The sequence below is a fragment of the Peribacillus sp. NPDC097895 genome (assembly GCF_050277555.1).
Taxonomy (GTDB): Bacteria; Bacillota; Bacilli; order Bacillales; family DSM-1321; genus Peribacillus.
The window spans coordinates 1,451,711-1,509,381 of sequence record NZ_JBNNSH010000001.1; the positions used below are offsets into that span (position 1 = coordinate 1,451,711).

The window sequence follows — 57,671 nt, forward strand, 5'->3', positions numbered from 1 at the left end:
GTAATTGATTAAAATATTCCTGAACTTTTTTGTAATGAATTTCAGTCAAAGATATTTTTTTTGCAAGTTCTAATGCAAGAACTGAACCACTTTGTTCAATTGTGATAGTATCCATTGAAGAAAGTGGGTGGGAAAGAGTAATGATAATGCAACCTAATAATGCTGTACCAACGATGATCGGATAAAAATAATAATCCTGATTATTCATTTCAATGAATGCGGGAGAATTTTTATGAATCGAAATTTGATTCGATATGTTATCAATACTAAATTTTTTTTGATTTTGATTCCTAGGGTAAAACTCGCTGTCTAAAAAATCAACATAGCCAACTGGCATCCCAAGCATTCTATTTGTTTCGTAAATAATCGCTTTAATTCCTTTGTTATTTAAGGAGAGTTGGGTTAATGTATCATGCACGTTGATTCTTTGTTGAAGAAGTTTATTTTTCTCCTCTAATTCATTACTTAATTGTGTAACCTTATTTAATCTTGTATGAGCTTCTTTGTATAGCTTGGCATTATTATAAGCAATTGCTACTTGAGGAGAAAAACCTTGTAATAAATCTAAATCCCTTTCTGTAAATTTCTTTTTCTTAGAGAATTGGAGAATTGTCATCGTTCCTATACGGGTGTCTCCTAATGAAACTGGTACGGTTATCATTGCCCTTGCCATATCACCATTTTTTACAAAAGACCAATTTTCTTTCGAAATATTTATTCGGTCCATTAAAATTTCTTGCTTGGAATGGTGAATTCTGGGAATTCCATCTATGAATACTTGGCCGGAAGTAGATTCCCCTATTCTTGTTTTATATTGGATATATTCTTCCGGCAGTCCAACTGTAGTAAGAGGAACTAGGAGATTAGTTTCAGAATCAAATATCCTGAAAACTCCTGCATCTCCAGAAGGAATTACATTTAAAGCAATTTGAAAAATTTTCTTTAACAATTCATTTAAATCAAGGCTAGAATTAAGAATTCTTATACCTTCAATTACTTTTTCAAGTTCTTTGTTTTTAGATTTACTAATCTCTTTATAATAGAGAACTGAAAACAGGAGATATAAATGATCAAATTCAAAATCATTAAAGATGTTTCTATCAAAAAAACAAACAATAACCTGAAAACTGTCTTCAAAAGTCATTCCCATGTAGGTTATATTGTTTTGTTGTAAAAAAGTATAGTTGGTATCTTTATCATTAAGGGGTAAAGGAGGAGGATATACAGCTGGTTGATGCCCGCTGAACGAGCATAATTCCATCATACTATGTTTTCCTAACCAAACCTGATAAGGGGTATTTTTGAATTTTTTCTCTATGAATTTTTCAATAGATGTAAGATTTAACATTTATCCACACTCTCTCTCTATGTTTAAAACTACATAAAAACTATGAATTATCGTTAATAAACTCCATATATTTTACTTTTTTTATAGCTTATCATAATTTAAGAACATTCAAAATATTTTGAGTGATTAAATTCAAAAGGGAGGATAATTCATGAAAAAGACTTTAGGAAGTAAAAAGAAATTTATAATCCTTTTATTATTATTTTTAGCTCAGATTGTGTGTTTTATCGATAAAACTGCTATGAATTTTGCTATTATACCGATTTCGAAAGAACTAAATTTGACATCGGATAAAGCAGGTTTAATTTTAAGTAGCTTTTTCCTCAGTTATGCCATTATGCAGTTTGTAGGGGGATACTTAGCTGATAAGTGGGGAGTTAAAAAAGTTCTAACCGGTGCTATTACTATATGGTCCATTGCTACCATACTAACTGGTATGGCCCGTTCTTCATCCACATTGATCGCATCACGCTTTTTGCTGGGAGTCGGAGAAGGTGCCTTTCCTGCAAGCGCTTCGGTTGCCATTGTTGATAATTTTCAAAAACAAACAAGAGCGCGAGCTAAGTCGGTTATATCAGCAGGTGCTTCGGTTGGGTTTGCAGTTGGCTCTGTTACTGTTACTTTGCTGTTAACTTCTATTGGTTGGAATTGGATGTTTTTCGTTTTTGGTGTGATAGGTATCCTACTTGCTGTAATCTTTTGGTTTGTCCTTCAGTCATCGGAAGAGAAAAAAGATACTCAAAAGGTAAAAAAACAAAATAAAGTTCCTATTAAGTCTTTATTGAAACTTCCATTGATTTGGAAATTGATGATAGCTGCTTTCTTTACTAATATTGTATTCTGGGGACTACAAAGCTGGCTACCATCTTACTGGGTAAAGGTAAAAGGTATGGACATGGTCTCTATGGGAGCATACTCATCGATTCCTTATATTCTAGGATTTATATCTTTTCTTGTAAGTGGTTGGATCTTGGATAAATTCATGGTCGGACGAGAGAAATATATGTTTATTATCGGTGCATTTCTTTCTGCAATTTTTATCTACCTGATGTTCAATTCACATTCGATTCCACTTGCCTTTACGTATTTGTCTTTGTCTAATGTGTTCCTAAATGCGATGAATATTACTGTGTTTGTTTTGCCTCTCAAACATATTTCGGAAGATTCGGTTGGAACAGCTACGGGTATTATTAATACCGGTGCTCAGATCGGTTCCATTCTTACTCCAACGATTATGGGTTTTCTGATTAATGCCTTTGATCAGAACTATAATGTAGCGTTTATGTTTTTGGTAGCTTCCGCCCTCGCCGTATTAATTGTAGGGATTACGATTAACACCAAAAAGAAAATAGATGACCTGAATGAGACTACCGCAGTGGCTAGTAAATAGTGTGGAATAATGTCGAACAGAATCGAGGAGTAGATATTTCAAAAACTGGTGAATTTGTTTCAATTGACCAATAATAGCTTTTCTGCTGATGTTTATATAAATAAAGCATCCTAAACTGTTCAAGTAGGTCAAATTTACTAAATTATTCGAATGAAATTGGAGTGAAACAATTGAGCTATCATGAAACCATATCTAACATTATCGAGCAAAAGAGAGAGAAACTCGTCCATGTAAGCGATAAAATTTGGGGATTTTACGAAACAAAATATGAAGAATTTCAGTCAGCAGCTCTTTTATGTACAACGCTTGAGGAAGAGGGATTTCAGGTTAAACGACATGCAGGAGACATTGAAACCGCTTTTGTAGGAAGTTATGGAAGTGGGAAACCTGTGATTGCGATTTTGGGAGAATACGACGCCCTACCAGGATTAAGCCAAAAAGCCGGAGTAGCTGCCAAGGAAGCGATCGTCGAGGACGGAAACGGGCATGGATGCGGACACAATCTTCTGGGATCAGGATCGCTTGCCGCAGCCATTGCTATTCGACATTACATGGAGCAGAACGGACTGAAGGGCACCGTGCGTTATTATGGTTGCCCTGCGGAAGAAGGAGGTGGCGGAAAAGCGCATATGGCTAGAGCCGGTCTATTCAATGATGTAGACGTTGCGTTTACATGGCATCCTTGGGATGAGAATCTCGCCTATAATGCTAGGATGCTAGCTACCAGCCAAGTTTATTTTAAATTCAAAGGGTTAAGTACCCATGCATCGTTTAGCCCTCATTTAGGTCGAAGTGCTTTAGATGCAGTGGAATTAATGAATGTGGGAGCAAATTTTTTAAGGGAGCATATCATTCCGGATGCTCGATTACATTATGCGATAACAAACGCCGGTGGCTCTGCGCCCAATGTTGTTCAGGCGGAAGCTGAAGTATTATATAAAATCCGAGCCCCTAAGATGCATCAAGTAAGTGAAATAAGTGAACGTATTTTTAATGTAGCCCGAGGAGCAGCCCTAATGACAGGAACACAAGTGGACATTCAATTTGATGGGGCTTCTGCGGATTTGGTCCCCAACATCACCTTGGGCTCTCTAATGCACAATCATTTCACACAAATTGGGGCTGAATCTTATACCCAAGAAGAGATTGATTTCTCTAAATCCATTCAGGCTACTTTTTCAGAAGAAGAAAAGAAAGCAATCCGGAATAATAATGGAAAAGTGCTATCGGATAAAGTTAACGAGTATTCGTTTGAACCGGGATTTCTCGCATCATCTACTGATGTTGGGGATGTAAGCTGGATTGTGCCTACAGGACAAATATATGTAGCGACATGTGCGTTTGGATCACCATTTCACAGTTGGCAATTGGTGGCTCAGGGAAAATCCTCCATTGCCCACAAAGGTATGTTGTTAGCAGGAAAAGTCATTGCAGCCTCAGCTATAGAAGCAATGCAGAATCCTGAACTCATCGAAAAAGCGAAGGCTGAACATAAAAAGCAATTAGGTGGAGAGGTGTACCAATCGTTGATTCCACTAGGAGTAAAGCCCTCTCCGATTAGACGTGCCTAATATCCAGGATAGTCGAGTAGGTGACATTATAGATAATAGATCCCACCTCCAAAACTGTTTTCAAAACGATAGGGTCAGTCCGCTTTCTTTGTGCTCTAACAAATGAAAGGGACTGTCGGGAAATGGTACACGCAATCACTAGTAAATATATTAAATCCTTAAAAGCCTATTCTAAACTGTTCAAGTAAGTCAGTTTTGATAAATTATTTAAAGAAGTGGAGTGAAACAGTTGAGTTATCATGAAAACATATCTAACATTATCGAGCAAAAGAGAGAGAAATTAATTGAATTAAGCGATAAAATTTGGGGGTTTTGCGAAACAAAATATGAAGAATTTCAGTCAGCAGCTCTTTTATGTACAACGCTTGAGGAAGAGGGATTTCAGGTTAAACGACATGCAGGAGATATTGAAACCGCTTTTGTGGGAAGTTATGGAAGTGGGAAACCTGTGATTGCGATTTTGGGAGAATACGACGCCCTACCAGGATTAAGCCAAAAACCCGGAGTAGCTGCCAAGGAAGCGATCGTCGAGGACGGAAACGGGCATGGATGCGGACACAATCTTCTGGGATCAGGATCGCTTGCTGCAGCCATTGCTATTCGACATTACATGGAGCAGACCGGATTGAAAGGCACCGTGCGCTATTATGGTTGCCCTGCGGAAGAAGGCGGTGGAGGGAAAGCACATATGGCTAGAGCCGGTCTCTTCGATGATGTAGACGTTGCGTTTACATGGCATCCTTGGGATGAGAATCTCGCCTATAATGCTAGGATGCTAGCTACCAGCCAAGTTTATTTTAAATTCAAAGGGTTAAGTACCCATGCTTCGTTTAGCCCTCATTTAGGTCGAAGTGCTTTAGATGCAGTGGAATTAATGAATGTGGGAGCAAATTTTTTAAGGGAGCATATCATTCCAGATGCTCGATTACATTATGCGATAACAAACACCGGTGGCTCTGCACCCAATGTTGTTCAGGCGGAAGCTGAAGTTTTATATAAAATCCGAGCCCCTAAGATGCATCAAGTAAGTGAAATAAGTGAACGTATTTTTAATGTAGCCCGAGGAGCAGCCTTAATGACCGGAACACAAGTGGACATTCAATTTGATGGGGCTTCTGCGGATTTGGTCCCCAACATCACCTTGGGCTCTCTAATGCACAATCATTTCACACAAATTGGGGCTGAATCTTATACCCAAGAAGAGATTGATTTCTCTAAATCCATTCAGGCTACTTTTTCAGAAGAAGAAAAGAAAGCTATCCGTAATAAAAAAGGAAAGGAGCTTTCGGATAAAATTAATGAGTATTTGTTTGAACCGGACTTCATCGCAGCGTCCACGGATGTCGGGGATGTAAGCTGGATTGTGCCAACAGGACAAATATATGTAACAACATGTGCTTTTGGGACTCAGCCGCATAGTTGGCAATTAGTGGCCCAGGGGAAATCTTCCATTGCCCACAAAGGTATGTTGTTAGCAGGAAAAGTCATTGCAGCCTCAGCTATTGAAACTATGCAGAATCCTGAACTCATCGAAAAAGCGAAGGCTGAACATAAAAAGCAATTAGGCGGAGAAGTGTACCAATCGCTGATTCCGTTGGGAGTAAAGCCCTCTTCGATTAAACAAGTAAAATCCAGAGTAGCAACTATATAAAGTTTAAAAGACTTTGCTGCCAATCCAAGCTTCATACCCGGTTTAATACGGTGGGGAAATTAACCAATAATTAAGCCATAATGGCCAAAAGGTAACTCATTTACCTCTACATGAGAGGAAAGAGCTGCTTGATAAGGTAGTGGAAGATACTGATATGATTTGTAAGGTTCGGTGGATGTATGGGAATAGCCCAGCTTATTTTGATATATAAAACAATAAGGACTTGAAGGAATCGTTCAGAAGAATGTAAATTCACAATATCAAATTAGTAAACGATCTCATGATTGGAAAAGGTTATCAATTATCAATATACTGAAGCAGTCATACCCGGATTAAGAAAAGATGAATTTGGATTGCTGCTTGGGATTGAAGAAAATAACCGAATAAAGCCAGATGGCATTATGGAGTTTGTCACTCCTGCAGCAGGAAAGCTGTATCAAGATTTAATTGTTAATGAAAACAAGGAATTCATATACTTGGATCCCAAGATTAAATGTAGGGTGAAGTTCAGACATTATACAAAGAATGGTTTGCTCCGCTTATCAAGATTTAAATTATAAAAAACCTTTAAAATAAAGGAGAGCACATATTAGTCATTTATAATATGTGTTCTCCTTTTATTCAATTAAAGGGCCCGATTGTTGAAGAACATTGCTTATATTTTATTGAAGAAAAGGGACCAGTAGTTCAACCAGAAAGGCTTAAAATTTAAAAAAAGACAAGAATTGCATATTGATTTGTTCAACAATTGGGCCAGATTCTGGAATAACTGTGTAACCTATTTGTCTTAAAACAATCTTCATGATTCGGTCGTGTATTTCTTTATTAAAAAGGCGTCCTCTTTAAATAGGACAAAATAAAAAAATGTATAATTTAAAGTTATTGCATTTTTAGATATAATAAATGCTACATTCACATTTGGAGGAGAAAATATATGAATAAGGTAGATGAAACACGCAGTCTGATTATTCAAACTTCCTTGGCCTTATTTAATAAAAAAGGCTACAGTCAAACTTCTATACAAGATATTATGGAAGCAACAGGATTACCTAAAGGTGCAATATATAGACGATTTAAAAACAAGGACGAAATTGCTATTGCTTCATTCGAATTTGCCGGGAGTATAATCTGGAAGCATTTTTTTGAAGCAACGAAATCTAAAGTTACAGCGGCAGAGAAATTAATAGCAATGTGTCATGTCTATCAAGATGCTGTTAATAATCCACCTATTGATGGAGGATGCCCTCTACTTAATACTGCCATAGAAACTGATTTTGGTTTTCCAGAACTTCATGATAAAGCTACCGAAGCCTATAATCAAACTTTATTTTTCATACAATCTATCATTGATGAGGGAATTCGTTCAAAAGAATTTCGACAGGATGTAGATTCTTATTCTTTAGCATCCTTTTTGTTTTCGACTATAGAAGGCGCCGTTATGGCAAGTCGCTTGTCTTTAAATAATGAACATATGCTTCATAGCATTGAGCAAGTAAGAATACTTTTACAGCACTACTCAGAAAAGAACCAGGGGTAAGCTCTTAATTCCCTTTGGTTCTTTAGCTTATTTGTTCACTAAAATGTAATAATTAATTTATGGGAAAAAGTTATATAAGCATGTAAAATACTTGTAACGGACCGGACCGTCCGGTCTGATTTTGATTATAAGAATTGAGGTTCTATTTATGCATATTCAAATTGTATTGTTTGATGGATTTGATCTATTGGACGCAATTGCTCCTTATGAAGTGTTTATTGCTGCTACGATGTACTCAAACGAGAAGATAACAGTTGAACTTGTGACTGCGGAAGGTGAACGAATGGTGAAAAGTGGAGTAAATCAGTTACAGATTCCAGCGAGTGGAAAACTTGATTTGTCTCGTGAAGGAATCATTCTTATTCCAGGTGCTTCTGGTTCTGTTGACGATGATGGACCAGATTCAGTACCAATGAAATTAAAGCAAGCCACTGAAACAGAACTGAGTGGTCTGCTAAAAGAAGCACTTAAGAAACCTGATATCCTTCTTTCTACGGTTTGTGGCGGTTCCCTTATTTTAGCAATGGATGGTTTATTAGAAGGCCGCCATGCAGTAACACACCAAATGGGAATGGGCCTATTGAGTGCTACAGATGCTATTCCAGTTAATGCTCGTATCGTAGATGATGGTGATCTTGTCACTGGTGGTGGTGTAACTTCTGGACTTGATGTTGCTCTTTATTTAGTTGAACGAGAGTTAGGCCCGCGTATAGCACACGCTGTCGAACAATTATTTGAGTATGAACGAAGAGGTACAGTTTGGCGGGCAGTAGGAAATACACTTAAAGAAGGTCCACAAGATAAATTAAACAAAACAACAAGTGACCATTCCTTTATTCAAGCTGATAAGGAAGATAATTTCCTAGGGAGATGGGATATCACAATTTCCACTCCGATTGGAAAACTCTCCGTTTTATTAGATTTAAGTTCTAAAGATGGTCAAATGGAAGGAATTGCAAAACAAGGAGAAGAAATAGTATCTTTAGACAATCTTATGTTAAAAGGGGATAAATTATATTGGTCAATGAAAGTTACTAAACCAATGAGACTCAATTTAAAATTTATCGTTTCTATAGATAAGAAAAATATGTATGGCGAAGCAAAAGCTGGGTTGCTACCTTCATCCAAATTAGCTGGTCATCGTATTTCATAAAAGGGGGTGCAATTCATGTTTTCCTTTTTTTGTGTTAATTCATTTAATAAGTGTGTTATTCCTTCATTAAAGTTAGATAAGTATAAAATTGACAAAAGGGAAGAGTGATATGATACTCTTTCTTTTTCATTTTTTATTTCATCATTTCTCCATCACCTTTACTTCACAGTTTGTGTCAACTTTACAAGCCTTCTAGAACTAACGGGTGCATTAGTTCTAGAAATCGACTTTTAAGATTGGAATTTGTTTTAGCATATATTCCGGAATGGAAAAATGCCAAAAGTGCTCTAAAGAGGTCTAAGTCTAGCATTGCAATACTCTTATTAGTAACTGTTATATTAGTATCTAGTATAACTTTTATCATACTTTGAGAGATTAATTTAAAATGAAAAATTAATACAACCCTAGTCGACATAACACGTAATTAACGGAAGCTACCAAACGAACAAAACCCTAAATTTGGCCAAAATCGGTCATATTCAGGGTTTTTTTGTTGGAAAATATGGGTTAAAGAGTTCCAGTAATCTAAAATTACGATTAAAAAAAATCATACATACAAATTAAAGTAAAAAAGTACTCTTAATTAACTAACGGGGCAGGGTAGTTCCATAAGGAATACTGTTAAGTGAAATTAAAGTTGTTTAAATACGTCAGTCATGTTATTCCATTAAGGGCCAGATAGTTGAGGAAAACTCACGAAAACAAACAATTGGATATTTATGTGGATCTGAGGTTTAGAAGTTTTGTGCTTAAATTAACGAATATATTATTCAATAAAACTGATACGATTTTTATAAATGAAAAGGATAATTTTTCATCAAAGTTGAAATATATCCTTACATTATTTTTTTCATCCATTTAAATGACAAAAATAATTTCGTATGCCGATTAAAAGTAACACTTTAAAAACTAATGAAAGCAAGGTGTTTATATGTCAAAAGATAAAGGACGAGTTTCGGGAAAGGTTGCTTTAATAACTGGTGCGACCAGTGGTATTGGACAAGCAGCATCTCGAATGTTAATTAAAGAGGGTGCAAGAGTTGTTTTAACAGATGTGAATGAGGAAAACGGTTTCAAATTATCTGAAGAATTAGGTGAAGACGCCTACTTCATACGATTAGATGTTAGATTTGAATCCGAATGGAAAGATGTAATAGCGAAAATCATACATCAATTTAAAAGACTAGATATACTTATTAATAATGCTGGAATTACAGGTTTTCAAGAAAAGAGTGGAGGGCTTCAAGACCCGGAAAATGCCAGCATAGAAAGCTGGCATGCCATCCACGCCGTTAATTTGGACGGAACATTTTTAGGGTGTAAATATGGTATTCGTGCTATGAAGGAAACAGGAGGCTCAATTATAAACATTTCCTCCCATTCTGGAATGGTTGGCGTGGCACATGCGGCTGCCTATGCATCCAGTAAAGCTGCTGTCCGTAACCATACCAAAACGGTTGCTCTTTATTGTGCAGAAAAGAATTACAATATTCGATGTAACTCCATCCATCCAGGGGCGATTTTGACTCCAATATGGGAACCGGTTATTGGAGTAGGGGAAATTCGTGAGAAGAACATAAAGACTTTTACCAAAAATGTTCCATTAAAGCGATTTGGAACGGTTGAAGAAGTGGCTTATAGTATTGTTTACCTTGGTTCTGATGAATCTGCATACACTACGGGAATCGAATTGGTAATTGATGGAGGAATGTTGGCTGGGGCATTTAGTGCAGAATAAAACCAATCCTCGGAAACGTGTCTTGGGCAGAAAATATGCACAAGCGTTTCTTGATACTAAAGAATTTAATGGCTATATAACTTTATTACATGTAATTAAAGTTGCTGAACCATTATCCGTTCAGGAAAAGAATATATGTATTGTTGATGATGGTTACACGTGGCTTCAACAATTTCCTTAGAAAAAAAGCATTCAGTAACAGCGATGTTTGATAATAATGGAAATATAGTGCAATGGTATATTGATGTTTGCCTTGAAAATGGATTAGATAATGATATTCCTTATTTGGATGATTTATATTTAGATATTATCTTGTTACCTTCTGGAGAAGTAATTCAAAAAGATGCTGATGAGCTTGAAGAGGCTTTGATAAATGGAATTATTGATAAATCTCTTTATGATTCAGCTTGGGATGAAGTAAACATCCTTACTAAGTTAATAAATAATAGAAGCTTTGAATTGCTTGATTTATCCCATTCTCATAAGGAATTCTTAGTCAATGAATTAAAATGATTTTATTAAGCTAACAGGTACTATTTATCAGGAGTTGATCAGCAGATCTTTTTGTTATGGAACTAACGGGGCAGGATAGTTCTATAAGGAATACTGTTAAGTGACATTAAAGTCGTTTAAAAACGTCAGTCCTGTTATTCCATTAAAGGGCTGGATAGTGGAGATTGGAAAATTTTGATTCTACAAATAATTGGGGGATTGGAAGAAGGAAAGCTATGTATAATTAGTGATGTAAGTTTATGCTTTTTATGTAATAATTATTTTGTAGAAATGTAAAGTTATAATACATAGTGAAGGTGGGGATTATAATGGCAACGGGAACGCATACTGTAGTAGTTCCAGTAGATGTACAAGCAGTTTGGGATTATGTCAGTGATCTAGAAAAATGGGCAACGACAGTACCAGCCTATAAAGAACATGAAATCATAAATGACAAGCAATCTATTTGGACATTTGAAGGTAGTGTGAAAGGTATTAAAAAAACTATACAAGCGCAGGTAGATATTACCGAATGGAATGAACCTTCAAATATTAAGTTTGAACTAAAAGGTTTATCAGATAATTTTACAGGAAGCGGTCACTTTACTGCAGAAGATGTTAATGGTAAAACAATAATGACTTGTACGGTGGAAATCCATGCAGGCGGATTATCTGGTGCGGTGTTAACACCAATTATTAAATGGGCTGTTCCAAAAGTAGCATCTCGTTTAACAGAATCTATCGCACGTAAAATTGCAGTATTCTCATAGTTTTCAAAGTTTGGAAGCCAATTCATTTTGGAGATACTTTCTCTGAAGTATAGATGGTAACATTCAGAAGTGACCAATATAATGATATCGAGCTCTACTAGAAATTTTATAATTAGCGGAAAGGGGGCTGTCCAAAAAGGATGGCCTCTTTTCTTCAATATTCCAGAATCGCTTTTCTTAATGAACTAATGGGGGAGGTTAGTGAAATAAGATATACTTGTAAACATTAAGAACTCTTAAGGTTTTTGTCGAGTGTTTCTTCAGGTTTGTTTTTTATGATTTGATTATAAATCACAAACCTAGAGGAGTAAGTACATGAAAAAATTTGATTTTTCTTTTATATATCAATACATTGTCAATCCTAAAACTGTCGGAGCAATCCTACCTAGTTCAAGATACCTTAGCAATAAAATGATAAAAGAAATTAACTTTAAGGATGCAAAATACATTGTGGAATATGGCCCCAGGTACTGGAGTGTGTACAGAAAAGATCCTTGCACTAAGAAATCAAAGTACAATTGTTGGGGCAGGTTACTGAATGAAGGACTATCTTTATTTAAAACATAATGCGGGTAGATTAAACCGAAAGAATTGACGGGCTGTTATATGAAAAACTTTGTTTTGAGCATATTTCATATATACTTGTTCTTTCGATATAAAAATAAATATATTAAGTCAGTAAGGAGATATTGAAATATGAATGTTATACATATTAGCTTTGGAGATTCTGCATGTGGAAATTTAAAAAGTGCTTTTCATAAAAGTAAGGAACACCAAAACGAACAAATCATTTGTATTAACAAGGACTTTTCTATAGGTCCTATTTATAACTTAGAGTCAAATGAAGGAATGCAAGAAAGAAAACAATGGCTGAAAAAAGTGTTAACAAAAACAGGCCCAGCCTCAGAAAGAGATTATTTAGATTGGATTGAAACAACCCTTAAAAAAAATTCACAAATTGCAACAGAAGTTCCAACTGATAGTAAAGTGATTTTATGGCATGGTGGTAATGTATCTGATGAAATCGGTTTGAGATTTGTAGCATTTTTACTCCAAAATAAAAATATTCAATTTGAAGAAGTGAATGTTACAGAGTACAGTCGCCATATAGAATACAAGGTGCGTGATTTACAGAACCAAGATATTCCACACAGGATAAGAAGTTTAGGTGAAATGCCTCCAGAACTGATTCAAGATGCTCTTCAAATGAAAAAAAAAATGTCTCATCCAACAATTGAAATTTTGATAAATGATTGGGAAAAATGGTCTCAAACTAAAGATGTATTAAGAATATTATTAAATGGAAAAATAGTAGCTGTATCTGAAGATTATTATGATGCATCTATTTTAGAAAATACATCAAAGGAATATCAAAAAGCATCTCGAATTGTTGGGGAAGTAATGGGAGAAAGTGATCAATGTATAGGGGAAACTTATTTAGCTTTTCGAATATACCAATTGATTCAACAAGGAAAGTTATGTTACCAAGGTGATTTAGGTTTTTTAGGGAAATTTGAGATTCGATTACCTTAAATAACGTATAAATTCATATTTATTTGCTTATCTTCTCACTATTAAGTGAAAATAAATTTATATCTATATGATTAAAAAAACGCTATTCTTTTAAATTAAAAGAAGTAACAAGAAAGAGTGTATTCACTTCATATAAACTGTATTAATAAAGAAGTGACCTTGGAACGTATATGGGATTAAGATAAAGTAATGAGAATCTAAATAAAAAAAATAGTTTATAGAGGTAAAGGTACTTTACTTCAATAATTAGGTTGCTGTGGCAACCTTTTTCCAATGGAACTAAAGGGGCAGGATAGTTGAAGGGTGCTGTTTGACCTTTGTTCAACAATTGGGTCATTTTGTGGAATAACTCTTTATAAGGAAATTGAACATTTATGTAATAAGAATAAAAAGACCACCAATAAAAATATGAAGGTCCTTGAAAACAATGAGGTATACAATTTTCATTGTATATCGAGATTTACCACTTTTAAGAATAAATGAATATGTTAAAGGATGTCCAAAAATCATCTTCCCAATTATGTAGAATCGAACACAATAAAATATAATGAATGAGAAGGTTGTTCGAAATGAAAATATGGAACCATTAAGTATGACGGGAATGAATTATAATTATAGTACCGGGGAGTTTTAAAATGGATATTCAACATCTTAAATATTTTGTAGAAGTAGCCAAACAAAAGAATTTTACGAAGGCATCTGAGATCCTACATGTATCTCAGCCTTCCATTAGTAAGATGATAAAAAGTTTGGAAGTGGAGCTTCAAGTGACGTTGCTAGATCGTTCGGAGAGAAAAGTGGAGCTGACAGATGCGGGCAAGATTGTTTATGATCAAGCCTTGAAAATTTTGCAGATGATGGAAGATATCCATTCTTCTGTAAACGAAGTCGTTCATGTAAAAAAGGGAACCATTAAAATGGGATTAATGCCGACTTTGGGTGTAATGTTATTTCCGAACGTGCTGGCTGATTTTAAAAAGGGTTATCCGCAAATTGAAATGCAAATGGTCGAATTTAGCGGGAAACAATTAGAACGAAAAGTAGTACAAGGGGAAGTGGATGTGGGTATTACCGTATCACCAGTTGACTCTGAAGTGTTTGGAACCATCCCCTTATTCAAAGAAGAACTAGTTGTCATTGTTGACAGGGATCATTGGCTGTCGGAGAGAAAATCAGTACTTTTATCCGAATTAAAGGAGGAAGCCTTTATTCTTTTTACCGAAGAATATGTTCTACATGATGTGGTAATGAAGGCCTGTTTGCAATCGGGATTTGAACCTAATTTAGTCTACAAAAGTTCCTTATGGGATATCGTTGGAGAGATGGTAGCGGCACAATTTGGGATATCTGTTGTTCCTATGTCGGTAGCAAACCGATTTAAGGATCAGGTTTCTATTGTTTCTATTATTTCACCTCAGGTTGATTGGGAATTGGCATTGATTTATAAAAAGAATAAGTATCTTTCCTATGCAGTTCGGGAGTTCATTACTTATCTTCAGGAAGGAAAAACCTAACTATAACTTCACGGAATAGTTTTGATGTCTTTTATATATTTTACGAATCGTGAATCTCCAAGTAGAATGATTTATATTACATATTGTTCTATTTCGGAGGTGTTGCTCTTGAAAAAGGGCTTAACAATTTTATTGCAAATTGGGGTTATTATTGCATTTACTTGGATCGGTGACTATATTGTCTCTCTTCTTCATGTACCTATTCCAGGAAGTATTATCGGGATGATTTTATTATTCTTCGGTCTTCATTTAGGCTTGATTAAATTAAATTGGGTGCAAGCGGGGGCTACGCTTATTATTTCCGAGATGATGTTATTTTTCATACCGGCAGTCGTTGGATTTATGGAATATTCATGGATATTTGGCATCAAAGGCCTAATGATTTTTTCCATTGTTGTTAGTGGTACAGCACTTATGATGATAGTAACAGGTGTCATCTCCGATAGGATTTTAGAAAGAAAAGACGGTGAAGCAAGGAAATGGTTACCAAGATCTTTTATTTAATTATTACTGTCCTTTTTTATTTTTTGACGAAAAAGATTAATCGGAAAAAACCAGGATTGTTATTTTCACCAATCATTCTCACTCCTGTTATGCTCATTGTACTCCTTTTGATAATGGATATACCATACAAAGAATATGCATATGGCACTATTCCACTAAATAAATTGTTAGACGTTGTAACCGTTGCATTAGCCATTCCATTGTATCGAAACTGGTCGTTTCTGGCGAAAAATTGGCGCGTGATTGTATGTAGTCTTGCAGCCGGTTCCTTGATTGCTGTTGTTTCTGGCATTTTATGTACTTACCTGCTTGCAATGGGAAAGGATTATATGCTCAGTATTATTCCTCGCATTGTCACCATTCCAATTGCTGTCAGTTTGTCTGAATCCATTGGAGGGACTCCTGCCATAACTGTTCTTTTTAGTATGTTGACATGCTTTGTAGGTGTCTTCATAGGACCAGCTATAATAAAGCACTTTTCCATTAAGCATCCATTGTCTATCGGCATGATGTATGGTTTGGGTGCACAGGCACTTGGGACTGCAAAAGCGTTTAAAATCGGGGAAAAAGCGGGAACAACTTCCAGTGTATCCTTCATTCTGACTGCCATCTTTACAGTCATCTGGGCATTAATCCTAACACCTTTTATCAATACTTTGAACGTGTAGGAAAATTGGTGCCACCCCTTACATTAAAGGGGGCAATTCTTTAATAAGAATCTCTTTTCTTAAAGAACTAATGGTGCGTTAGCTGAAGATTGGAGCTGTCTTTAAGGCAGCTTTTTCTTTATGCAACTATCGGGGCAGGATAGTTCAATAAGTAACAACTCGTGGTTAATTAACTCATTTATATTGGAAAAAACTGGTAAGTTTTGTTACAATTACTTACTGAGAAGTTAATTAACATATTAAGGTAAACAGCAGGAAGAGGTAATAAAATGACAAATTTCATGTACATATTTTGCTTAATAGTATGGGGTCTTAATTTTATTGCGGTAAAAATTCAAGGAACACCAGTCAGTTTGGAATTATCATTAACATATCGTTTAGTTATGACTGCTTTTTTATTTTTAGTTCTTGTTTGGTTCCTTAAACCAAAGGGGAGACCACAAAGTAAAGATATTCCGTTTATAATAGTGTTTGGTGTATGTAACTTTGCATTAAGTTATCTGTGCCTTTATTACGCCACTATTTTGAGCTCTGCTGCAATTGTAACATTGATCTTTTCGTTAAAAGTGATACTGACTCCGATTGCTCTCCGTGTTTTTTTAAAAGAGAAATTACATTCTCGCGTTTTATTTGGGGGAATACTAGGGGTGTTTGGCGTATGTGTCATCATCTATCCGACCTTAAATAATTTTCAAGGGCTCACTGATTTAAAAGGGATTATGATTGCTTTGTTAGGCACTATTCTTACAGCTATTGGTGATGCCAGTTCTGCAAGAAATGCTAAACTTAAGGTTGACCCTATCTATGCAAATGCTATTGGTTTTACAGTAGGCAGTGTTTTAATGGGGGCAATTGTACTGTTCCAAGGACAAAAAATTATACTTCCAACAACAGTTACATATTTAGCTGCTTTGCTATATTTAACTTTGATTGCTTCTTTTATGGCTTGGCTATTTTATTTAAAACTTGTAGAAAAAATTGGAGGAGCAAAAAGTGGGTATATGGTGGCGCTATTCCCAGCAATTGGAGGGATTGCTTCTGTTTTAATTGGTGAATCAACACCATCAATTTATTTGATAGTAGGTTGCCTATCTAGTTGTATTGGAGCTGCAATTGCTTTAGGGATTGGAATTCGAGGTCAGAATCCTAAGGTACCTGTAAATGTTAATTAAGAATGGACTTCTTTAATAAAACTTTTTAAGGCAACCTTTTTCTAATGGAACTAACGGGTGCGTTAGTTCTTTAAGACAAATAAAAAATCTATTTCTTAATGTACAGGAAATCGATTTTTTATTTTAATGGGATTTCGAAATCTCCAATAGTCAATGTGTTCCCATCTTTTATTTTGTGATTTTTACGATATAATTCCAAAATAATATCGCCAGCTTGATCTGTGCTGTCTTTATATTCGGATTGAGGTTTATAAGTAAAAGGGAAGACTTTTTTATATACTTGAACTGAATTTCCTCTGTATTTTTCTCCAATGATTTTGTAAGTATGATAGCTTACTGCGTAATCATCCTTTAAATTTCGATCTTCTATTATATGATACTCTTGGGTAATGTAAAATAGAAATGACAAGGACAATAAATATGACAAGACTTATAATTAGTGGAATTTTTGCATTTCTGAAATATAAGAATGAAGCTATCCAATAAATAGTTAAAAAGAAGAAATCAGGGATCAGTGTTCCCATAATAAACTCTTTTCCATCAGGAGAGATAAAAGCAAATTCTAAAGAAAGTAGAACCAACATTACAAGCCGTAAAGTTAAATAAACTACAGATAAAGAAATAAAAAACAAGTAAACGTTATTTTTAATTACTTTTTTTTTAGTTTCAAAATAAGTCACCTCTACTCAACAATAACAGAATTTCCAAAAATTAATTATTGATCAATTCACTGAAAAAAGGGAAATTTCTTTTGTTGAAGCTAATAATCGGATTTTATCTGAAGCTCTTCAATTTTTAATTGATTATCTTATGGGCCATTTAATGGAGTACAGGGCAGGAATATTATGTGGGGAAGTCGAAGTTGTTTTATCGAATAGCAACTACGGTATCGAATTTTTGAAACTATTTGAACATGATGGCATTCACAAAATAAGGCTCGTGAATATTCCATAGTAAAGGGTATACGAAGTGTTTTTCGTTAACAAGATGTTATATGACATACCCGTAAACCCAATTTCACATTTTCCTATACTTTGACTTTTCTGTTATCATGAACTGTGACAAGGTGTTTTTTTGGAATTTGCAACTTTTTAATGGAATAATTATGAAGATGATCAAATAATAAATTTTACATATAAGGAGATAAAACTATGGCAAAAAACAAATTACTAAGAATGGACAATGTCGGCATCGTTGTAGAATCCCTTGATGACGCAATCTCTTTCTTCGAGGAGATTGGCTTGAACCTCGAAGGGCGAACCACTGTAGAAGGTGAATGGGCTGGTCGCGTAACCGGATTGGGTTCTCAGTGCGTAGAGATTGCTATGATGGTTACCCCAGATGGCCACAGCCGACTTGAACTTTCGCGATTTCTCACCCCACCTACTATATCAGATCACCGGACTGCTCCTGTAAACGCCCTCGGTTATCTACGCGTCATGTTCACAGTTGAAGACATTGACGAAATGGTATCCAGACTCACTAAGCATGGTGCTCAGCTCGTTGGCGAAGTGGTTCAGTACGAGGACTCGTATCGGCTCTGCTACATTCGTGGAACCGAAGGACTTCTAATCGGTTTGGCGGAACAACTCGGTAACAAATAAGTAAGTGACGTTTTTTAAAAAGCCTTTACTGAAATATACATTACTGAAGTAAAAATTGAATCAGAAAAGCAGTGTGAAAGTAACTCGAAGAAGTCGGTTACGTCATATAACGCAGCATTCACGCTGCGGGACTCTCCGAGCTCCTTGGTCGCCAGGAGAAGAAGCAGGAAAGCAGATTCAGGCTCGCAGGGTTCGTGAATGCGAAAACGTTATATGCCAATCCGTCTCGATTTGAAGAAAATTTTTATTCAATACAAAGGCGCTTTTCTGGAGTAACGAAAAGCCTAATTTCTCAATTTAATGCTGAGAAATTGGGCTTTTTAATATTGCAATTTCCTTAACGTTGTAAATCCGCATTTTCCTGATGCTACCCCAAAAAGAAGAATATTGGATAAGCCAAAATCCAGGTGCATTTTATCTTACGCGAGTCAGAGGTTCCTATACTCAAGAGTTTAAAACTTCTGAGGCTCTTTTTAAGGATGGAACAATTGAAGGAAGACTTCTTTCGGAAAGTTCAATAACAGGGGGTGCTGTGGCAGCCTTTTTCTTATGGCACTAACGGGGCAGTTTAGTTGAATTGAATAAATATATCCTTCATAGTTAATGGCTCATTTCGTGTGTAACTCTACTCTTGTTTTTTATTTTATGACTAACGGGCGTATTATTTACAGAGAAGAAAGCGATTCTTTTTTAATCTGAGCAATAAAGCGATAATTACATGAGAAATATGTCTCCCGCTATTTCGATTTTGACCGAAAAAAGCGATTTGGAAAAATTCCAAATCGACTTTTTTAATAGTATTACTTTTTGGGTTTTTTATTTAAAATAAAGCGTAGTTCATTGATATCATCATCAGATAGGGTGTCTTCCTGAATGAATTGGACAAGCATGGATTTCATGGTCCCTCCATAGATACGGTTGATAAATGATTCAGTCTCGGCACGCTGGCACTCTTCCTGTGTATAGAGCGGGTAAAAGGTGTATACTCTTAGATTTTTATTGACACCTACTACATCTTTTTGAACCAATCGATCGAGAAGAGTACGTATGGTTTTCGGCTTCCAATCGGTACTTTCCTGTAAGGAAAATATGATGTCATTCGCTGTTTTAGGGGCTTTATCCCAAAGCACGTTCATGATTTCCCATTCTGATTCTGATATACTAGGAATGTTTTTCTCCATATTTCTCCGCTCCATTTTCATTATAGATTCCTAAATCTTTTAAAATTGATAAAGTAATTTCTCCCGCCTTGCTTCCAGATGAATCACCTTCATTTTGTATATTAGTAGAAAAGAAATAAGTATTGTTCTTCGTCTCTACATACCCGATAAACCAACCATTGATGTTTTTTCCATTCACTGCTCCTGTACCTGTTTTTCCTGATAGGCGAGATTCTTCATTCTTTTCTAAGAGTAGTGCTTCCTTCACAGCTTGGATATGCATTTCCTTATATCCAAATTGATTGTTATAAAAGGCTTGCAGCAGTTGGACTTGCTCGACTGGTGAAATTTTTAATGAAGATTCGTTCCAGAATTCACCAAATACCTCAGATACATCGGAATTTCCATAGTTTATCTCTTGTAGATTGGATTGTATTGTTTCAAATCCTGTTCTACGATCTAATTCTTGGAAATACCAGTTTACAGATTTTTGTAAAGCAGATGAGACATCCTGATCCATATTCCAAGCGTCATAGGGTTGCTCCGTACCATCCCATGAAAGTTTGGATTCTTCAGGTGATATTACATTTGATTCTAGAGCAAATAAGGCACTATAGATTTTGTATGTGGAATCAGGTGATACCCGCAACGTACTTTTCTCTTCATTATAAATGCGAAATTGCTGTGCGTTATGATCATATAAAACAAAGCTTCCTTCATACCCTTTAAAGAATTGATGTAAATCTTCATAAACTACTCCGTCATTATTAAAATAGTATCGGTCGTTTTCCGTCGCAAATGCGGAAACGAAAGGTAATTGGATTGTCAAAATGATACTGGCCAACACATAAATAAAGACGCTTTTTCTTATTGATTTTTTTGCGGAATGCTTATAGGCAGAAATTTGTTCAATTCGTTTTTTGATTTGAAGCTTCGAACCGTTTAATTGTGTCACTAACTGTAGATTACTTGACCGTTTTGAAAGATCCAAAAAATTAATGATAGTATTTCCATATTCACTAAAAGAATTATCATCTAGTAACTGTAAAACAGATGTATCACATGCGATTTCCCGATCCAATCTCATTTCTCTAAAAGCAAGCCAAACAAGGGGATTAAACCAATAAATGATTTGATAGAACAATATCACGTAATTTGTCAGCAAATCCTTGTTTTTATAGTGATTCAGTTCATGAAGAAAGATATACTCGTAATTTTTCAAACTAAGCCAGTTTTCATGCTGAGAAGGTAAGACGATATATGTTTTAAAAAGTCCGAATATCATTGGAGATTGGACTCTTTTCGAAATAACAATCTCTATTGATTTTTTAATCTGTAGTCTTTTCTTGCATTCTTCGAAAAGCACGAGAACTTCTTGATTGGAAAACGCAGAAGAATAATTCTTTATCCTTCTAAGTGTGAGCCATCCACGAACCATAGTAAAGGTAAATAAAAGCATCCCTGACATCCATAAACCCATCACTCCCATATTAAGTAAGGACAGGTCCGGCCGATTGACCGATACAGAAAAGTCTTGTATGAGGTGTAGGCCCTGTAGCATATCAGTTCCAGTTTTTTCCGCATTAGAGCTGGGGACATTAGTCTGGTATGTTTCCCCACCGCTAAGGAGAGAACTAAAATTATATAAATCAGTAGGTATGAATGGAAGTGCTAAAGCCATAAAAAGAAACATCCACAAATGATAGTACCATTTTGCTGTTAATTGTCTTCCAAACCATTTTCGTATAAGTAGGATAACAGTAACGGAAAATGAAGACACCAATAGACCTATTATAAAGTGAGTTAAAAACATGTCCTTCAATACCAACTCTCTTGACTTTTAAATTTTAAAAAACAGGTATATAGCAAATTTATAGTGGCTTGATGGTAAAAAAATAAAGAATTGACTTCATTTGATTACATATGTAATACTATACTACAGATGTAATCAGACTACAAATGTAATCCGTTAAAACTCCTTGCATGAGGTTGTTTTTTCAATTCGTACATAAGAGTCTAATCAAATAATTAGGAGGTTTACATCATGAACAAAAGATGGTTTTATCAAATACTAGCACCAATAGGCTTGGTGCTTATGGTTGCAGGCTGCACAGATGAGAAAAAACAGGTTGTACAACAATCAGAAACAGAACATACTGGAGGAACTAACCAAACGTCAGAAAATATTACAACAAAAGAAACCACAATGGATAAATTTGAACAACTTGAGAAGGAATATGATGCAAGGCTTGGGGTCTATGCCATTGATACAGGAACAAAAGAAACCGTGGAATTTCATGAGAACGAACGATTTGCGTATACATCTACTCATAAGGCTCTAGCTGTAGGTGCACTTTTACAACAGAAATCAATAGAAGACCTTAATCAAAGAATTACCTATACAAGTGAGGATCTTGTTAATTATAATCCGATTACAGAAAAGCATGTTGATACGGGGATGACTCTTAAGGAGCTTTCTGATGCTTCTCTTCGATACAGTGACAATACTGCTGGAAACCTTATCCTTAAACAACTGGGTGGACCGACTGGATTTAAAAAAGAACTGGAGGGAATTGGAGATAATGTTACCAGCCCTGAGCGATTTGAGCCAGATTTAAATGAAGTTAATCCTGGTGAAACTCATGATACGAGTACACCAAGTGCACTTGCTACTAGTCTTCAGGCTTTTACATTGGGAGATACACTTCCAACTGAGAAACGTGAACTTTTAATAGATTGGATGAAGAGAAATACTACTGGAGATGCGTTAATTCGTGCTGGAGTGCCGAAAGGTTGGGCAGTGGCTGATAAGACTGGAGCAGGATCATATGGTACGCGAAATGATATTGCGATCATATGGCCATCAAAAGGAGATCCTATTGTTCTTGCTGTACTTTCAAGTCGTGATAAAAAAGATGCTGATTATAACGACGAGCTTATTGCTAAGGCAACAGAAGAAGTAATTAAGGCCCTTAAAGTTAAAAATAAATAGAAAATGATTGTACTAAAAAAGGTTACGTTAAGTAGCCTTTTTTAGTAGATTAATTCCTATAATGATTGTTATGGTGACCCTTCTTCAACTCCCATTAATGAACGAAAGTCTTTCATTATCTGTATTGATATGAATTCCAGCAAGGTTGGCAAACAGGGCAGTTCCTGACTTCAACATTCAATTTTTTATGGACAGCTAACGATGAGTGACTTTTTAAGATGAAGGTCGCTTTTTTTATTCCTTAAAAAAAATTGTGAAATAATGTAGTTAAACTATAGGGTGCGTTAGTTCTTTAAAGAGCTGTGACGATCAGCAGCATTCTATATTGAATGCTTTTTATCTTTATCATAATTTGGTGATGTACTAGAGTGTGTTAATATGCGGTCTAATACTTTTTCAGTAAATGGCATAAAGTAATTAAGTATTAGCCCCCCTAAACAAACGGTTAATAAAGTTCCAACGCCAATTGGTCCATTTGAAATCATTGCCATTATCAAGAATACGAGGTAAATGAATGTTCTCGAAAAAAATATATTTGTTCTAGTTAATTCTTGTATGATTAATGTTAATCGGTCAACTGGAATCGGTGCAAAATTTGTGTGTAAATATGTTGCAGTTCCTAATCCTATAACAACTAAGCCGATTCCAAAACAAACAACTTTGCTGTACCATAGTTCAGGTGTTATCAAATTGTGCAATAAAAAAAGCCACATATCAATACCAATACCCGTTATAAAAGCTGTTAACAACCCCGAAACTTCTGGTCTTTGTCTTTTTAAAAATGAATTACAACATATCAATATTAAAGCTATTATTATTTCCCAGCTTCCCACAGTAAGCCCCACATTTATGGACAGTCCTACCAAAAGTGCATCAAAAGGTGAAGTTCCAAGGTCTGATTGTATAGTGAAAGAAATACCAAGAGTTAATATTAAAATTCCTAATACATAAAAAACATATTTCACTGTACTCGACCCCTTCATCATTTTTTTTATTGCAAACGCAACAAAGTTAAGTTGAATTTAATATATGTCTATTTTATTGCATTTGCAACAAAAAGTGTACTAAGGAGTTAATTATGAAGGAAATTCTTCGTGAAATTGGAATGATAGCAAGGGCATTAGATTCTATAAGCAATATAGAATTTAAAGAATATGACCTTACAAAAGGGCAGTATTTGTATCTTGTGCGAATATGTGAAAATCCAGGAATCATTCAGGAAAAGCTATCTGAGATGATTAAAGTTGATCGATCAACAGCAGCTCGTGCTATTAAAAAACTTGAAATGAATGGATTTATTGAAAAGAAAGAGGTTTTATATAACAAAAAAATTAGAAAACTCTCTCCCACACAAAAAGGGCAAAATGTCTATCCTTTTATAAAGAGAGAAAATGATTGGTCCAATACTGTTGCATTAGAGGGATTTTCTGAAAGAGATCAAGACTCCATTTCTATTCTTCTAGAAAGAGTACGGAAAAATATAGAAAAAGAATGGGAATTTGTTAAAAAAGGGAACAAGAGAACTTATTGATATACAAAGGGGCGACATATTTCAATGACTATAAATATAAAAAAATGTACTCTCGAAGATTCACGCAAACTTCAAGAAATTAGTTATGAAACATTTAATGAGACATTTAAGCATCAGAATTCACCCGAAAATATGAATACATATTTGGAAAAGGCATTTAATTTAAAACAATTAGAAGAAGAATTATCCAATATTTCTTCGCAATTCTTTTTTGTTTATGTTGATAATGAGGTCGCTGGATATTTAAAGGTCAATACCAATGATGCTCAGTCTGAAGAAATGGGTGCTGAATCACTTGAAATCGAGAGGATTTATATAAAGAAAAAATTTCAAAAACATGGGCTTGGTAGATATCTTCTAAAAAAAGCTATGGAAATTGCGATGGAACGTAATAATAAGAAAATCTGGCTAGGTGTATGGGAAAAAAATGAAAATGCTATTGCTTTTTATAAGAAACTGGGGTTTGTTCAAACTGGAGCCCACTCTTTTTATATGGGTGATGAAGAACAAGTGGACTTTATAATGGCCAAAACACTCATATAACTTTTTTGGAAAGGAGGATTATTATGTATATTCCAAAATATTAAGGTCACAAAGATGAAATTTGAGATTTTGTTCAAAAAAATTCTTTTGGCACAATTGTCACAACAAAACAAGGGAAACCCATTGCTACTCATTTGCCTTTGGGGCTAAGTAAAAAAGATCATGATTATTATATTACTGGGCATTTGGCTTATGGATATCCTCAGTGGAGAACATTTGAAACCTGTGAAGATGTGCTTGTAATGTTTCAGGGATCGAACTCATACATTTCTTCTTCTTGGTATGGGCATGAAGAAGTTCCAACATGGAATTATCAAGCCGTCCATGTATATGGTAAAGCAAGCATTTTAGAGAAAGATGAATTAATTGAAGAATTAACTATAATGCTGGAAAAATATGAAGGGAATCGTGAAAATCCTATTTTATAGGATAAATTTTCTCCTCAACTCTTAGAGAGTGAATGGAAGGGTTAGTTGGATTTAAAATTAAGGTGGGAGAAATTCAGGCTGCTTATAAATTAAGTCAGAACCGAAATAAAACGGATTATATTAACATCATTGATAAATTACAAAATGAAGGAAATCCAAATTCGGAACAAATGGCAGAATTGATGGAAAAGAGATTAAATAATCACCTATAAGCCCACTTTTATTCAGTCCTTAGATGCAGAATTAAAGAAGCGAACGGAGCTGTCATATTGGCAGCTTCTCTTCAGATTGTGAAGTATTGTACTTAAACTAACAGGTGCGTTAGCTGAAGATCGGAGCTGTCTCTAAGGCAGCTTTTTCTTATGGAACTAACGGGGCAGGATAGTTGCATAAGAAATTAAAGAAAACAGAGTATTATTACTTTTATAAATAACCAAAAAAACGTTTATTATAGGAATGTTGTTTGAAATTTGAAAAATTAAAGGTGGCAAGACAATTTGAAAAAATGGGAAAATGTAGCGTTTGGTAGTTCAATTTTTATTGTACTAACTTTCCTTCCTCCGTATCTTGATAAAATTGGTATTTCTCTTTGGCTTAAATCAGTATGTATATTTACTGTACTTTTTGGTGTTCTTTTTATTGTATCTAAAATCAAATTCCTTCAGAAATCGGTAACAAGAAGAGTAGGCTGGTCGACTTTGATTACAGTATTTATTTTCTTAACTGTTTTGGCTAATTTAATCGACTAACAGGTGCTGTACTTCAATGCCAGGAGCTGATCAGTAGCTCTTTTCTTATGGAACTAAAGGGGCTGATTTGTTGAAGAGTAATATATACTAAGATAATGGTAGGATGAAAAAGTAGGGAGTTCGATGAATTGGAGGAAATGATAGGTGGTTTATTTGTTTTTGTAACGGGAGTAATTTTCCTGTATTTTGGTTTGTTTCAGTACAAGTGGTTGGATAAGAGTATAAAAGAGATTGAAGAAGGAAAAATCGATTTTTTTCCATTCATAAGTAGTTATTGGTTCTGACGGATATTGTTCATCGGAATTGGTGTATTACTCATTTTAACAACTGGAAATTCATTCATTAGGATGTCATTCATTAACTAGGTGCTAATAAGTAGGTGGTGCGGTAAGCCTTTTCTAAATACACTAACGGGTGCGTTAGCTGAAAATCGGAGCTGTCTTTAAGGCAGCTCTTTTCTTATAGAACTAAAGGGACAGGATAGCTGAAGAAGGTTTTGAAGAAAAATCAAGAAGTTTTATGTAAAGAATGTGAAGGGATGGTACGTATTAAATGAATGATGTAATCGATTTGATTGACACAAGAAAACCTGGAGTTACGGATTTAGATATAAAATCAGCAGAAGAACAATTAGGAGTTGTTTTTCCCAAACAATACAAAGAACTTTTTAAACTATCTAACAATGCTCAGATTGATGAATGGACTCTGTTTCCTATTAAAGACTCCAAAAACTTAAAGAGAACCTGGGATGATATTGTAAGACAAAATCAAAATGTGAGAGATGAAGGCATGGCAGATGATCTAATATCTATTGGTGAAGATGGTACAGGGGACAAATTATGTTTTCGGATTGTTGATACGGTAATGGAGGATAAAATTTATATTTGGTATCATGAAACCGAAAAATTAGAAGAATTAGCTTCTAACTTAAAAGAATTTATTATATCGAATTCTGAATTTGAAGATGAGATTGATGAGGATGAATAATTAATAAACTTATCTTGTTGAACTAACGGGTGTGTTAGCTGAAGAACGAATTAAATAAAGGACCACACATATTAGACATATCTAAAAAATGTGTGGTCCTTTTAATTTCAACTGTCTCACTTATCTAACCTAAATATAACGAGTGGATGCCTTTTATTTTTTATTTACCTGATCAATTAAAGAAATAAGAGATATGCTTAGTAAAATTAAACCTATAAAGGTGCCATAGGAATTAGGAGTTTCATCGAAAAACATAGGTAATACTACAAAGTTTACTATAAATATTATTATAGCAAAAATAACTAATAATCTATTTGACATTTAAAACACCGCCTATCATTTATTTCTTAACGGAACGATAACAGTCGGTGGAACAGAAGTTACAAACGATATACCATATTTCCCATTAGCCGATACTGTTTTTACAATTAGTCCTCTGTGTAAATTATGTAAATATAGTATAATTATGTCACTTGAACTATAAAAATACAAATTATATTTAGTGTTCTTTTAATGAATTGAAAGGAAAATATTTATATGAATTAATTTTACAATTGAAGACAACGGTTTTTTTAATAAGTTCTTAATCAACTAACGAGTGCGTTAGCTGAAGGTCGGAGCTGTCTTTAAGGCAGCTTTTTCTTATGGAACTACCGGGGCAGGATAGTTCAACAAGCATAGTGTACTCGTACTGTGTGTTAGAAAATTATGGTATACTTTTGTCAATCTGTAAAGGTGGGAACTATTATGACTATTATGACTATTAATGGCGGCGATGCAATGTATTCAATATTTTTCCTTATTTGTATATTTGGGATATTTTCTGGAGTGTTTTTTCTAATACGGTCACTCGTTACTAAGCAGCCCAGGAAGTCAGACCGTATCGAACAAAAACTTGATAGAATAATTGTGTTACTTGAAAAGGATAAAAAAGAGTAATCTTTTAGTCCTTTTTATTTTTACCTCGCAGTTTGGGTCAACTCTACAATAAGTCATTATAGAACAGATGCGTAAGCTGAAGATCGGAGCTGTCTTTAAGGTAGCTTCTTCTTTATGCAACTAACGGGGCAGGATAGTAAAAATTATTGTTTTTATAAGCTATAGCAAATTCCATTAGAAAGGGAGTGTGAAAAATTGAAATCAAAATCATATTTATTAACATTGATTTCTCTTATGTTGGCTTTGGTTACATCTAACTTAGATATTCATACTGATATTAAATCTGTTATTTATGGATTATCGGCGTTAGGTTTAATTTTAGGAGGATACTTGAGTATAAAAAAACCAAAAGAAAATAAAGAAGTTTAGAGAGTGTATTATTCAACTAACGGGTGCGTTAGTTGAGATCAGAGGGCTGCCATTGGGTGGCCTTTTTTCTTAATGAACTACCGGGGCAGTTTAGTTTAATAAGAGAGAAGCCTATTTTATGTCGCTTTTGATCATCTTAATACCTGATAGTTCTACAGATAGATAAATATGATAAAGTTAAAAAGGATGTAAAAGAGACAGAATTTTGGACAAGGAGATATAAAGTGAAGAAATTAAAAAAACGAGTTTCTCTAGGGTTAGGTGTGCTGATGGCCACGTATATACTTTTTTTAGTCTATGATTACTTAGACAATCAGAAAAAGGTAGAACAGAGCCGAGCATTCATGAAAGAAAGCAATAAGGTAATTAATGAATATGATATTCTATCGCTCGGAGTCAATCCAAATAACAAAACGATTAAAGTCCATGTGCCGATAGAGGAAGAACAACGGAATGAACTGGCCTATTCTTTGGCTCAAATCGCCCAAAAGCATGGCATGAAGGATTATGAAGTCATAGTTAGAGCTATAAGAGATGGGTACCCAATTTCCAATTGAAAGCCTTGTGAAGGATTGTACTTAAACTAACGGGTGCGTTAGTTGATTAAGGCACACAAAAATAATCAATTATACTCAAATCACTCTTTCTTATTTTATTACACATAGAATAATGAACAAAGTTTTGTTACGAGAAAGGCAATAAAAAACGTCCTTTTCAAAACGAACAGTGGTGTGTTCAGAAAAGGACGAGTTTTGGAACAAATAATAACTTATTTATAATATCGTGCTTAATCGATAAAAATCAAATAAACGCCAATCCCTTATAGATATGGGATTGGCGTTTTGGCGTACTTCTTAAAGTTACAAATATGTTAAGCTCATTTTATAAACAACATTTTAAGAAATGTTTTTCAATTCCTCTGTTAATCGTAGGAATTCTTCTTTGTTTTGATCCTGTAATGACTGGTCAATCTCTTTTCGGATTTGCTCTTTTCGGAAATTAAGAAGGGATTTGTTTAACACCATTTCAGCAAATTCAGAATCCATGACGTTTAATTCAGGTTGTGGTGGTGTATTAGCCAAATTCTTTTCCATAGGAAATCAACTCCTTGACCTTTTTTCTATTATATCAACAATTTTCAGATTATTCAAATATTTATCTCGGTAGTTCCAATGAAATAATGATCGTGTAAATACATTTAATTATCACCAAACAGAAAAATACTAGTTTTAGAACAAATAATAACTTATTTATGAAATGTTTGCTTTTTTACTTTTGTTCAGCAATCGGGCCAGATTGTGGAAGATCATTTTAAAAGAAAATTCGATATTTGTTGGTGAGATTAGGATTGTACTTAAGCTAAAGGACAGAATAGTTGAAGAAGGAAATCAAGTTTATGTATATTTTGTCCATCAACTTTTCAGTAGCAAGATAAGCGAATAAAAAAGCAGTGCCACCACTATAAGAGTGTTGGTACTGCTATATGGAGTGACAAGTTTTTTATTAATTAGAACGTACTTGCTACTTTAACAGCTTTTTCAAGCCCTGCAGCAATAATTTCTTCTGCTTTATCTGGGAATTGATTGTGACCTTCAATCACTACCTTCTCTATATTTTTTACACCGAAGAAGCTCATCATACTTGCTACATATTTAACAGCCATTTCTACTTCAGCTTTTGGTCCTTCAGAATATACACCGCCACTTGCGTTTAATAATACAATTTTCTTATCTCCAATCAGACCTACTGGACCTTCTGGCGTATATTTAAATGTTTTGCCTGCGCGGTTTAAATAATCAATATATGTGTGTAGTACAGCCGGAATTGTTAAGTTCCATAATGGGAATCCAAACACAACTTTATCAGCCGCAAGGAATTGTTCTAAATATTTATCAGCAACAGTTACTGCTTTTGCTTCTTCTACTGTTAAATCAAGTCCTCTGCTAGCCTTAAATGTACCGTTAATCATATCTACTCCCAAATATGGCAATTCTTCTTTGTATAAATCAAGTTCTACCACTGTATCATTTGGATGTGATTCTTTATAGCTTGCTAAAAAAGCCTCATATAATTTCACACTCACCGCTTGGTTTGCGGGGCGATTGTTTGCTTTTACAAATAAAACTGTTGTCATTCTCTTTTCCTCCTGTTACTCGCTCTTATGTTGTTATATATTTATTCACTAAAAAGGGAATCCTATTGTCTTTACAATATCTTTTTAAAACTATATTCCATGTCTCCACCTAGAGCTTCAGCCGTATCACCAGTTTCTCTGAAGTCATGTGTATGAATCTTTTCAAACGGCCCAAAGTTTACTTGTTTATAAAATTCATAACAAGGGAATCCGTCATGGGTACCTTGAATATCGATAGTACCATCTTTTTTGACATGTACAGTTAATAGATAATCAACGGGAGGTGCATATACATTTAATGGGTTGCTAGCACTAGCACTCATTTGAAATTTGACGTCATCTGACCTCCATACAACATCAGTGCACAAAATACCTTCCGTACTAGCTTTTCCTGTTTTTTTATTAACGGAACCATCGGGAGTTGTGATTCTTTCTGTTGTAATGCCAGTATTCTCATATGTGAAGATTTCTTTTTTATAAAAATCTACAACTACTTCTTGTTCTATTCTGGAACGCATAGCGTTTACAGCATATGGAGTAAATTCACGTGAGTCACCTTCGAATTGAATCACGTTTCCTGTTTGAGTATCCTTCTTAGGTTCAGTCCAAGACATTGGAATAAATACACTTGCTCTAACTTTAACAATGTTAGTCATAAGAACCACCTCTGTAATTCTAATTTTATTTTGGGTAATTCATAACTTTGAGCCATTCAGCATTTCGTATAAATTATAGCTTTTTTAATATTTGCTGCTTGTAAACTTCTACTTCGTATTTATATCTAGATTGTCGTTTTAAAACTGTATTCCATTTCCCCAGTTAGCGCTGCTGGAGTGTCACCAGTTTTTCTGAAATCATGTGTATATATTAATTCAAATGGACCAAAATCTGTTTGTTTATAAAATTCATAGCAGGGGAACCCATCATGGGAACCTTCAATATACGCCACACCATTTTTGTTAACATGTATAGTTAATAAATAATCAGCCGCAGGTGCTGCTGCATTTAAAGGATTGCTTGCACTTGCCCTCATTTCAAAAGAAACTTCATCAGTACCCCACACAACATTAGTACATACAATATTTTCTGTACTTGTTTTTCCTTTTTTATAATCAACAGAACCATCTGGATTTGTAACTTTTACAGTTACGATACAAGCATTTGTATATGTGAAAATTTCTTTTTTATAAAAATCAATAATCACTTCTTGCTCTAATCTTGACCGCATAGTGTTTACAGCGTTTGGTGTAAATTCACGTGCATCACCAGTGTATTCAAATATCTTTTCTGTTGCAGGATCTTTAATAGGTTCCAACCAAGCATACGGTGCAAATACACTTCCTCTAATTTTAACGATGTTAGCCATGAAGAACCCTCCATATAATGTATTAATTTTGTTTCGGTGAATCCAATTTCTTTTATAATTGAATTGTGGTCAACTTGATTGACTACATTGCGTATAGTACAATGGATTTTAAATAAAGTCAACCTAATTGACTTTATTTAAGGAGGTTTTATGTATGAATCATGAAGTATTTAGTGAATTGGATCTTACATCACTTTTATCATTATCCTTTAGTACATCAATTAATGAATTACATGACAGATTGAGTGAATTGGGATTTGGAGATATTAGACCTGCACATGGTTTTATGTTTAAATGCATCACTCCCAATGGAGCAACAGGGATAGAACTAGCCGAATATTTAGGAATTACAAAGCAAGCTGTGAGTAAAATGGTGGATTATCTTGAGAAAAGTGGCTATGTAATGCGCAAAGCTCATCCCACTGATAAGAGAGGGAAAATTATTGTTTTGACCGAACGAGGTTGGTTAGTAGTGAAAGCAAAAGAGAAGATACTAACTGAGATTGAGCAACGTTGGATTGAAAAAATAGGTGCTGAACGCCTGCAAATGCTCAAAGAAGATTTAACAAAATTAGTTTATGAAGAAAATGAAGATAAACTATCATCGAGTTTAAGACCTGTCTGGTAATTATAGAGTTTATAAAGGGAACTTTTAATCGTGCTTAAATTCGTACTAACAGTACAGCGTTCCTGTAATGATATAAATTAGCAGCAAGGTTTGAGAAGAATTGTACGGGAGCGCTAGTTCAAGAAAAACAAGTTAAATTGCATTTGTGTATCTATTTTCGAATGTTCCATTAAAGGGAGCGATTCTTTATTAAGAATTGCTTTTCTTAATGAACTAACGGGGCAGGTTAATTGAAGAAAGAGTTAAAAAAGAGGGAAATAACCATATCAAAGAGAATGATTAACAATAAATAAAGGCATTTATATGCTGATAAACATTAAGAAGGAGTGTAGCAGGTATGTTTCACCCAAAAGATGTTTTGTCTGATCAGTTGTTAGCTAATGCAAACGATCCAAGTTGGTACGTACCATTTTCAGAATCTGTTAAAAATTTGACAGATGAAGAAGCTTTTTGGAAGGTGAGTGAAGAAAGTAATAGTATTGCCGAAATTGTACAGCATTTGCTTTATTGGAATGAAACGTGGCAAACAAGGTATAAAGAAGCTAGTGTTAATCCAGTTCCGACAGTAGGTAATGACAGTACGTTTACCATTTCAAAAAATAAAACATTCTATGAACTTCAAAAACAACTTTTAGAAGTTCTTTTACATTGGCAAGAAATATTAACGGAAGAACAACTAGAAAGCGATGTTCAAGGGTACTTTGATGCTAATTGGTGGCAAGTATTAGGGAATGTAACGACACATAATGCATATCACATCGGTCAAATTGTTTATATTCGGAAGATACAAAAGAGCTGGAATTAGAGCAAAAAGAAAAAGTGAGATATTTTATAGTTATAGAACTAACGGGTGCGTTAGTTGAGATCGGGGGAGCTTCCATTTGGTTTCCTTTTTTCTTAATGAACTAACCGGGCAGGTTAGTTGAAAAAGGTAATATTTGAATTAAGATAGATATAATTAGAAAAGTTAACAAGGGGTGATTTTTTTAAACAAGTAGTAAAAAGACTTTGAAAAAACAATATTTCCCCTCAGAAACCTAAATTTGAAATCATCGAGAACGTAATGGTTATTAGCATTAAGAACCATTTAAAAGATGGAGTAGACTTAGATGGTTTTACTATTTTAAACCTTATTTACCAAACAATTGGACATTTAGAAGAGAGCTGAACAAACAAGAAATAGAATTATTGAGGCTTATGCAGAGTGTCAAGGCATTTTATTTTAATTATAGCTATGAAATGAATACCATTTGGCGATGAATTATTTTACTAGGTTTTTAATGTTTTTACTGATATATGCAAAGTTAGCAGTACACTAATAAAGTAATAAGGTTTACTTCAGTAAAATAAGGTATATTATATTTGTTGAATAGATTCTCTTTAAAGACAAGAAAAGTAGGTGAACAAAGTGGGAAAATATCAGTTGGATACCAAAGGTAAGGTAGCTGTGACAAAGTTTCATGAAAAACAGAAGCCTGCCAAATTTGATAAAAAGCAGCAACTTGAAAAAATACGTGCGGATTATATGAAAAAGAAGCAAAAACAAACAGATAAATAATATGAATGAAAACATAGGAAGACTAAAATCTCCCTATGTTTTTCTTATTCGAAGTTCTTTTTTCAATTGATGATAGAGTTTATTATTCCCATAAATTTCAGATTCGGTGACAAAAAACTCGTCATCAGATATCCATTCCTCACTAAAAATTTCAGTAGCAGAATCAATAGACCAGCCGTTATTTTGGATACACCAGTAATCTCCAGCAGGAATTTTTAAAACATTTGGATACTCACTTGGCTTAGGTAGCTGAATAAAAAGATAAGTCTCGATCTTTTCAGCAAGATACTTTCTCAACACCCCACACTCAAAGAAAGTCAGGGAATACGTGCTTTACATCAATAAGGGAGGTTGTTTGAAGCAACCTTTTCTTAATGAACTAACGGGTGCGTTAGCTGAAGATCGGAGCTGTCTTTAAGGCAGCTTTTTCTTATGGAACTATCGGGGCAGGTTAGTTCAATAAAAGGGAACTTTTACCTTTTTGTTCCGTATAAAAAGGAGCAGGAAATAAAGTGTCCTTAGAAAAAGGTAGCGTAAAATAACCACACTGCCTGTGAAATAAAAATATCAAAATGGAGGTAGAAATATGGAAACCTTAACACAAATAACCCCTTTAATATTCTGGGCAGTGATAATAGTAGGTGGAATTTACTTAATGCTTAGGTATTTAAAGAAAAAATAAGGAGTTATTGAGCCTATTGTACCTTCATATTTAATACTTCAACTACATCAGTCTTCCACTTACTTATTACACTTCTAATTGGTATCATGTAAAAATCTCTATAACCTAAAAATCAAATCCATACATATTGATCAATCTTTGTTCAAAATGTGTGGGTTTCTTCTATTGTAAATTCAGCTTTTGCAGCACACTTTTGATCAAACTTTATTTTAACCCTACAAAAAATGATAAACCGAAATCAATACTTGATTTTGGTTTTCCTTTTTACATTTACAGCAAATCCTTTTGTATCTTTTTAAATTTATAATTTTTTTAATGCACACTTGACACTCCTGCTACATAGTATTACAATATACCAGTACTTATTAATACCAAATACCTGTATAACTTATTAGCTTAGGAGGTGTATGCTATGGAAAATTTAACAGAAATGCTCAAAGGTGTGTTGGAAGGCTGTGTGCTGGAAATTATCAGCCGGGGAGATACTTACGGCTACGAGATTACCCGTCGCCTCATTGAAATGGGCTTTACAGAGGTTGTTGAGGGTACGGTCTACACCATTTTGGTGCGACTGGAAAAGAAAGAATTAGTGAATATCGAGAAAAAGCGTTCTGAAATGGGTCCTCCTCGCAAATTTTATTCATTAAATAATGCAGGACACGAGGAACTCGAACAATTTTGGGGAAAATGGAATTTTGTATCATCAAAAATTAATACCCTAAAGGGGGAGAAATAATATGAAGAAATTTATAGAGCTAATAATTGGCGATTTAGAAAGCAAGAAGGAATACAAAGCTTTTATGAAAAAAGTAAATTCCCTACCGAAAGATTACGCCTTTGTATTCAAAAAGATTCAAAAGTACATGTGGAATTTCGGATATGGATTTGGTGAAGAAATCATCAATTTGTATGAACTGTTTGAAGCTAGTGCAGCAGAAGGCAAGCATGTGCTAGATGTTACCGGTGAAGACGTGGCGGCATTTGCCGACGAATTAATGGCTCTCTCAAAACTAGATGGAGAATCGGTGAGTATATTAGGAGGGCAAGTAGATTTGAAAAAAGAAATTGAGAGTAGAGTTGAAGAGCAAGTAAAAATATGGACGAATAAAAAATAAGGTAGGAGGTTAAATACCATGGTAAATTTCATCAAAAAGATACTTGACGACAAAAAAGAATACAAAGAAATGATGGCGCGTGTGGAAGCTTTGCCAGGCGACTATCCAGAAGCCTATAAAAAAATCTGCAACTATATGTGGGGTTTCGCCTCTGGAAGCGGCATGGATATGCTGAGAATCCAGTACGATCTCATTGATTTGTTTGAAGATGGTGCGGCAGATGGCAAAGACGTTTTGGAAGTGACAGGTGAAGACGTGACAGCATTCGCCAATGGACTTATCGACCAAACGAAAAGATGGGATGATAAGTTACGCAATAATTTGAACAAAAGCATTCTGAATCGTGTGGGTAAGAAAAAATAAGCGTTGAACAACCTAACTGAATAGCTCAGCTGTTCAGTCATATTTCGAACAAGTAAGTAGTATAACTGACTATCTGTCAGACTATATAGAAAAACCCAGTTGCAGGCGCTACTGCACTGTGAGCACGCGCCTTCAGCTTTATATATTTACGAAAACAGCCTTCTCTTAAAACAAAAAAGCCGCCATTTAGGCGACTTCTAATGGGACTATGTTCTTGTCCCCCGACATTAACTTATATGGATGTCGGACGGGGGTCAAGTCCCCTATCATTTCCGTGGGGGTTTTTGACGCATTTTTGGGGCTTTCTGTGACCGAAATTCATCGTCCGCGCGCCATGGCCGGAAAACGAATGTTTTCCGCCAATGCTAACAGTGGTGGCTATCTACCCGAGAGCGGCTTTTGCAATGCACCTGAGTCTTGCACCGTGTCCCCTGAGCCAGTAGGGAAATGGCACGGTGCATAGGACCAGGCTTATGCCGGGGTTCTCAGACGCGGACCATGGCCATGCCGCGATTCGAACCATTTAGGAGTGCCACAAGACCATCTGGCGCCTGCTCCAAACCTTCGATAACGTGGTAGAACGGCTTGATCCGACCCTCCTGTACCCATTTCCAAAGATTGCGTTCTGCTTCGCTGAAGAGTTGGCTGTAGGCCCCATACGGGAACCCCCGCATGGTAAGATTCTTCAAAATCACGGTGAGTGGCACGCCTTTCGGACCGACCATTGGCTGATCGCTGTCGTACTGCGACGCATTCCCACATAGGATGATGCGGCCACCAAACTTCATCGCGTCCAAGGCGGCTTCCAGTACGGGCCCACCCACGTTGTCGAAGAACAGGTCCACGCCCTCTGGACAAGTCTCCTTTAACTGCCCATCCAAGTTGCCAGCCTTATAGTCGATAGTTGCATCTATGCCGAGCTCGCGTTCAAGCCACGCGCATTTCTCGCGTCCGCCGGCTATGCCGACGACGCGGCAACCTGAAAGCTTTGCAAGCTGAACGACCAAGGATCCGACCCCACCTGCTGCGGCGGACACCAGTACCGTCTCGCCAGCTCGGGGCTGACCCGCGTGAAGAAACCCGAAGTAAGCCGTGTAGCCGGTTTGACCAAGAAGACCCATGTAATGTTCCACCGGATGGCCACCGTCGCGTTTGGTGAGAGCCTGCGCCGGCATAACGGCGAAATCCTGCCAAGGCGCGAACGCCTCCACAACGTCGCCTTGCGCGAACCCCGGATCATTGGAAGCGACGACCTCGCCTACTGCCAAGCTCGTCATCGGCCTTCCAGCTTGCATTACGTCCGGCATCATCATGTATGCGCGATTGCCAGGCATGATATTGAGGTAAAGGTTCCGGAACAGGACCTCGCCGGGCCCAGGCTCAGGAACATCTATCTCCTGCAGTTTGAAAATATCCGTCGTCAGCTTGCCTTCCGGCACAGCCGTGTAGAGCCATTGCCTGTTACCCTGTAGTGTAACCTTTTCAGTTTTAGCCATTTTAAAAACTCCTCACCTTCGATGTGGAAGATAAATTCGATTATCTCCTTATAAATTGATGTAATTGTGCGGTTGACGTTTTTAATTGTAAAACGTAGTATTAAACCATTCAATGTTCAATATTAAACGAAATGATAATTAATAGTCACATTCTCTTGATTTGACCATTATTATTATTGAATGGAGAGTTTATATATGGCTAAAGATAAGGTAGACCTACGTATTCTAAAAACAAGGAAAGCTATTAAAGACGCCTTCTTGACTCTAATTCAAACGAAAGGCTATGAACGGATAACCATACAAGACATTGCCGACGAAGCCGTGATCAATCGGAACACTTTTTATTTACATTATGTGGACAAACCTGATTTGATGGAGAAATTATGTCATGAAAGTTTGGATAAATTAAATGTTTGCTTTAACCTAGGTATGAAAGATAACGGTATCCGTGTAACAGATGAGGAAATGTTTATCATAAGCTTAAGTGAAATATTTAAAGCAATAGAAGCAAACATTGTTTTCTTTAGAACGATGCTGAGTCTAAATGGTTACCCTCACTTTACAACTCATTTAAAAGAAGCAGTAAAAGATATTTTTCTTTCTGGTATTGGTGGTCAAGAATATAATCAAAAATTTAAAATCGGGTTGGAATACATGATTTCAGGATTAGTAGCCGTGATTTGTATGTGGATTTCAGATCCAGAGCATTTGATAGTTGAAGAGGTCATCGAACATTTGAGCGAAATTCATTTTAATAATGTATTGAACTTATTAAAAAACATTTAACGGCAATAGACTAGGAATACACTTTGTTGAATTAACAGGTACATTTAGGCTACGTATTATATTTCACCAACTTATACAAAAAGAACAAAAGGCTGTCGAGTCTTCTCGACAGCCTACGATTCAGAAAATGAATAGCGTAATTTCATCATAATTCCAAGATTGACTTGTTGGTCCATTCATATCTTCCGGCTAACCCCCGATTCTTTCGGATTTTAGTTGCAAATTTGGGGTAGTTGCTGCGTTATCCTGCCCGTTAGCGTAACGCTCGATCCTCAATTAATGTTTTTTCCTCAGTCCGGAAAATAAAAGGATCTAAGATCCCTTTATATTAATAAAATTCTCTCAACCAAGGTCTCGATAATGTTCAAGACTAACACTATATTTTCACTGAATAATTTAATTAACTCGTTAGATATTTAGTATTCTTTTTACCGCGTCCTTGATATTATTTATAATAATTAAAACAAGTTAAAAAAGGAGGTTATATATTGGAAAATTATCTATTATTTTTAATGATGTCTTTTTTACTTATTATAATGCCAGGTCCAAATACAGGAGTTGTTATACAAAACACAATCTCTCTTGGTAAAAAAGGAGGGGTCAAGACCGTTTTTGGGTCATTCTCTGGGCTAATCCTCCATATCTTAGCAGCAGTATTTGGATTGTCAGCAATCATCGTTCAATCTGCTTTTATCTTTTCAATATTCAAGTATGCTGGTGCCGTATATCTAATCTACCTTGGAATTAAATCTTTACTTTCATTACGGAAGCCGAGCGAACTTAAAGTAGAAGGTCAAAAATCACAAATTCAGATTAACTCAAAAAGAAACAGTTGCTTTTTTCAAGGTTTTGTAACCTGCGTCTCCAACCCTAAAGTCGCAGTATTTTTCTTTACATTTTTACCCCAATTTATTAAACCAGGAGAAAGTCATTTTACTCAATTATTAGTGATGGGATGCTCATATGCATTTTTAAACCTTATATGGTATCTAACTTATGTTTATTTAATAAATCATCTGAAAAATTGGATAAGAAAACCGTCTGTACAAAAAGTTTTACAAGGAGCCACTGGCTTTGTTTTATTAGGCTTTGGTTTTAAACTTGCTTTTGAAAGACAACCATAAAATTATGGGCACTTTACTTAATAAAAGTAAAGTGCTTTTTTATCTCACAGATTTCCCGTACAGTTTTTTTCAACTCTACAATAAATTTAATGAACTAACAGGTGCGTTAGCTGAGGATCAGAGCTGTCTTTAAGGCAGCTTTTTCTTATGGCACTAACGGGGCAGGATAGTTGCATAAAAACTGTTACAGAAAGTAAGGTTTATAAAGGGAATTAAAATTTAGGGGTGGGTGCATATATGAATAGCGAATTTTATTTTATTAATGCTTTTTCTAAAGAAGAATTCAAAGGAAATCCTGCAGCAATAGTTTTCTTGAGAGAGAAAAGAACGGAAGAGTGGATGAAATCTTTTGCAAAAGAACTTAATCAACCTATCACAACTTATATTACAATAAAAGATGCAAATAGCTATCAACTTAGATGGTTTACACCCAATGAAGAGATTGATTTATGCGGGCATGGTACATTAGGAGCTGCTCATATTCTGTGGAGTGAGGGCTTTATTTCATCAGAGTCGACAATTAATTTTTATACTCAATCGGGACTCCTTCGAACTGAGTTATTAGAAAAACAAATAATTTTAAGATTTAATTTAAAAGAATCCAATCAAAATGAAGTGACTGAGGAGTTAATAAATGCAATTGACTTTCCTATAAAAGCTGCTGCTTGGGCAGAAGATCGGTACATTTTAGAATTAGAAAATCAGGATATGGTTCATAACGTAACGCCTAATTTTGAAGCAATAAGAGAACTAGAGGGTCCGGGAATAATTATTACTAGTCGTGGATCAGGTAAGTACGACTTTGTATCAAGGTATTTCGCTCCAAAGATAGGAATTAATGAAGATTACGTAACTGGCTCTGCACACTGCGCGTTAGCTTCATATTGGAGTGATCTCTTAAATAAAAAAGAATTTATAGCATATCAAGATTCAGAGCGCGGGGGTGAAATAAAACTAAAGATAAAAGGAGAAAAAGTCGAGTTAATTGGAGATTGTGTAACTTTACTGAAAGGAGAACTATATAATTAGTTTACCCGTATGGGAGCGATTCTTTATTAAGAATCGCTTTTTATAGAACTAGCGGGTGCGTTAGCTGAAGTGCTGACTTTGTTATTCTGGAAGAAAATCCGTTAACAATTGACCCTATAAAAATTAAAGAAATCAAAGTACTTAAGACAATTGTGAACGATAAGGTTATCTACGAAAATTAAATTAAGGATAGGATGCACGGGGACGGTTCTACTGCTTCATTCACTTGCTGGTGAAGCACAAGAACCGTCTCTTTGCTTCCTGCGTGCCCAGCAAGCCGTTAATTGCTAGTTGGTGAAAGTCCAATAAATAATAGAATGGTTTCTTCAAAATAAACACTCCTTTTAATGTTGAATTATTTTCCCGTTTTTCACTACCACATGATATGCCATCGCTCCACAAGTTCTAAGTCCTGAAACAATCGTTTTTTATTGACCATTGGAAAACTTCGTAATGCGTCCGCAATGATGTGATCCAGGCGATCCTCTTCAGTTACCTTCGGCAATAAATAACTCCCCTTGAGGGCATGTCATCCCTGTTACGGGTCCGTCGAGTCCAGCAACATAAACTGAAAATGTTCCAGCTTCTTTTACTTTTAGAATTCTGCCTTCTTCTGGTTCAGTTCCATAAGCAAACCCTGCTGCTGCGAAATAGATATGTCCCTGATTATCAAAAGCAACAGAGGTTGGAAATGTCAAATTTGTGATGAGACGTTCTAACTTATATCCTTTTTCTAATTCATAAGGGGTCTCATCAATTGAAAGCGCCAAGGAGGGACTATAATTTTTTTTATTCTTCAGCGCCCATTTCATATCTTCTAACTGCTGCTGATCCCGGATCGGTTGCACATCTTTTGGTTTTCGTATAATAAAACCTAACTCTTGTAGTATGTTTTATACAAATTAAGTTTAGATAATTGTTAAATTGGTTCGTTTAAGTACAAAAATAGTTTGCGCTTACGAACTCACATTTGCTTTTACGAACGTCCTGAACGGAATAAATTCATTTCTATGAGGACCTGATTTACAAAATCTTAACGTTGGATTAATGTGGGATTTATATTGAATGATTATGATTAATCCGTAATAAACAGTAATAAACATTAAAAATTCCACATTAAATGGAGGCACTTTTTATGAATTACACATTCAAGAAGAATTGTTACAAGTCTATTCAAGCTGTGATGTTAGGAGTGAGTATACTAGGATTAGCTGCTTGTGGAGCTACAAAAGAGGAGGCTGCTCCAGTTGTTAAGGATCCAAGTTCGTTAACCCTGAAAGAAATTGAAACAAAAGCAAAAGAAGAGGGGACAATTAATAGTGTCGGTATGCCTGATTCATGGGCTAACTGGGGAGAAACGTGGAATGAAGTGATGAAAAAATATACATTGGAACACAATGATACAGATTTATCCAGTGCCGAAGAGATTGCCAAAATGGAATCTGAAGGAGAGAATGCAACAGCTGATATCGGCGATGTAGGGGTTTCCTTTGGGCCCATCGCGGAACAAAAAGAATTAACGATGCCATATAAAACTTCCTATTGGAACGAGGTACCTGACTGGGCAAAGGATGACAATGGAGATTGGGTTGTTGGCTACCAAGGAACGATTGCATTCTTAACTAATAAAGAATTAGTAGATAACCCGCCAAAATCATGGGATGACATATTAAAAGGAGATTATAAAGTAACAGTTGGAGATGTTCAGCGTGGTACACAGAACCAAATGGCCGTTCTTGCTGCCGCTAAGGCTTACGGTGGTGATGAAACAAATCTCCAACCAGGAATTGACTTTTTTGCTAAGCTTGCGAAGCAAGGCCGCCTTAGCTTAACTGATGCCAAGCCGGCTAACATCGAAAAAGGGGAAGTGGAAGTTGCCCTTGTTTGGGATTTCAATGCTCTTGGTTACGCTGACCAAATTAACCGCGATCAATTTGAAGTCTCCATTCCAAGTGAAGGTTCAGTCGTAAGCGGCTACGCAACTATTATTAACAAAAATGCAAAGCATCCTCATGCGGCGATGGCAACTAGAGAATATATCTTAAGCGATGAAGGACAAATTAACTTAGCTAAAGGATTTGCCCGTCCAATTCGCGATGTAGAACTACCGAAAGAAGTAGCTGAAAAAATGGTTCCAGAAGAACAGTACAAAAATGCAAAACCAATTGAAGATTACAAAGCTTGGGAAGAAACGGCTAAAAATTTACCGCAGCTTTGGCAAGAAGAGGTGTTAGTCCATGTCAAATAAAGTAATAGCAATTGTTGTTGATGGTATGAGATATGATAAAGCATGTGAGGCTCTTGGATTTATTCAACATCTAGTTGAAACAAATCAGGCAGCACTTTACAAAGTAAAGTCGGAACTCCCAAGTCTTTCCCGTCCATTATATGAAGTGTTACTAACGGGTACACCGGCATCAGTGAACGGAATTACCTCCAATCAAGCCGTACGCTTATCTACTGAGAAAAGTCTCTTTCATCTTACGATAGAAAACGGCTTAAGAAACGGAACGGTATCTTATTACTGGGTAAGCGAACTTTATAATCGCGCGCCATTCCATTTTATTGAAGATCGTGAGCAAGAAGATGAGACTAAGCCGATTCAATATGGAAAATTTTATTGGGATGATGACTATCCAGACAGTCATGTGTTAATGGATGCAGAAGCTTTGCGCAGAAAGCATGACCCACACTTTTTATATATTCATCCGCTCGGTGTAGATGTAAAAGGAGAAATTTTCGGTTCGGAATCGAAAGAATATCGTGAACAAATCTTAAAAATGGGCAGCTTGTTGGCACAACTTTTGCCAATTTGGATCAAAGAAGGTTACCACATTTTAATTACATCTGATCATGGCATGAGTGAATATGGCAACCATGGCGGCATAACTGATGGTGAGCGTGATGTACCGCTCTTTATCATGAGTCCAAAAGTTGAGCCTGGTGTTTACAGCGAAGTAGTTCCGCAATTAGCTTTTGCACCGCTCGTTTGTGAACTTTTAAATATTGAGCCGTCCAATAAAATGATTTCATATCAATTTCCAGGTCTGAAAGGAAAAAATACCCTTTAAAAAGATACACTATTCAACATTAAAATGAAGAATGAAGAATGAAGGTTGACGGGAATTGGTTTAACGAACCTACTGTTAAACCAATTCCCAAATTGTTAAAGAACAAAGAGGAGCGAGAAGTCTTGCGAAAAATAAAAAAACAAAAAATTTACTTATTAGCTCTTTTACTGCCATTTATTTTGTTTGTGATTGGATTTGAAATAGGACCATTAGTGGCAATGATTAAAAATAGTTTTTATGCAGACGATGGAATTCAAGTTACGGTTGATCAATATATCACCATATTTAAAAGCAAATTTTACTTACAAGCCATTCAAAATAGCCTTGTCATTTCTTTATTTTCTGCTGTAACTTCTGTGATTATAGCAGTCATTGCAGCCTATTCGTTTACAAAGTTCTCACAAAAGATACAAAATCGCTTACTGATGATTGCCAATATGACGTCGAACTTTGAGGGGATTCCCCTTTCATTTTCATTTATTATTTTACTAGGAAACAATGGGTTGTTTACGTTGCTTTTTTCTAAGATTGGTGGGGATGTGTTTGCGGATTTTAATTTATATTCATGGACAGGCCTCATTCTTGTTTATATATATTTTCAAATTCCGCTTGCTATTATGCTCATCTATCCGTCTTATCAAGGAATTAAGAAACAATGGAAAGAAGCCTCTTCATTATTAGGAGGATCAACATTATCATTTTGGCTTCACATTGGGATTCCAGTTCTTTTACCTAGTATTGTAGGTACATTCAGTATTTTGTTTGCTAATTCGATGGGAGCTTACGCTACAGCCTATGCATTAGTAGGCAGCAACTATAACTTATTGTCATTGCAAATTGCCTCTCTAGTTGCTAGTGACGTTGCATTAAAGCCGCAGCTAGGTAGTGCGATGGGTGTTATTCTAGCAGCGACAATGATCGGGGCGATGTGGTTCAATGAACGAATGATGCGCCGCATTAGGAGGGACTTACGATGAAATCTTCATTGACTTTTCATAAAGTGATTGTTGGGTTACTAGTTATGTATTTATTAATTCCGCTTGTAGGAACATTTTTATTCTCGATTGCCGGTAAATGGGATCATACCATTTTACCTGAGAGTTATACAATGAAATGGTATATTGAATTATTTCAAGATGAACGGTTTTATGATGCTTTTCGACGAACGCTGTTTTTAATTGTCATGTCTGTAGGTCTTAGTGTTGTTATTATGCTTCCGACTATCTTTATCATCACAGTATATTTCAGTAAATGGGAAGGATTACTTCAAGCCGCAGCTATGCTTCCTTATGGAATTCCTCCCATTGTTGGAGCTGTAGGATTAATCAAGGTATATTCAGATGGACCGATTCAAATTGCCGGAACACCTTGGATTTTAATCGGTGCTTATTTCATAACGATTCTGCCATTTATGTATCAAGGTATTCGTAGCAGTCTTCGTACGATTAATGCCGTGCAGCTAGTTGATGCAGCGGAATTACTCGGTGCTACAAAATTCCAAGCGTTTCGCACAGTGGTGTTTCCAAATATTATATCTGGTATTTTAGTGTCTACCTTATTATCAGTCGCTCTTTTATTTAGTGAGTTTGCTTTTGCCAATTTGCTTGTCGGGGGCCGATTTGAAACCATTCAAATTTATCTTGCCGACAAATTAAACAGCAGTGGTCACTTAACAAGTGCAATTGTTATTACTTATTATTCACTGATTTTACTTTTAACGGGGACTGTATTAAAACTTACGTTTAGAAACGAAAAAAATCCTGTCGGGTCAAATAAGAAGCGAATTCTTTCATTTATTAAAAAACAATACTTTAATAAAAATACTGCTATAGAAGGTGAAAAGTAATGAGCTATGTAACCATCGATCAAGTGACTAAGGGGTATGAAAATCAGGTCGTTCTAAATGACATTTCTTTAACATTAAAAAAAGGAGAATTTGCTACACTTCTTGGGCAAAGCGGATGCGGGAAAAGTACATTATTACGTTCCATTGCGGGGCTTGAAGGTGTTGATGTAGGAAGAATCTTAATTGATGGAAAAGATATTACTAAATTATCACCGCGTCAGCGTGAAGTCGGTATGGTATTTCAGTCTTATGCGCTTTTCCCAAATATGAGCGTTTTTGACAATATCGCTTACGGCCTTAAAATGAAGAAGGTAAAAAATATTAAATCAAAAGTGAAAAATATGATTGATATGGTTGATTTAATAGGAAAAGAAGAGTCGTATCCTCATCAATTATCTGGTGGACAACAGCAGAGGGTTGCTCTTGCCCGTGCGCTTGTCATGGAGCCGAAAGTACTGCTTTTGGATGAACCGTTAAGCGCATTGGATGCTAAAATTAGAAAAAATTTACAAAAAGAATTAAAGAGAATACAGAAAGAATTAGATATTACAACTATTTTTGTTACTCATGATCAGGAAGAAGCAATGACGATGTCTGATCGAATATTTGTCATGAATAAAGGAAAAGTTGTACAATCCGGTTCTCCATCAGAAATTTATACTTCTCCAATCAATACATTTGTTGCAAAGTTTATCGGAAATTATAATGTTTGTAATATGGAAATTTTCCATAAACTTGTTCGCAGCACAGAACTAAAAGGGAATGAGGTCGCCATTCGTCCTGAAGTTTTACAATTAGTTTCTGCGGGTGAGGATAGCTTGGATTTACAAGAGAACTGGGGAATTAAAGGATTTATTAAAGATGTTTCTATGACAGGGAATGTTTTAAGATATGAAGTAGAAACAGATGAGTCCGCTTTCCTTGTAGACTATCTTCACCATCGAGGGGAAATGTTTGATCAAGGAGCACGCGTTCATATTCTTGTACCGAAGAAAGAATGCATTATTTTATAAATTATTAATGATCATGGGGGAAGGAATATGTCTGTTTTGCCAGAAGAAAGAAAGAATGAAATTTTAAAAGAACTTAACAAAATGGGAAAAGTAAAAGTTGTGGAATTAGTTGATCAATTTAATGTTTCAGAGGAAACGATTCGACGCGATTTGATGATATTAGAGGATAAAGGACTTTTAAAGAAGGTTTACGGTGGAGCGATTAAAACAGTCTTTGAATTTGAGGAGCCTCCATTTACACAGCGTACAAAGGTGAATCAAGAAGCGAAAATCAAGGTTGGGAAAAAAGCAGTAGAACTCATTTCTAACGGAGATGTGATTGCCATTGATGTAGGGACAACCATGCTTGAATTTGCGCAGTGTATCGAAAATAAAATAGACATTACGATTTTAACTAATTCTCTTCCTGTGTCGTCTGTGTTAACCGAATTGCTCAATCAAAATAAGTTTACAGGACACATTCTATTACTAGGAGGACAAATTGATCCAAAGCATCAATCTATAAGCGGCAGTCTCACTGAACAAATGTTAAATCAATTTAATATTGATAAAGCGTTCATTTCAGCTGGTGGTGTTTCCATTCAAAGTGGGGTTAGCAATTATCATTTACATGAAACATTAGTTTCACGCAAGATGGTCGAGGTATCAAAGCAAGTTATATTGCTAACGGATTACTCTAAAATTGGTGTCGACACATTTAGTAAAGTTTGTCCTCTAGAAAAAGTCGATGTGATTGTCTGCGAGCAACCATTTCCAGAGGAATGGAGAAATCATTCAAAATTAGAGGAGATCAATTGGATTCAAGCATAGTCAATCCATAAAAGGACATATCGAGATGGATGAGGGAGTTCTCTCTCTTTTTTGATTGGATTTTTATTGATAGCAGGTATACAAGCTAGAAAGAGAATTTAATAGATAGAATGAGAAAAGGGGCTATATAGCATGAGTTTCATTGCGATAGATTTAGACGGAACATTATTAAACGACCAGAATGAAATTAGTGAAGAAAATATAAAGGCGATTCAATATGCCCAAGATAGAGGCTTTGTAGTAGTTATTTCAACAGGACGGGCTTATTTTGACGTTCAAACAATTTGTGAAAAAGCCGGGATTTCCCCATTTGTAATCGGGACAAATGGCGCAACCATTCATTCCAATAGCGGAAAGTGCATTTCATCTATTACGATAACAAAAGATCGTGTCGAATCTATTCTCCAATGGTTAGATGAACGGAATTATTATTATGAAGTGTTTACTGATAAAGCCATTTATACTCTTAAAAAGGGAAGAGAACATTTCAATAATGAGATTAAAAGTTTGAAAAGCGCCGATTTGAATACAGATATGAAAGAATTAGTTGAAGTAGCGGAAAGGCAATTTGACCAGTTTGGATATGTTTTAGTCGAAAATTATCATGATATTTTAAAACAAGAGGAAGAATTCTATAACATATTAGCATGTTCTTTTGATAAAAAGAAATTAGAGGAAGCATGGAACCAATTCAAAAAGTTTGATGAGTTGATGGTTGTTTCATCTGCTGATCATAACATTGAAATTACTAGTAAAGAAGCTTCAAAAGGAATGTCCCTTGAAAAATTGGCTTTCTTGATGAATGGCTCCTTAGATCAGGCTATGGCAATCGGGGACAGCAACAATGATTTATCCATGTTTCAGAAAGTTGGATACAGCGTAGCGATGGGAAATGCTAAAGATGTCATAAAAGCTGTTTGTACAACGACAACCCTTAAAAATGATGAGAATGGGGTAGCTTATGCGATTTATCGATATATGGAGAACTTCGTGGTTCAAAAATAAGTGTCAATGCCGAAGGAGAGTGCGATAAAATGGCATGGATATATATCATAATGGCAGGACTTTTGGAAATTGTCTGGGTGATTGGTCTTAAATATTCACACGGGTTCACCAAAATTATACCTAGTATAGTAACGGTAGTTATTATAATCTTTAGTTTCTTTTTACTTTCAAAAGCTTTACATTCAATTCCCTTAGGAACGGGTTACGCCATATTTACTGGATTGGGAACGGTGGGAACTGTAGTAACTGGGATGCTTTTTTTGGAAGAGACCATTAATCCATTTAAAGTATTTTTTGTGGCTTTAATGCTATTGGGAATAATTGGAATAAAAATTAGTCCAGCACAATCTAAACATTAAAGGAAATGAAATGATTTATACAAGGTTAGGGGATGATTCAATGGATTGGTTTTTTCTTCTTATTGCCGGATTTGCCGAGATTGGTAGTGTTATAAGCTTGAAACGCGCAGACGGGTTTAAAAAATTGCTCCCCTCTGTAGCGTGTCTTTTTTTTGGGAGCTTAAGCTTTTATTTTCTTTCATTTTCATTAACTTCTCTTCCAGTGGGGACTGCCTATGCAATATGGACCGGTATCGGCTCTGTTGGAAGTGTTTTAGCCGGAATAATCTTCTTTAATGAACCTAGAAGTTTAAGATTAAGCCTATTGATTATGTGTATTATTGCAGGGACTGTAGGTATTAAAATGACTTCCTGACTGACATTAAGATCAGGACTTTGAATGGAAATAAGTACTTACAGAAGAAGGGTATGATCCCTATGGAGGAAAAAGAGAGATGAAAACAATTCAAGATTGGATAAAAGAATATCCTTTATTAAACTAGTTAGTTGCTAATATACGTTTAGAAAAAATAGCTCAAAAAAAAGAGACTCCCCATTGTAGGGAAGTCTCTCATTATCACGAGGACCCAAGTATCTTTTTACTTCTTGGTTTTATATCATTGAGAACATAAAGGCTTTATAAAAGGGTTCGAGGTTCATTGAGCATTTAAGCTAATTTGGTCATTACCGAAGGATGGTTTTATAACAATGGAAAAATATAAAGATGGAGATATGCAGCAAATTCATGTAAATTTTTTACTTATTATATAGAATAAAATTATTCTAATTGTAATAACAGGTGCTTTAGTTGAAGATTGGAGCTGTCTTTAAGGCAGCTTTTTCTTTATGCAACTATCAAGAAAAATCCTTCCAAAAGGGTTTGGGAGGGTTATTTGGAATCGTCAAAAATAGAATAACATAAGGGATATGAAAATTTTAGAGAAAGATATTGACATCCTATTAGCTGGTTTAGTTCTATAATGATCACTAAAAAAATAATCAAACTATTTTATAAAAATTGTATACTAAATCACTAGAAAAGAACCCTTTTTGATCAATCTCTATTTCAAAGCTACAGTTGATTCTTTTTTTACAGATGCTTTAGCACAATACATACATGAACTGAGCTGGAAAGTTCCCTACAAAGAAAAAGGCATAAGAATGGCCGAAAATCAAATTGATTTTTCGGCCATTTTAATATTTGAAAATGGGGAATTCAAGAATTATTTTTCTACAGAGGCAATGATGTCTTCAGCTAAGAGTTTAGAACCACTAGCACCTTTTAGATATTTCAATGTTCCTTCACTAGACCAATCAAATATCTTTATACTGCTCATTCTTTTATTTACTTCTTTAATGTTTAACTGGTTGGAAACAAAATTATAATTTGAAGGAATAATTTTATTGCCGGCTATAGCCAAAGCATTTAAACAGACTATATGAGTTAGTCTTTATTGCTTATAATCACTCCATTCAACAGGTAACAACTCTTTTATACAATTAAAATAAGTAAGAGTTCTATTAAGTATTTTTTCCTTAGGTAATTCGGCTATCTTTGTATTTTTAATTAATAACAAAATAAATAGCTGAGTTGCGTCCAACTAAGATCATCGCTTACTCTTTTTAAAAATTTACTTAACCAAGTACCTATACTTTTAGCTTTTGTATCAATAAATAACTAAACAGTGTAAATCTAGGGGGGACTTTTTGTATAAACGCCATTTCCTCTGCTAGTTGTTGACCATCTCAGTCTAGTGAAGCTTTTTTTACCTTGCAATCCGCCTATATGAGGACGGATTTTATCATTAGCGTCCACTCGCCTCGAGAGTTAAGCAGCTATTTCATGTTTCTAAGATCAATATGGTAAAAACGAAGTCATCTCTAGCCGATTGTGATAATTAAGGTATAATGATAAGGAAAGATATTTTGTAACGGATTAGGTGAAGATGATCATGAAGCTAATCATTGCGGAGAAACCAGATCAAGGTTCAACGCTAGCAGCACAATTTAAAACGAAGAAACAGCAAGGCTATATAGAAATTTTGCCTAATGAACTTTTTCCCGATGGTGCTTATGTAACATGGGCTGTCGGGCATTTATGTCAACTTGTATCGCCGGAAACGTACGATTCCAAATGGAAGAAATGGTCGATGGATACATTGCCGATGATTCCTGAGAGATTCCAATATGAAGTGACCCGGCAAAAGGCGAAGCAATTCAATGTTGTGAAGACATTGCTTAGGAAACCGGATGTCGATGAAATCATTCATGCAGGGGATGCCGGGCGTGAAGGAGAATTGATTGTACGAAATATCGTCAATCTATGCAGCGTCAATAAACCGATGAAACGTTTATGGATTTCCTCTTTGACCCCAAAATCCATTTATGAGGGATTCCAAAATCTGATGAGCGAAGAAAAAACAAGGCCACTTTATCATGAAGCGTATACGAGAGCTTGTGCAGACTGGGTTGTTGGCATGAATGCATCCCGAGCGTATAGCATCCTATTGAAACAAAGGGGCGTTTCGGATGTATTTTCAGCTGGAAGGGTTCAGACACCTACCCTCGCTTTGATCGTGAAGCGGGAAATGGAAATTGAGCAGTTCAAGTCTGAACCGTTCTGGGAAGTGTTCGCCGATTTCAAGATGGATGGAAAGAAATATCAGGGGAAATGGCATCAGAACAATGATTCGAGGATCAAGACAAAAGAACTGGCTGAAAAAATAGCCGCCTTTTGCAAGGGTAAGGAAGCCGAAATTGCAGAAATGGCTACAGAGAGAAAAGAGTTTCAGCCCCCTTTATTATTTAATCTTTCCTCATTGCAAGCAACAGTAAATAAGATTTATAAATATTCACCGAAACAGACACTTGATATTGTCCAAAGTTTATATCAAAAAGGGATCGTTTCTTATCCACGTTCCGACTCCAATTATGTGACTGAGGGAGAAGCCGAGACATTTCCCGATATATTGCAAAAACTAAGTGGCTTTTCTGAATATGAATCACTTTTCCCTGTGCCTCAACCGAGTATCATCAATAATAAACGGTTTGTAAATGAAAAAAAAGTGACGGATCACTATGCCATTATCCCGACGGAGCAGGTTACCGACCCAAAGCGACTTTCCGCTGAAGAACGGAATATTTATGACTTGGTAGTACGGCGGTTGATTGCGGCTCATTATGAGAAAGCCATTTTTGATTACACTACCATTAAAACACTCGTCGATAAGCGGGCAGAATTCATTTCAAAAGGGAAGCAACAGATTCAAGAGGGATGGCGCAAAGTGATTTTCCAAAATGACAAGGATGATGATGATGTCCTTTTGCCGTCCGTTTTACAAGGAGATACCGGAAAGGTCGCCAATTTAAAGGTGAAAGAAGGTAAGACCCAGCCTCCAAAGCGCTATACAGAGGGCCAGTTGATCACCTTGATGAAAACGGCGGGAAAACATCTGGATAATGAAGAATTGGAAAAGGTGCTGATGAAAACCGAGGGCCTTGGTACCGAAGCAACCCGAGCTGGGATCATTACCATGCTCAAAGATCGCAAGTACATTAATGTCAAAAAAAATCAGGTATTTGCGACAGATAAAGGGAAAGTGCTGATTACGGCCATTGGGGAGAAAATCCTGGCTTCACCTGAAATGACAGCTAAATGGGAACAGCGTTTAAGGGAAATTGGTGAAGGAAAGGCTTCAGCCGGTGTCTTTATGGAAGCTGTTAAAAAGATGTCAGCAAAAATTATCAGTGATGCCGTGGAGTCATCGGAAAGCTGGGATTTTCAGGGGCTTGATACCGAATCGATTCAAAGGAGCGGCTCTAAAAAGAGAAGCGCAGCATCAGTGGGCAATTGTATGCTATGCGGTTCTAAGATTGTCGATAAAGGGGAATTCTACGGATGTGTGAGTTATCAAAAAACGAAGTGTAACTTTACGATTTCCAAAAAAATCCTTAATAAGAAAATCAGCCAAGCCAATATTAAAAAGCTGTTGGCGAGTGGGGAAACGGATTTGATAAGCGGTTTTAAAAAAGGAGAAAAGACCTTTGATGCCATTTTATCTTGGTCCGATTCCGAAAAGAAAATCAGTTTTACATTCCCGACAGAACAAGCCATTAAACAAACATGAGAAGAAACTTCATTAAAAGGCGCCCTGAGACGATATCTGCTTGTTTCGGGGCCGTTTATATAGTAAAATTTTTAGATATGCGTTTGAATGGGAGGTATCCGAATGCCTACACCGAGCATGGAGGATTACATAGAACAAATTTATTTACTTATTGAAGAAAAAGGGTATGCAAGGGTTTCTGATATTGCCGAAAATCTTTCCGTCCATCCATCTTCTGTTACAAAAATGGTTCAAAAACTGGATCATGAAAAATATTTGATATATGAAAAGTATAGAGGTCTCGTTTTAACGGCAAATGGGAAAAAAGTTGGTAAAAGGCTCGTATACCGTCATGAACTTTTAGAACAGATGCTTAGATTGATTGGGGTCAAGGAAGAAAATATCTATCAAGATGTTGAGGGGATTGAACATCACCTTAGTTGGAATGCCATTGATAGGATTGGGGACCTTGTTGAATTCTTTGAGGAAAATCCTGACCGTGTCGAGGATTTACGCAAGATACAAAAAAGGAATGAAGAAAATTCAAAATAAGCTGCCACTGGCAGTTTTTTTTATTTGTATGAATAGGATATAATCACATGCTTTCTAGTACTCGGCATTCACCTTTTACCACACACGTTGTTTAAAGAAGTACGGTGCAAAAGTCGTTTAAAAAAGGATTTATTAAGTAAGAGCAGAATAGTTATATGAAGCCCCTTATTTGGAAAATGGGTGTTTTAGTTGAACGTTAACAGGATCGGGTTATGACCCCTTGTTATTTCAGTGTTTGTTTCAGTTACTTATATAAATAGGGGGTAAATGGGAGGATGATTGCCTGATGAATTTACATACTTGGCATAAAGAAACGGAAAAGGAATGGGATGCATTTGCGCCTATATGGGCGAAGAATTCGCAAGAAATGTGGGAAACAGGCAGCCGAAAAAGCATAATCCCGTTTTTTTCTGAATATGTACCACTTGGATTGAAGGTGGCTGACATTGGCTGTGGGGATGGAATGGGTTCCGTAAAACTGGCCCAAGCGGGATTTGAAGTGACAGGCGTCGATTTATCCAATGTCATGATTGAATTTGCAAAAGGGAAAACGGCTCATCACCCTAATCTATCTTTTATTCGAGGAGATTTTAATAATCTCCCATTCAAAGATGAAGAAATGGATGCGGCAATGGTCATTAATTCTTTGGAATATACGGGTGAACCATTAACCGTGATGAAGGAAATTCAACGGGTAATAAAGCCTGGGGGTTATGCCTGTTTTGCCATACTTGGTCCGACAGCGGAACCACGAAAAAAATTCAGTTTTCAACGATTATTAGGGGACAAAGTGATCATGAATACCATGCAGCCTTGGGAATTTGAAAAAATGGCAGCAGAAACGGGATGGAAAGCTATCGCTGAGACCGGCGTTGCGAAGAGAGGAGTGGACTACAATAAATTAGGACATTTTTCAAAGGAATTAAAGCAAGCTGTATCGTTCATGTGGCTGTTCCTTCTTCAAAAGGAGGGTGTTCAGTGATGGAGAAGTATGAAATCAATCAATTCGTTGAAAAGACGAAACAGCAGGATAAAGGGCAAGGCTTGTTTGAGCTTGAAACGGAACGGATACTGGAAATTAATCTTGAACAGCAAATCTGGGCAAAAATGGGGACGATGGTTTCTTATCGGGGCCAAATTAAATTCGAGCGGGAAGGAATCTTGGAACATGGTCTGGGTAAACTGTTCAAAAAAGCCTTAACTGGTGAGGGTGCATCTTTAATGAAAGCAACCGGAAACGGCAAACTGTATGTCGCGGATCAAGGGAAGAAGATTTCAATCATACAGTTAAATGGGGAATCAATCTGTGTGAACGGGAACGATTTACTCGCCTTTGAGCCGAGTATTCAATGGGATATAAAAATGATGCGGCGCATTGCCGGGTTATTGGCGGGGGGATTGTTCAATGTAAGGCTCGAGGGGAGAGGGATGGTCGCCTTCACTTCCCATTATGAGCCGCTCACTTTAATGGTGGAACCCGGAAATCCAGTCTATACGGACCCGAATGCCACTGTTGCTTGGTCAGGGGAACTGCAGCCTGAATTCGTAACGGATGTTTCATTAAAGTCGTTTTTTGGAAGGGGAAGCGGGGAATCTGTACAAATGAAATTTCAGGGGAAGGGATTTGTAGTCGTCCAACCTTTTGAAGAAGTCTATTTCGGTAATAAAGAATCATGAAACAAAAAAACCTGAGGCATGGACTCAGGTTTTTTGTTCCCCATGGCTATTCATACTACTCATTTAAAAGAGTAAGCTTTATTTTCCTTACCCTTTCAATCCCACTCATATGGGGTCGATTGGTACACATAATAGTTAAGCCAATTCGAGAACATCAGGCTGCAATGGCTCTTCCAGCGATGAAGAGGTACCCTGGTTGGATCATTTTCAGGATAATAATTTTCTGGAAGTGGTGTATTGATTCCACGTTCCCTATCGCGCTTATATTCTTCACCGAGGGTATCGGCATCGTACTCGAAATGACCGGTCACCATAATTCTTTTACCATCAACTGAAGCGGCCATCAATACCCCTGCTTGATTTGACTGTGCCAAAATCTTCAATTCTGGATGGTTCACTAATTTTTGATAGTCAATATCCGTATAGCGTGAATGAGGAGCCATAAAATAGTCATCGAATCCGCGGACTAGATTTTCATTTGGTTCAAGTACCTCATGAGTGTATATGCCGAAGCATTTCTCTGGCAGTTCGTATTTGCCTATTCCATAATGATGGTAAAGGGCTGCTTGAGCTCCCCAACAGATATGTAAGGTCGATGTGACATTTTCAGCGGACCAGTTCATGATACTCTGCAGTTCTTCCCAATAGTTAACGTCTGTAAATTCCAGTTTCTCTACTGGAGCGCCTGTAATGATCATGCCGTCATATCTCTTTGTGCGAATATCATCAAATGATTTATAAAATTGATCCAAATGAAATTTACTTGTGTTTTTCGATTCATGTGTGCTCAAGCGCAGGAATGATATATTTACTTGAATGGGAGTATTGCCAAGAAAGCGCAGTAACTGAGCCTCTGTTTTTTCTTTCTCGGGCATAAGGTTTAAAATCAATATATTCAATGGGCGGATTTCCTGATTGGTAGCCCTTTCCTCATCCATTACGAAGATATTTTCCTGTTCTAAAATCTCTTTAGCTGGCAGTTGTTCCGGAATTCTGATTGGCATGATTAGCCTCCTTCTCCAAAAATCATAATATTTTAATTATATAGAAAATTGCTAAATAGAAAAGCTATTTTAATAATTTCTTGAAAATTCACGAAGGAAATTGCTCGAGAATGATAAAATGAGGAGATTATGAATACATAAACTTAAGAAGTTGGAGAGGTGTATGGAGATTGTTTGATCCCACAGCATTTGAGAACATGAAAGTAGTATTGGAAGGAGCAGTTTATGATCGTGACTTCTTAGGAGATATATTGGTCATAAGCCGTGATGATATAGTGAACCTTTCTACCATGTCAAGATCATATAAGATTGAAATGGAATTGAAAGAATCAATGGCGCCCATTTCGATTAGCGGTGCCATCGAGATACATGCTTCACTCCAGAATCTAAGTTCGGAGCTGCTCGATTCCAATATGAATGAAACACATTCCGGTTGCACGGTTGATGTCTTCATTTCTTTTCCCACAAAGCTTGATGCAGTGAGAGCCGAAGCATTCTTGAATGATCTGGAAAAGATTTGGGGAGATCAAAGAATCATTACAGTGAAAACGAGCGAAACGGTCAGTAAAAAATCTGAACCCATTCATTCTTCTGTATTTAAAGTTTCATTTGGAAGGCTTGTAAAAGAAGAGCAAATGGAAGATTTGGAAGATATGGTTGAGTATTTGATACAATCCATCCAAGCGTTGAGAATTCCGGGATGATAGGTAAAGGGAAGATTATTTAAGTTGGCAAACGTACGTTTAAATACGGTAAAATGACATCATCATACTAAAGGGAGAGAACATTCATGTCCATTTACGAATTTGAAGTCAATAAAATCAATGGAGAAACCATCTCGCTTGAGGAATACAGAGGGAAAGTGATGATTATAGTGAATACCGCTAGCAAATGCGGTTTTTCGCCACAGTATGATGATTTGCAAAGTTTGTATGTACAATATAAAGAGGAGGGTCTAGTTGTACTAGGTTTTCCTTGTAATCAATTTTTGAATCAGGAGCCGGGCGATGATCTGGAAATCGATTCATACTGTAAATTGAATCATGGTGTAACCTTCCCGATGTTTGCAAAAGTGAATGTAAAGGGAAAGGAAGCCCATCCTTTATTCAGCTATCTGACTGAAAATGCACCAGGTGTGATGGGTTCCAAATCGATAAAATGGAATTTTACAAAGTTCTTGATTGACCGTGATGGAAAGATTGTCAGTCGATACGCTCCTAAAACAAAACCATTGGATATGGAAGAAGATTTAAAAAAATTATTATGAAGATTCAAATCGAGTTCATCGGAAGCTTTAGTTTCTGTTGGGCTCTTTTTGTGAGTCAAATATAATTATTTGCATGCAATCGCTTTCGAAAGGAGACAGATGGTGGGGAAGTTGAATATAATAGGAGACAACAATTAAGGGGGAAAACCATGGAACGAATCGCCTGGGTAACGGACAGTACGGGGACTTTAGACGAAGAATTATCATTGAATGAGCATGTATACGTCGTTCCGATGATCGTCATCATCGATGGGAAGGAATATGAAGATGGTATTGACCTTTTACCAGACGAGTTATACCGAAGGATGAGTGAGGAAAAGGTTAATGCAACCACTTCACAGCCGTCGGTCGGCAAATT

General features: G+C 36.0%; 64 protein-coding genes and 1 pseudogene (2 of these 65 running past the window's edge). 51 read left to right on the forward strand and 14 right to left on the reverse strand.

Annotated elements, in window-relative coordinates; translation table 11 throughout:
• Positions 1–1,348, reverse strand: the 5' portion of a protein-coding gene (locus ACQKMH_RS06950; protein WP_427586686.1) for a helix-turn-helix domain-containing protein. It extends 731 nt beyond the left edge of the window; 1,348 of the gene's 2,079 nt are visible here — the first part of the coding sequence; it begins with the start codon at positions 1,346–1,348; its stop codon lies off the left edge, out of view.
• A gap of 151 nt (positions 1,349–1,499) precedes the next feature.
• Here ACQKMH_RS06950 and ACQKMH_RS06955 point away from each other — a divergent pair, with 151 nt between their 5' ends.
• The 16 genes from ACQKMH_RS06955 (at position 1,500) to ACQKMH_RS07030 (ending at position 18,645) form a co-directional block, all read left to right on the forward strand.
• A complete protein-coding gene (locus ACQKMH_RS06955) occupies positions 1,500–2,738 on the forward strand; it encodes an MFS transporter (protein ID WP_427586687.1) in 1,239 nt (412 codons plus the stop codon).
• A 170-nt stretch (positions 2,739–2,908) separates the two neighbouring features.
• Positions 2,909–4,309, forward strand: a complete 1,401-nt coding sequence (locus tag ACQKMH_RS06960) for a M20 family metallopeptidase (RefSeq protein ID WP_427586688.1) — start codon at positions 2,909–2,911, stop codon at positions 4,307–4,309.
• 229 nt (positions 4,310–4,538) lie between these two features.
• Positions 4,539–5,960, forward strand: coding sequence for a M20 family metallopeptidase (locus tag ACQKMH_RS06965; protein ID WP_427586689.1), 1,422 nt, complete (start codon positions 4,539–4,541; stop codon positions 5,958–5,960).
• Between the two features lie 284 nt (positions 5,961–6,244).
• On the forward strand, positions 6,245–6,520 hold the full coding sequence (locus tag ACQKMH_RS06970) for a hypothetical protein (protein ID WP_427586690.1): 276 nt from the start codon (positions 6,245–6,247) through the stop codon (positions 6,518–6,520).
• A 374-nt stretch (positions 6,521–6,894) separates the two neighbouring features.
• Positions 6,895–7,497, forward strand: coding sequence for a TetR/AcrR family transcriptional regulator (locus tag ACQKMH_RS06975; RefSeq protein WP_427586691.1), 603 nt, complete (start codon positions 6,895–6,897; stop codon positions 7,495–7,497).
• Between the two features lie 148 nt (positions 7,498–7,645).
• Positions 7,646–8,650, forward strand: coding sequence for a DJ-1/PfpI family protein (locus ACQKMH_RS06980; RefSeq protein WP_427586692.1), 1,005 nt, complete (start codon positions 7,646–7,648; stop codon positions 8,648–8,650).
• A gap of 931 nt (positions 8,651–9,581) precedes the next feature.
• A complete protein-coding gene (locus ACQKMH_RS06985; protein ID WP_427586693.1) occupies positions 9,582–10,388 on the forward strand; it encodes an SDR family oxidoreductase in 807 nt (268 codons plus the stop codon).
• A gap of 159 nt (positions 10,389–10,547) precedes the next feature.
• Positions 10,548–10,901 carry a DUF402 domain-containing protein gene (locus ACQKMH_RS06990; protein ID WP_427586694.1) on the forward strand — a complete coding sequence of 118 codons (354 nt, stop codon included), beginning with the start codon at positions 10,548–10,550 and terminating at the stop codon, positions 10,899–10,901.
• A 308-nt stretch (positions 10,902–11,209) separates the two neighbouring features.
• On the forward strand, positions 11,210–11,650 hold the full coding sequence (locus ACQKMH_RS06995; protein ID WP_053347531.1) for a CoxG family protein: 441 nt from the start codon (positions 11,210–11,212) through the stop codon (positions 11,648–11,650).
• Between the two features lie 315 nt (positions 11,651–11,965).
• Positions 11,966–12,217 (forward strand): hypothetical protein, encoded by a 252-nt coding sequence (locus ACQKMH_RS07000; protein ID WP_427586695.1) that lies wholly within the window; start codon positions 11,966–11,968, stop codon positions 12,215–12,217.
• Positions 12,218–12,346: 129 nt separating this feature from the next.
• The gene (locus ACQKMH_RS07005) at positions 12,347–13,183 is read left to right on the forward strand and encodes a DUF1835 domain-containing protein (RefSeq protein WP_427586696.1); all 837 of its coding nucleotides are present in this window, start codon (positions 12,347–12,349) and stop codon (positions 13,181–13,183) included.
• Between the two features lie 635 nt (positions 13,184–13,818).
• Positions 13,819–14,697 (forward strand): LysR family transcriptional regulator, encoded by an 879-nt coding sequence (locus ACQKMH_RS07010; RefSeq protein WP_427586697.1) that lies wholly within the window; start codon positions 13,819–13,821, stop codon positions 14,695–14,697.
• Between the two features lie 108 nt (positions 14,698–14,805).
• Positions 14,806–15,201 (forward strand): CidA/LrgA family protein, encoded by a 396-nt coding sequence (locus tag ACQKMH_RS07015; protein WP_427586698.1) that lies wholly within the window; start codon positions 14,806–14,808, stop codon positions 15,199–15,201.
• On the forward strand, positions 15,177–15,869 hold the full coding sequence (locus ACQKMH_RS07020; protein ID WP_427586699.1) for an LrgB family protein: 693 nt from the start codon (positions 15,177–15,179) through the stop codon (positions 15,867–15,869). Before ACQKMH_RS07015 ends, ACQKMH_RS07020 begins: the two co-directional genes overlap by 25 nt.
• A 269-nt stretch (positions 15,870–16,138) precedes the next feature.
• Positions 16,139–17,041: a DMT family transporter gene (locus tag ACQKMH_RS07025; RefSeq protein WP_427586701.1), complete on the forward strand. Its 903-nt coding sequence runs from the start codon at positions 16,139–16,141 to the stop codon at positions 17,039–17,041.
• 1,151 nt (positions 17,042–18,192) lie between these two features.
• Positions 18,193–18,645: a VOC family protein gene (locus tag ACQKMH_RS07030; RefSeq protein WP_427586702.1), complete on the forward strand. Its 453-nt coding sequence runs from the start codon at positions 18,193–18,195 to the stop codon at positions 18,643–18,645.
• Positions 18,646–19,445: 800 nt separating this feature from the next.
• On the opposite strand, the gene blaI is transcribed toward ACQKMH_RS07030, so the two are convergent.
• Both blaI and ACQKMH_RS07040 read right to left on the reverse strand, forming a co-directional pair.
• On the reverse strand, positions 19,446–19,826 hold the full coding sequence (gene blaI, locus ACQKMH_RS07035; protein ID WP_427586703.1) for a penicillinase repressor BlaI: 381 nt from the start codon (positions 19,824–19,826) through the stop codon (positions 19,446–19,448).
• Positions 19,807–21,618 carry a BlaR1 family beta-lactam sensor/signal transducer gene (locus ACQKMH_RS07040; RefSeq protein WP_427587531.1) on the reverse strand — a complete coding sequence of 604 codons (1,812 nt, stop codon included), beginning with the start codon at positions 21,616–21,618 and terminating at the stop codon, positions 19,807–19,809. The genes blaI and ACQKMH_RS07040 overlap by 20 nt, the downstream gene beginning before the upstream one ends.
• Before the next feature lie 231 nt (positions 21,619–21,849).
• Here ACQKMH_RS07040 and bla point away from each other — a divergent pair, with 231 nt between their 5' ends.
• A complete protein-coding gene (gene bla, locus ACQKMH_RS07045) occupies positions 21,850–22,797 on the forward strand; it encodes a class A beta-lactamase (RefSeq protein WP_427586704.1) in 948 nt (315 codons plus the stop codon).
• A gap of 320 nt (positions 22,798–23,117) precedes the next feature.
• Here the strand turns inward: bla and ACQKMH_RS07050 are convergent, their stop codons facing one another.
• A complete protein-coding gene (locus ACQKMH_RS07050) occupies positions 23,118–23,762 on the reverse strand; it encodes a YczE/YyaS/YitT family protein (protein ID WP_427586705.1) in 645 nt (214 codons plus the stop codon).
• Positions 23,763–23,875: 113 nt separating this feature from the next.
• Between ACQKMH_RS07050 and ACQKMH_RS07055 the strand changes: the two genes are divergently transcribed.
• The 5 genes and pseudogenes from ACQKMH_RS07055 to ACQKMH_RS07075 all read left to right on the forward strand — a co-directional run bounded on the left by ACQKMH_RS07055 (position 23,876) and on the right by ACQKMH_RS07075 (position 27,035).
• Complete coding sequence (locus ACQKMH_RS07055; RefSeq protein WP_427586706.1) at positions 23,876–24,328, forward strand: MarR family winged helix-turn-helix transcriptional regulator; 453 nt, start codon at positions 23,876–23,878, stop codon at positions 24,326–24,328.
• A 24-nt stretch (positions 24,329–24,352) separates the two neighbouring features.
• Complete coding sequence (locus tag ACQKMH_RS07060; RefSeq protein ID WP_427586707.1) at positions 24,353–24,871, forward strand: GNAT family N-acetyltransferase; 519 nt, start codon at positions 24,353–24,355, stop codon at positions 24,869–24,871.
• 65 nt (positions 24,872–24,936) lie between these two features.
• Positions 24,937–25,511: pseudogene (locus ACQKMH_RS07065) on the forward strand (FMN-binding negative transcriptional regulator); the annotation flags it as partial.
• Between the two features lie 285 nt (positions 25,512–25,796).
• Positions 25,797–26,048, forward strand: coding sequence for a hypothetical protein (locus ACQKMH_RS07070; RefSeq protein ID WP_427586708.1), 252 nt, complete (start codon positions 25,797–25,799; stop codon positions 26,046–26,048).
• Between the two features lie 552 nt (positions 26,049–26,600).
• Positions 26,601–27,035, forward strand: coding sequence for an SMI1/KNR4 family protein (locus ACQKMH_RS07075; protein ID WP_427586709.1), 435 nt, complete (start codon positions 26,601–26,603; stop codon positions 27,033–27,035).
• 153 nt (positions 27,036–27,188) lie between these two features.
• Here the strand turns inward: ACQKMH_RS07075 and ACQKMH_RS07080 are convergent, their stop codons facing one another.
• Entirely contained in the window at positions 27,189–27,356 is a 168-nt protein-coding gene (locus tag ACQKMH_RS07080; protein ID WP_427586710.1) for a hypothetical protein, read from the reverse strand.
• A 426-nt stretch (positions 27,357–27,782) separates the two neighbouring features.
• On the opposite strand from ACQKMH_RS07080, the gene ACQKMH_RS07085 reads away from it, so the two are divergent.
• The 3 genes from ACQKMH_RS07085 to ACQKMH_RS07095 all read left to right on the forward strand — a co-directional run bounded on the left by ACQKMH_RS07085 (position 27,783) and on the right by ACQKMH_RS07095 (position 28,900).
• On the forward strand, positions 27,783–27,974 hold the full coding sequence (locus ACQKMH_RS07085) for a DUF4083 family protein (protein WP_427586711.1): 192 nt from the start codon (positions 27,783–27,785) through the stop codon (positions 27,972–27,974).
• A 195-nt stretch (positions 27,975–28,169) separates the two neighbouring features.
• Positions 28,170–28,343: a hypothetical protein gene (locus tag ACQKMH_RS07090; protein ID WP_427586712.1), complete on the forward strand. Its 174-nt coding sequence runs from the start codon at positions 28,170–28,172 to the stop codon at positions 28,341–28,343.
• A 224-nt stretch (positions 28,344–28,567) separates the two neighbouring features.
• Entirely contained in the window at positions 28,568–28,900 is a 333-nt protein-coding gene (locus tag ACQKMH_RS07095) for a hypothetical protein (RefSeq protein WP_427586713.1), read from the forward strand.
• A gap of 339 nt (positions 28,901–29,239) precedes the next feature.
• On the opposite strand, the gene ACQKMH_RS07100 is transcribed toward ACQKMH_RS07095, so the two are convergent.
• The 4 genes from ACQKMH_RS07100 to ACQKMH_RS07115 form a co-directional block, all read right to left on the reverse strand.
• Positions 29,240–29,437 carry an IDEAL domain-containing protein gene (locus tag ACQKMH_RS07100; protein WP_427586714.1) on the reverse strand — a complete coding sequence of 66 codons (198 nt, stop codon included), beginning with the start codon at positions 29,435–29,437 and terminating at the stop codon, positions 29,240–29,242.
• A 413-nt stretch (positions 29,438–29,850) separates the two neighbouring features.
• Positions 29,851–30,477 carry an FMN-dependent NADH-azoreductase gene (locus ACQKMH_RS07105; RefSeq protein WP_427586715.1) on the reverse strand — a complete coding sequence of 209 codons (627 nt, stop codon included), beginning with the start codon at positions 30,475–30,477 and terminating at the stop codon, positions 29,851–29,853.
• A 71-nt stretch (positions 30,478–30,548) separates the two neighbouring features.
• Entirely contained in the window at positions 30,549–31,133 is a 585-nt protein-coding gene (locus tag ACQKMH_RS07110; RefSeq protein WP_427586716.1) for a DUF3238 domain-containing protein, read from the reverse strand.
• Between the two features lie 125 nt (positions 31,134–31,258).
• Positions 31,259–31,843: a DUF3238 domain-containing protein gene (locus ACQKMH_RS07115; protein WP_427586717.1), complete on the reverse strand. Its 585-nt coding sequence runs from the start codon at positions 31,841–31,843 to the stop codon at positions 31,259–31,261.
• A gap of 154 nt (positions 31,844–31,997) precedes the next feature.
• Here ACQKMH_RS07115 and ACQKMH_RS07120 point away from each other — a divergent pair, with 154 nt between their 5' ends.
• The 3 genes from ACQKMH_RS07120 to ACQKMH_RS07130 all read left to right on the forward strand — a co-directional run bounded on the left by ACQKMH_RS07120 (position 31,998) and on the right by ACQKMH_RS07130 (position 34,029).
• Positions 31,998–32,471, forward strand: coding sequence for a MarR family winged helix-turn-helix transcriptional regulator (locus tag ACQKMH_RS07120; RefSeq protein ID WP_427586718.1), 474 nt, complete (start codon positions 31,998–32,000; stop codon positions 32,469–32,471).
• Between the two features lie 337 nt (positions 32,472–32,808).
• Positions 32,809–33,276, forward strand: a complete 468-nt coding sequence (locus ACQKMH_RS07125; protein ID WP_427586719.1) for a DinB family protein — start codon at positions 32,809–32,811, stop codon at positions 33,274–33,276.
• Between the two features lie 603 nt (positions 33,277–33,879).
• Positions 33,880–34,029 carry a hypothetical protein gene (locus tag ACQKMH_RS07130; protein ID WP_427586720.1) on the forward strand — a complete coding sequence of 50 codons (150 nt, stop codon included), beginning with the start codon at positions 33,880–33,882 and terminating at the stop codon, positions 34,027–34,029.
• A gap of 33 nt (positions 34,030–34,062) precedes the next feature.
• Here ACQKMH_RS07130 and ACQKMH_RS07135 read toward each other — a convergent pair whose 3' ends face one another.
• Positions 34,063–34,326, reverse strand: coding sequence for a hypothetical protein (locus ACQKMH_RS07135; protein WP_427586721.1), 264 nt, complete (start codon positions 34,324–34,326; stop codon positions 34,063–34,065).
• Positions 34,327–35,123: 797 nt separating this feature from the next.
• On the opposite strand from ACQKMH_RS07135, the gene ACQKMH_RS07140 reads away from it, so the two are divergent.
• From ACQKMH_RS07140 to ACQKMH_RS07150, 3 genes are read left to right on the forward strand one after another with little or no spacing between them, the layout of a single operon-like run.
• Positions 35,124–35,447 carry a PadR family transcriptional regulator gene (locus tag ACQKMH_RS07140; protein WP_427586722.1) on the forward strand — a complete coding sequence of 108 codons (324 nt, stop codon included), beginning with the start codon at positions 35,124–35,126 and terminating at the stop codon, positions 35,445–35,447.
• Position 35,448: 1 nt separating this feature from the next.
• On the forward strand, positions 35,449–35,826 hold the full coding sequence (locus tag ACQKMH_RS07145) for a DUF1048 domain-containing protein (RefSeq protein ID WP_311282479.1): 378 nt from the start codon (positions 35,449–35,451) through the stop codon (positions 35,824–35,826).
• 18 nt (positions 35,827–35,844) lie between these two features.
• Positions 35,845–36,189, forward strand: coding sequence for a DUF1048 domain-containing protein (locus tag ACQKMH_RS07150; protein ID WP_427586723.1), 345 nt, complete (start codon positions 35,845–35,847; stop codon positions 36,187–36,189).
• Between the two features lie 485 nt (positions 36,190–36,674).
• Here the strand turns inward: ACQKMH_RS07150 and ACQKMH_RS07155 are convergent, their stop codons facing one another.
• Positions 36,675–37,685: an NADP-dependent oxidoreductase gene (locus ACQKMH_RS07155; RefSeq protein ID WP_427586724.1), complete on the reverse strand. Its 1,011-nt coding sequence runs from the start codon at positions 37,683–37,685 to the stop codon at positions 36,675–36,677.
• Between the two features lie 195 nt (positions 37,686–37,880).
• On the opposite strand from ACQKMH_RS07155, the gene ACQKMH_RS07160 reads away from it, so the two are divergent.
• The 3 genes from ACQKMH_RS07160 (at position 37,881) to ACQKMH_RS07170 (ending at position 40,624) form a co-directional block, all read left to right on the forward strand.
• The gene (locus tag ACQKMH_RS07160) at positions 37,881–38,471 is read left to right on the forward strand and encodes a TetR/AcrR family transcriptional regulator (RefSeq protein ID WP_427586725.1); all 591 of its coding nucleotides are present in this window, start codon (positions 37,881–37,883) and stop codon (positions 38,469–38,471) included.
• Between the two features lie 488 nt (positions 38,472–38,959).
• On the forward strand, positions 38,960–39,595 hold the full coding sequence (locus ACQKMH_RS07165) for a LysE family translocator (protein WP_427586726.1): 636 nt from the start codon (positions 38,960–38,962) through the stop codon (positions 39,593–39,595).
• 237 nt (positions 39,596–39,832) lie between these two features.
• The gene (locus ACQKMH_RS07170) at positions 39,833–40,624 is read left to right on the forward strand and encodes a PhzF family phenazine biosynthesis protein (RefSeq protein WP_427586727.1); all 792 of its coding nucleotides are present in this window, start codon (positions 39,833–39,835) and stop codon (positions 40,622–40,624) included.
• A gap of 373 nt (positions 40,625–40,997) precedes the next feature.
• On the opposite strand, the gene ACQKMH_RS07175 is transcribed toward ACQKMH_RS07170, so the two are convergent.
• Positions 40,998–41,129: a hypothetical protein gene (locus tag ACQKMH_RS07175; protein WP_427586728.1), complete on the reverse strand. Its 132-nt coding sequence runs from the start codon at positions 41,127–41,129 to the stop codon at positions 40,998–41,000.
• Entirely contained in the window at positions 41,113–41,436 is a 324-nt protein-coding gene (locus ACQKMH_RS07180; RefSeq protein ID WP_427586729.1) for a hypothetical protein, read from the reverse strand. The genes ACQKMH_RS07175 and ACQKMH_RS07180 overlap by 17 nt, the downstream gene beginning before the upstream one ends.
• Before the next feature lie 323 nt (positions 41,437–41,759).
• Here ACQKMH_RS07180 and ACQKMH_RS07185 point away from each other — a divergent pair, with 323 nt between their 5' ends.
• The 14 genes from ACQKMH_RS07185 to ACQKMH_RS07250 all read left to right on the forward strand — a co-directional run bounded on the left by ACQKMH_RS07185 (position 41,760) and on the right by ACQKMH_RS07250 (position 55,042).
• On the forward strand, positions 41,760–42,872 hold the full coding sequence (locus ACQKMH_RS07185; protein WP_427586730.1) for an ABC transporter substrate-binding protein: 1,113 nt from the start codon (positions 41,760–41,762) through the stop codon (positions 42,870–42,872).
• Positions 42,862–43,695 (forward strand): alkaline phosphatase family protein, encoded by an 834-nt coding sequence (locus ACQKMH_RS07190; RefSeq protein WP_427586731.1) that lies wholly within the window; start codon positions 42,862–42,864, stop codon positions 43,693–43,695. The genes ACQKMH_RS07185 and ACQKMH_RS07190 overlap by 11 nt, the downstream gene beginning before the upstream one ends.
• A gap of 122 nt (positions 43,696–43,817) precedes the next feature.
• Entirely contained in the window at positions 43,818–44,672 is an 855-nt protein-coding gene (locus ACQKMH_RS07195) for an ABC transporter permease (RefSeq protein WP_427586732.1), read from the forward strand.
• Positions 44,669–45,541, forward strand: coding sequence for an ABC transporter permease (locus ACQKMH_RS07200; RefSeq protein WP_427586733.1), 873 nt, complete (start codon positions 44,669–44,671; stop codon positions 45,539–45,541). The genes ACQKMH_RS07195 and ACQKMH_RS07200 overlap by 4 nt, the downstream gene beginning before the upstream one ends.
• Positions 45,541–46,554, forward strand: coding sequence for an ABC transporter ATP-binding protein (locus ACQKMH_RS07205; protein ID WP_427586734.1), 1,014 nt, complete (start codon positions 45,541–45,543; stop codon positions 46,552–46,554). The genes ACQKMH_RS07200 and ACQKMH_RS07205 overlap by 1 nt, the downstream gene beginning before the upstream one ends.
• 27 nt (positions 46,555–46,581) lie before the next feature.
• Positions 46,582–47,364, forward strand: coding sequence for a DeoR/GlpR family DNA-binding transcription regulator (locus ACQKMH_RS07210; RefSeq protein ID WP_427586735.1), 783 nt, complete (start codon positions 46,582–46,584; stop codon positions 47,362–47,364).
• A 132-nt stretch (positions 47,365–47,496) separates the two neighbouring features.
• Positions 47,497–48,369 carry a Cof-type HAD-IIB family hydrolase gene (locus ACQKMH_RS07215; RefSeq protein ID WP_427586736.1) on the forward strand — a complete coding sequence of 291 codons (873 nt, stop codon included), beginning with the start codon at positions 47,497–47,499 and terminating at the stop codon, positions 48,367–48,369.
• Between the two features lie 29 nt (positions 48,370–48,398).
• Positions 48,399–48,728, forward strand: a complete 330-nt coding sequence (locus tag ACQKMH_RS07220) for a DMT family transporter (protein ID WP_427586737.1) — start codon at positions 48,399–48,401, stop codon at positions 48,726–48,728.
• A gap of 40 nt (positions 48,729–48,768) precedes the next feature.
• On the forward strand, positions 48,769–49,083 hold the full coding sequence (locus tag ACQKMH_RS07225) for a DMT family transporter (RefSeq protein ID WP_427586738.1): 315 nt from the start codon (positions 48,769–48,771) through the stop codon (positions 49,081–49,083).
• A gap of 674 nt (positions 49,084–49,757) precedes the next feature.
• On the forward strand, positions 49,758–50,093 hold the full coding sequence (locus ACQKMH_RS07230) for a hypothetical protein (protein WP_427586739.1): 336 nt from the start codon (positions 49,758–49,760) through the stop codon (positions 50,091–50,093).
• 566 nt (positions 50,094–50,659) lie between these two features.
• Positions 50,660–52,834, forward strand: coding sequence for a DNA topoisomerase III (locus ACQKMH_RS07235; RefSeq protein WP_427586740.1), 2,175 nt, complete (start codon positions 50,660–50,662; stop codon positions 52,832–52,834).
• Between the two features lie 102 nt (positions 52,835–52,936).
• Entirely contained in the window at positions 52,937–53,365 is a 429-nt protein-coding gene (gene mntR / locus ACQKMH_RS07240; RefSeq protein WP_230160255.1) for a transcriptional regulator MntR, read from the forward strand.
• Positions 53,366–53,651: 286 nt separating this feature from the next.
• Positions 53,652–54,347 carry a class I SAM-dependent methyltransferase gene (locus tag ACQKMH_RS07245; RefSeq protein WP_427586741.1) on the forward strand — a complete coding sequence of 232 codons (696 nt, stop codon included), beginning with the start codon at positions 53,652–53,654 and terminating at the stop codon, positions 54,345–54,347.
• Positions 54,347–55,042, forward strand: coding sequence for an AIM24 family protein (locus ACQKMH_RS07250; protein WP_427587532.1), 696 nt, complete (start codon positions 54,347–54,349; stop codon positions 55,040–55,042). The genes ACQKMH_RS07245 and ACQKMH_RS07250 overlap by 1 nt, the downstream gene beginning before the upstream one ends.
• Before the next feature lie 95 nt (positions 55,043–55,137).
• On the opposite strand, the gene metA is transcribed toward ACQKMH_RS07250, so the two are convergent.
• Positions 55,138–56,046: a homoserine O-acetyltransferase MetA gene (gene metA, locus ACQKMH_RS07255; protein ID WP_427586742.1), complete on the reverse strand. Its 909-nt coding sequence runs from the start codon at positions 56,044–56,046 to the stop codon at positions 55,138–55,140.
• 170 nt (positions 56,047–56,216) lie between these two features.
• Here metA and ACQKMH_RS07260 point away from each other — a divergent pair, with 170 nt between their 5' ends.
• The 3 genes from ACQKMH_RS07260 to ACQKMH_RS07270 form a co-directional block, all read left to right on the forward strand.
• Positions 56,217–56,750, forward strand: a complete 534-nt coding sequence (locus ACQKMH_RS07260) for a hypothetical protein (RefSeq protein ID WP_427586744.1) — start codon at positions 56,217–56,219, stop codon at positions 56,748–56,750.
• 86 nt (positions 56,751–56,836) lie between these two features.
• The gene (locus ACQKMH_RS07265; protein WP_427586745.1) at positions 56,837–57,313 is read left to right on the forward strand and encodes a glutathione peroxidase; all 477 of its coding nucleotides are present in this window, start codon (positions 56,837–56,839) and stop codon (positions 57,311–57,313) included.
• A gap of 149 nt (positions 57,314–57,462) precedes the next feature.
• Positions 57,463–57,671: the 5' end (the start) of a DegV family protein gene (locus ACQKMH_RS07270; protein ID WP_427586746.1), read on the forward strand. 637 nt of this gene lie beyond the right edge of the window; the window shows 209 of its 846 coding nt (coding positions 1–209); its start codon is at positions 57,463–57,465; its stop codon lies beyond the right edge, outside the window.

Coding starts and splice junctions, on each gene's coding strand:
- ACQKMH_RS06955 (WP_427586687.1), top strand. CDS start 1,500: ATGAAAAAGACTTTAGGAAGTAAAAAGAAATTTATAATCCTTTTATTA.
- ACQKMH_RS07055 (WP_427586706.1), top strand. CDS start 23,876: ATGAAGGAAATTCTTCGTGAAATTGGAATGATAGCAAGGGCATTAGAT.
- ACQKMH_RS07005 (WP_427586696.1), top strand. CDS start 12,347: ATGAATGTTATACATATTAGCTTTGGAGATTCTGCATGTGGAAATTTA.
- ACQKMH_RS07210 (WP_427586735.1), top strand. CDS start 46,582: ATGTCTGTTTTGCCAGAAGAAAGAAAGAATGAAATTTTAAAAGAACTT.
- ACQKMH_RS07220 (WP_427586737.1), top strand. CDS start 48,399: ATGGCATGGATATATATCATAATGGCAGGACTTTTGGAAATTGTCTGG.
- ACQKMH_RS06980 (WP_427586692.1), top strand. CDS start 7,646: ATGCATATTCAAATTGTATTGTTTGATGGATTTGATCTATTGGACGCA.
- ACQKMH_RS07030 (WP_427586702.1), top strand. CDS start 18,193: ATGGCAAAAAACAAATTACTAAGAATGGACAATGTCGGCATCGTTGTA.
- ACQKMH_RS07100 (WP_427586714.1), bottom strand. CDS start 29,437: ATGGAAAAGAATTTGGCTAATACACCACCACAACCTGAATTAAACGTC.
- ACQKMH_RS07025 (WP_427586701.1), top strand. CDS start 16,139: ATGACAAATTTCATGTACATATTTTGCTTAATAGTATGGGGTCTTAAT.
- ACQKMH_RS07215 (WP_427586736.1), top strand. CDS start 47,497: ATGAGTTTCATTGCGATAGATTTAGACGGAACATTATTAAACGACCAG.
- ACQKMH_RS07145 (WP_311282479.1), top strand. CDS start 35,449: ATGAAGAAATTTATAGAGCTAATAATTGGCGATTTAGAAAGCAAGAAG.
- ACQKMH_RS07105 (WP_427586715.1), bottom strand. CDS start 30,477: ATGACAACAGTTTTATTTGTAAAAGCAAACAATCGCCCCGCAAACCAA.
- ACQKMH_RS07080 (WP_427586710.1), bottom strand. CDS start 27,356: ATGTCAAATAGATTATTAGTTATTTTTGCTATAATAATATTTATAGTA.
- ACQKMH_RS07180 (WP_427586729.1), bottom strand. CDS start 41,436: ATGAAATGGGCGCTGAAGAATAAAAAAAATTATAGTCCCTCCTTGGCG.
- ACQKMH_RS07010 (WP_427586697.1), top strand. CDS start 13,819: ATGGATATTCAACATCTTAAATATTTTGTAGAAGTAGCCAAACAAAAG.
- ACQKMH_RS07250 (WP_427587532.1), top strand. CDS start 54,347: ATGGAGAAGTATGAAATCAATCAATTCGTTGAAAAGACGAAACAGCAG.
- ACQKMH_RS06985 (WP_427586693.1), top strand. CDS start 9,582: ATGTCAAAAGATAAAGGACGAGTTTCGGGAAAGGTTGCTTTAATAACT.
- bla (WP_427586704.1), top strand. CDS start 21,850: ATGAACAAAAGATGGTTTTATCAAATACTAGCACCAATAGGCTTGGTG.
- ACQKMH_RS07225 (WP_427586738.1), top strand. CDS start 48,769: ATGGATTGGTTTTTTCTTCTTATTGCCGGATTTGCCGAGATTGGTAGT.
- ACQKMH_RS07155 (WP_427586724.1), bottom strand. CDS start 37,685: ATGGCTAAAACTGAAAAGGTTACACTACAGGGTAACAGGCAATGGCTC.
- metA (WP_427586742.1), bottom strand. CDS start 56,046: ATGCCAATCAGAATTCCGGAACAACTGCCAGCTAAAGAGATTTTAGAA.
- ACQKMH_RS07085 (WP_427586711.1), top strand. CDS start 27,783: ATGACTATTATGACTATTAATGGCGGCGATGCAATGTATTCAATATTT.
- ACQKMH_RS06975 (WP_427586691.1), top strand. CDS start 6,895: ATGAATAAGGTAGATGAAACACGCAGTCTGATTATTCAAACTTCCTTG.
- ACQKMH_RS07200 (WP_427586733.1), top strand. CDS start 44,669: ATGAAATCTTCATTGACTTTTCATAAAGTGATTGTTGGGTTACTAGTT.
- ACQKMH_RS07185 (WP_427586730.1), top strand. CDS start 41,760: ATGAATTACACATTCAAGAAGAATTGTTACAAGTCTATTCAAGCTGTG.
- ACQKMH_RS07000 (WP_427586695.1), top strand. CDS start 11,966: ATGAAAAAATTTGATTTTTCTTTTATATATCAATACATTGTCAATCCT.
- blaI (WP_427586703.1), bottom strand. CDS start 19,826: ATGGAGAAAAACATTCCTAGTATATCAGAATCAGAATGGGAAATCATG.
- ACQKMH_RS06995 (WP_053347531.1), top strand. CDS start 11,210: ATGGCAACGGGAACGCATACTGTAGTAGTTCCAGTAGATGTACAAGCA.
- ACQKMH_RS07075 (WP_427586709.1), top strand. CDS start 26,601: ATGAATGATGTAATCGATTTGATTGACACAAGAAAACCTGGAGTTACG.
- ACQKMH_RS07160 (WP_427586725.1), top strand. CDS start 37,881: ATGGCTAAAGATAAGGTAGACCTACGTATTCTAAAAACAAGGAAAGCT.
- ACQKMH_RS07150 (WP_427586723.1), top strand. CDS start 35,845: ATGGTAAATTTCATCAAAAAGATACTTGACGACAAAAAAGAATACAAA.
- ACQKMH_RS07190 (WP_427586731.1), top strand. CDS start 42,862: ATGTCAAATAAAGTAATAGCAATTGTTGTTGATGGTATGAGATATGAT.
- ACQKMH_RS07060 (WP_427586707.1), top strand. CDS start 24,353: ATGACTATAAATATAAAAAAATGTACTCTCGAAGATTCACGCAAACTT.
- ACQKMH_RS07020 (WP_427586699.1), top strand. CDS start 15,177: ATGGTTACCAAGATCTTTTATTTAATTATTACTGTCCTTTTTTATTTT.
- ACQKMH_RS07235 (WP_427586740.1), top strand. CDS start 50,660: ATGAAGCTAATCATTGCGGAGAAACCAGATCAAGGTTCAACGCTAGCA.
- ACQKMH_RS07120 (WP_427586718.1), top strand. CDS start 31,998: ATGAATCATGAAGTATTTAGTGAATTGGATCTTACATCACTTTTATCA.
- ACQKMH_RS07040 (WP_427587531.1), bottom strand. CDS start 21,618: ATGTTTTTAACTCACTTTATAATAGGTCTATTGGTGTCTTCATTTTCC.
- ACQKMH_RS07245 (WP_427586741.1), top strand. CDS start 53,652: ATGAATTTACATACTTGGCATAAAGAAACGGAAAAGGAATGGGATGCA.
- ACQKMH_RS07205 (WP_427586734.1), top strand. CDS start 45,541: ATGAGCTATGTAACCATCGATCAAGTGACTAAGGGGTATGAAAATCAG.
- ACQKMH_RS07170 (WP_427586727.1), top strand. CDS start 39,833: ATGAATAGCGAATTTTATTTTATTAATGCTTTTTCTAAAGAAGAATTC.
- ACQKMH_RS07110 (WP_427586716.1), bottom strand. CDS start 31,133: ATGACTAACATTGTTAAAGTTAGAGCAAGTGTATTTATTCCAATGTCT.
- mntR (WP_230160255.1), top strand. CDS start 52,937: ATGCCTACACCGAGCATGGAGGATTACATAGAACAAATTTATTTACTT.
- ACQKMH_RS07125 (WP_427586719.1), top strand. CDS start 32,809: ATGTTTCACCCAAAAGATGTTTTGTCTGATCAGTTGTTAGCTAATGCA.
- ACQKMH_RS07265 (WP_427586745.1), top strand. CDS start 56,837: ATGTCCATTTACGAATTTGAAGTCAATAAAATCAATGGAGAAACCATC.
- ACQKMH_RS07115 (WP_427586717.1), bottom strand. CDS start 31,843: ATGGCTAACATCGTTAAAATTAGAGGAAGTGTATTTGCACCGTATGCT.
- ACQKMH_RS07140 (WP_427586722.1), top strand. CDS start 35,124: ATGGAAAATTTAACAGAAATGCTCAAAGGTGTGTTGGAAGGCTGTGTG.